This is a genomic window from Actinomadura sp. KC216 (genome assembly GCF_004348535.1).
In the GTDB taxonomy this organism is placed as follows: domain Bacteria; phylum Actinomycetota; class Actinomycetes; order Streptosporangiales; family Streptosporangiaceae; genus Spirillospora.
Genome location: NZ_SMJX01000028.1, coordinates 1 through 45,892, shown reverse-complemented (window position 1 = coordinate 45,892; position 45,892 = coordinate 1). Strand labels below are relative to the sequence as shown.

The window sequence follows — 45,892 nt, the reverse complement described above, 5'->3', positions numbered from 1 at the left end:
AGCCAGATGGGCCGGGCGGGTCGGACGCCGCGTCGGTGGCGAAGTCCGGCGTGCCGAGTTCCCGGGACATCGCCTGGGCGCGCGCGGCGACCAGCCTCCCGATCTTCTGCACCTGCGCGTCCGGGATCCGGAACGTCGGGCCGACGACGCTGATCGCGGCCGCGACGCTGCCGTCCGCCCAGCGCACGGTTCCGGCGATGGCCGTGACGCCGTCCTCCAGCGCGTGGCTCGCGGTGACGTAGCCGAGGTCGCCGCAGTGGCCGCGCAGCGCTGCGCCGATCGCGGTGCCCTCGACGGGCACGGTCCTGCCGAGCCAGCCGCTGTGCCGGATCGACTTGCCGCTCTCGGCCATGCGCGCGTACAGCACCGTGTTCTGCGGGCCGGCGACGCCCAGGTAGGCGCTCTCGCCCGCCTCGTCGCGCAGGGCGGCGAGGTGCGGTTCGGCGAGCCGGTACAGCGGGACGCTGCCCATGAACGTCACCGCCACCTGGATCAGCCGGCTCGCGCCGTGGTACGCGCCGTCCTCGTCCCGCCGCACGAACTCGGTCGCCTCCAGCGTGCGCAGCAGCCGGGACGCGGTCGCGGGCGACAGGTTGACCCGTCGCGCGAGGTCCACCAGGCCGAGGCCGTCGTTGGTGGCGACCTCCACCAGCAGCGTGAGAGCCCGCTCCACCGTGCGCGTCGGCGCTGGACCGTTGCCTGTCGACACCCTGTCTGTCCTCCGTGGTCGTTCCGGGAGCGAGTCTTGCCAGGTCCCCGGACCTATGCTTTCATCTAGTGACCTTCGATTTTTACTAGATGACAGGGTTGCAGATGAGAGCCGAGCTGTCCAGCGCCGGAGCACCGCCGCACAGCGACCTCCGGGTCGCGTTCCCGGCCGGGGCGGGCAGGGCTCGGCGGCCTCGCCTGGAACGTTCCGTCAAGGCGGGGAGGCGCGGTGCGTGAGCAGGTGGCCGCACTCGGCGGCATCCGGGTCCTCGATCTCGGGCGCGTGCTGTCGGCCCCGCTGTGCGGGCGGATCCTCGCCGACCTCGGCGCCGAGGTCATCAAGATCGAGCCGCCGTCCGGCGACGACGGGCGCCGTTTCGGGCCCTTCTACGACGGCGTCAGCAGCTACCACCGGCTGCTCAACCGGAACAAGCTCGGCATCGTGCTGGACCTGAAGTCCGACGCGGGCCGCCGGACGTTCACCGAGCTGATCAAGCGGGCGGACGTGCTCGTCGAGAACTTCCGGCCCGGGGTCCTCGACCGGCTCGGCTTCCCGCCCGCACGGCTGCTGGAGCTCAACCCGCGGCTGGTGGCGGTCGCCATCAGCGGCTACGGCCGCACCGGGCCGCTGGCCGACCGGCCCGCCTACGACCTGATCGTGCAGGCGGCGTCGGGGCTGATGTCGGTGACCGGCCCGGACGGCGGCCCGGCGGCGCGGGTGGGCGTCAGCATCGGCGACATCGTGCCCGGCATGTACGCCGTGACCGCCGTCCTGGCGGCGCTGCACGAGCGGGCGCGGAGCGGACGGGGCCAGTACGTCGACGTGGCCATGCTCGACGGGCTGCTGTCCATCCTGGAGTCCGTCGCGATGCGCGCGCTGCTCACCGACGAGCCGGTCGAGCCGACCGGCAGCCACCACGCGATCAGCGCGCCGTTCGGCACCTTCGCCACGCGCGACGAGCCGATCGCCATCGCGGTGGCCAACGACACCCTCTTCGCGAGCCTCGCCACCGCGCTCGGCCATCCCGAGTGGACCGGCGACGCCCGCTTCGGCACCGACGCCGACCGCGGCCGGAACCGCCACGAGCTGCGCAAGGAGCTGGAGGCGGCGCTCGTCGGCATGACCCGCGACGACGCGATCGCCGCGCTGTCGGACGCCGGCGTCCCCTGCGGGCCGGTGCTCGACGTCCGCGAGTCCCTGCGCCACCCGCAGGCCGAGGCCCGCGGCATGGTGCGCACCGAGGCGGACGGCTTCCCGACGCTGGGCAGCGGCTTCCGGATCGCCGGCTCGCGCGCGGACACCCTCCCGGCGCCCGCGCTGGGCCAGCACGACGACCTGATCGCCGGCTGGCTGGACGAACCGGTGCGCACCGGCGCCGGACGGGAGGGAACCGATGTTTGACCTGCTCGACGATCAGCGGCGGGAGTTCCGCGACACCCTGCGGGCGTTCTGCCGCAAGGAGGTGATGCCCGGCGCGGCGCGGCGCGACGCCGAGGCCGAGTACCCGGCCGAGCTGGTGACCCGGCTCGCCGGGATGGGGCTCATGGGCATCACGATCCCCGAGGAGTTCGGCGGCCTGGGCCTGGACATGGTGACCCAGGTCCTCGCGATGGAGGAGGTCGCCTACGCCGACGCGTCCCTGGGGTCGGTGTTCGCCGGCCACTACCTCGGCATGGAGACCCTGCGCCAGTTCGGCTCGTCCGAGCAGCGCAAGCGGTACCTGCCGGGCCTCGCCGCCGGGTCTCTCCGCGTCGCCTTCGCTCTGACCGAGCCGGACGCGGGCTCCGACATCAGCCGCATCCGGACCCGCGCCACCGCCGGGCCGGACGGCTGGACCCTGTCCGGCAACAAGACCTTCACCAGCAACGCGCGGGAGTCGGACGAGATCGTCGTGTTCGCCATGACCGAACCCGGCGCGGGGTTCAAGGGCATCACCGCGTTCCTCGTCGCCTCCAGCGCGGACGGTCTCGGCTTCTCCGCACCCATCGAGAAGCTCGGCATCCGCGGCGAGCACGCGTACGAGGTCTCCTTCGACGGCGTCCGGGTCGAGCGGGGCGCCGTGCTCGGCGAGCCCGGCGGGGGCGGGCGCATCGCGCTGGAGGTGCTCAACAGCGCGCGCATCGACGTGGCCGCGCTGGCCGGCGGCGTCGCCATGCGCGCGCTGGACCTCGCGACCGGGTACGCGTCGACCCGGGTCCAGTTCGGCCGGCCGATCCGCGAGCTGCAGGCGATCCAGCTGCTGCTCGCCGAGATCGACGCGCTCGTCCAGTCAGGGCGCCTGCACGCCTACCACGCGGCGGCGCTGCGCGACCAGGGCCGGGACGTCCGGCGGGCCGGGTCGATCGCGAAGTACGTGGCCAGCGAGAACTGCTTCAAGGCCGTGGACAGGGCACTCCAGGTCCACGGCGGCTACGGCTACGTGAAGGAGAGCGAGATCGAGCGTCTCTACCGGGACTGCCGGATCTTCCGGATCTACGAGGGGACCTCGCAGATCCAGCTGCTCACCATCGCGAAGCTCCTCGCCCGGCTCCACGACGAGAACGGAACCGTTGTCTAGCCCGGTACGGCCACAAGCCCACACCGGTCCAGGCCGTGCGCGAGACGGCCGCCCCCACCGTGCGTCCTCTCGCGGGCGGCTCGGCGTGATCACCAATCGTCCCTGTTCGGAGTTCTGCGATGGTTGAGATTCTGAGAGAGCCGGTGACCGGACGGAGCGTCTGGACGGCGGCCGACATCGGTGCCGAGGACTCCTACGCCCGGAGGTTCACCGAGGACGACCTCCAGGAGTTCGACCGGGCGCTGGCCGGCGTCCGGGAGAAGTCCGCGCAGGAGCTGACCAAGCGCGACTTCCCGCTGCCGTCGTTCTCGGAGAAGGTCCGCGACGTCCTGGACGAGCTTGAGCGCGGCACCGGTTTCGTCCTGCTGCGCGGCCTGCCGATCCACGACCGCTACAGCGTCGAGGAGGCCGCCAAGATCTACTGGGCGATCGGCCTGCACCTGGGCGAACTGGTGCCGCAGAACCGCAGGGGCGAGCTGATCGGGCACATCCGGAACCTCGGCGCCAAGGGCCACAACGCGCGCGGGTACGCGACCGCCTCGGCCGCCGCGTTCCACACCGACCAGACCGACATCGTCGGGCTGATGTGCCTGCGCCCGGCGCGCAGCGGAGGGATCAGCCTGGTCGCCAGCGCGATGGCGCTCTACAACATCGTCCTGGACGAGCACCCCGAGTGGCTCGACGTCCTCTACAAGCGGTTCCCGACCGACTGGGTCAGCGAGGAGCCGCCCGGCAGCCCCGGCTGGTACTACTCCCGGCTCTACTCCTACGTGGACGGGCTGCTGTCGGCGGCGTACCGCACCGGCCGGATCCTCAGCGCGACCCGGTTCCCGGACGTCCCGCGCCTCGGCGCCCGCGAGGTGGCGTGCCTGCTGTTCCTCGACGAGATCCCGACCCGGCCGGGGGTCGCGCTGGACATGACGCTGGAGGCCGGCGACATCCAGTTCGTCAACAACTTCGTGACCGTGCACAGCCGGACCGGCTTCGTGGACGACCCCGACGACCCGGCGTTCCAGCGGCACCTGCTGCGGCTGTGGGTCAGCCGCCCCGACACCGGACGGGTCGTGTGCCCCGAGTACCACTACTGGCGCAGCGGCATCTCCCGCCTGGAATGGGCGAGGTCGGCATGAGCGCCGAGATACCGAACCGGCCGGTGACGGGCCCGGGCGTGTGGACGGCCGACGATCTCGAGTCCGGCGAGCCGTACGTCCGGCATCTCACCGACGCCGACCTGGACGCGCTCGACCAGGACGCGCTCGACCGGGCCGCCGCCCCTGCCGACCTGATCGCCGAGCTGGTGGAGCGGCTGGAGAACGGGATCGGCTACGCCGTCCTGCGCGGCCTGCCGGTGGGGACGCGGTGCACGCCCGAGCAGGCGTCAAGGATCCACTGGACGGTCGCCCAGGGCCTCGGCGAGATCGTCCCGCAGAACCGGGACGGCGATCTGGTGCGCGTCCTTGAGGACGCCCACCACCCCGCCCAGCGCGGCGGGACCTACGCCAGCAAGGCCGGCGCGCCGTTCCACACCGATCCCACCGACGTGGTGAGCTACCTCTGCCTGGCGCCCGCGAGGAGCGGCGGCGCGCGGGTGGTGGCCAGCGCCGCGACGGTCTACAACGCGCTGGTCCGCGAGCATCCGGAGTGGCTCGACCTGGTCTACCGGGAGTACGCCACCGACTGGGAGGGCGAGCAGCCGGACGGCGAGCCCGGCTGGAGCCCGCGGCCGATCTTCTCCTCCGCGGGCGGCGTGCTGACCTGCTCGCTCGCGACCAGGCGGATCGTCAGCGCGATGCGGTTCGAGGACGTCCCGCGGCTCGGCGCCGAGGAGATGACCTGCCTGATGTACCTGGACTCGCTGCTGCGGCGCCCGGGGACCGCGGTCCATGTGGACCTGCGGGCGGGCGACATGGAGTTCGTCAACAACCACGCGGTGATCCACTCCCGGACCGGGTTCGTGGACGACCCGTCCGACCCGGACCACCAGCGCCGCCTGCACCGCCTGTGGATCAGCCGGGGCGCGGAGGGGCGCCCGCTCGTCCCGGCGCTCCGGCGATGGCGGGCCGGGCTGTCATGAGGGCCGCGGAGTCCGCGCTGCGCGCGGCCGGGTTGTCGCTCTCCGAGGAGGAGATCGTCCGGCTCGCCGCCGGTTACGACGCGCTGCGCGCGAAGGCCGGCGCGCTGTCGGCCCTCGACCTGCGCGACGACCCGCCGGTCGACCCCGTCGCCATGACGCGGACCCCCGCGCTACCAGGCGAAGGCGCACGCCCATGACGACCCAGGCCCTGCCGCTCACCATCGAGGACGCCGCCGCGGCCCTGCGCACCGGCGCCCTGACCTCGACGGCCCTGACCCGGACGGTGCTCGACCGCATCGCCCGGCTCGACCCCGCGCTCGGCGCCTACGTCACCGTCACCGAGGACGAGGCGCTCGCCGCGGCGGCCGGCGCCGACGCCGACTTCGCGCGCGGACGCGACAGGTCGCCGCTCCAGGGCGTCCCGCTGGTGGTCAAGGACCTCATCGCCACCCGGGACGCGCCGACGCGTGCCAACAGCGAGGTCCTCGCCCCCGGCTGGGGCGGCGGCGTCGACGCACCGGCGGTGGCGCGCCTGCGGGAGGCGGGGAGCGTCCTGCTCGGGAAGTCCACGACGAACGAGTTCGCGTGCGGCCTGCCCGACAGCACCACCCGCTTCCCGTTCCCGCGCAACCCATGGAACGCCGAGCACACGCCGATGGGCTCCAGCTCGGGAACGGCGATCGCGGTCAGCGCGGGGCTCGCCCTCGGCGGGCTGGGCACCGACACCGGCGGCTCGGTGCGCGGCCCCGCCGGGGCTAACGGCTGCACCGGGCTGAAGGTCACCTTCGGGCGGGTGCCGAAGAACGGCGTCGTCCCGTGCGCGTTCACCCTCGACACCGTCGGCCCGATGGCCCGCAGCGCCTACGACTGCGCGCTGATCCTCGACGCGGTCGCCGGCCACGACCCCGGCGACCCGTACTCCTCGCCGCTCCCGCCCGACCGCTACGCCGAAGGCGCGCGCGACGGCGGGGTCGAGGGGCTGCGCGTCGGCGTGCCGACCCGGTACTTCCTGGACTCGCCGCTGCTGGACGGCGAGGTCCGCACCGCCGTGCTGCGCGCGGCGGACGAGCTGGCGGGGACCGGCGCGACGCTCACCTACGTCGTCGTGCCGCACGCGCAGGAGGCGAACGACGCCAACAACATCACGTTCCTTTCGGAGGCGTTCGCCTACCACCGGAAGAACCTGGCCGGCAGGTGGGACGACTACGGGAGGACGACCCGCGAGCTGCTCGCGCGGGCGGCGTTCTTCACCGGCGCCGACTACGTCCAGGCGCAGCGGGTCCGGGCGCTGTTCCGGCGGGGCCTGGCGGACGTCTTCGCGAAGGTCGACGTGCTCCTCACGCCGGTGTCGTTCACGGCCGCCGCGCCGATCGCGTCGGCGGACCTGGCCGCGGCGCTGTTCCGGCCGGGCTTCCACGGCCCGTGGAACGCCTCCGGCCTGCCGGCGGCCGCCGTTCCGTGCGGGTTCACCGAGGCGGGGCTGCCGCTGTCGTTCCAGGTGGTCGGGCGGCCGTTCGCCGAGAGCACGGTGCTGCGCGTCGCCGACGCCTACCAGCGCCGCACCGACTGGCATCTGAGGGTGCCGCCCGCCGCACGCGACGGCATCGCCCGCCCGGACGCCGCCAGCCCGGACACCGCTCACCAGGACGCCGCTCACCAGAAGGACGTGCACCGGAACGCCGCTCACCAAAGGGGTGCACACCGGGGGTTCACAGGGTCTTCGCCCACCCCACAAGAAGGAGCAGGATGACATGTCTTCCCAGAGAACGCACGGCCGCGGCGGCAGGCGGGACCGGCGGGGCCCGATAGCGGCGGCGCTCGCGGTCGCCGTGGCCGTCGCGACCGTCACGGCCGCCTGCGGTTCGGACTCCGACTCGGGCGGTGGCGCGGACACCCTGGTCATCGCCGGCTGGGGCGGGTCGTTCACGGCCGCGAACAAGGAGTTCTTTTACGACCAGTTCCAGAAGGACACCGGGATCAAGGTCACCATCGCCACGCCCGGCGGCGGCTTCGCGGCGAAGGTCGCCGCGCAGCGCGCCGGCAACAACATCGAGTGGGACCTGCTGGAGGCGCCCGGCGGCGACACCTCGAAGCTCGTCTTGGACGGCAACCTGGAGAAGCTGCCCGACTCGCTGGTCAAGGAGATCACGCCGCTCGTGGCCGACGGCGCGATCCGGCCGGGGCCGTCGGAACCGTACTACCTCGACCACGGCGGCACGGTGAACCTGATCGGCTGCAACACCAAGCTGGTCAAGAAGTGCCCCACCAACCCGCGCGAGTTCTGGGACGTGAAGAACTTCCCGGGCACGCGGGGCATCACGGCCAACAACCCCATCTTCACCAGCCTGTTCGCGCTGGCGGGGGACGGCGTCCAGCCGGCGCAGTACTTCCCGGTCGACGTGGACCGCGCCATGAACGCGCTCAAGCGGATCAAGCCGAACGTGCAGGTCTGGTCGACGAGCCCCGCGCAGATGCAGCAGGCCGTCGTGGACGGCGAGGTCGCGATCATGCAGGCGCCCAACACCGTCCTGGTCTCGGCGATGAAGCAGGTCCCCCAGCTGAAGCTCTACTGGGAAGGCGGCCTGCTCTTCGACGAGGGCTGGTGCGTGCCCAAGGGCGCGAAGAACAAGGAGGCGGCGTTCAAGTTCATCAAGTGGTACGCCGAGCACCGCGAGGCCCAGGCCAGGTTCACGGAGAAGATCTACAGCGGCACCGGCGGGCGCGACATGCAGAAGTACCTGTCGCCTGAGGTGATCAAGAACCTCCCCATCAACAAGACCGGCGTCACCCTCGTCGACGGCATGGCGGGGGCCAAGCAGCAGCAGGAACTCGGAAAAGCGCTGCGCGAGATCCTCGTCGGCTGAAAGCGGGCGTGCCGGCGGCCTCGCGGCCAGGCCGCCGGCACGCTCCCCGCGCGCACGGATGGGAGATGACCAGGAGATGAGCACATGCTTCGGATGACCCGCCGAACACGCAGAAGGGGCTGGCAGTCCACGTTCTCCGGCCTGACCGGGCTGGGGCTGATCGCGCCCTTCCTCGTCGCCGCCGGCGTGTTCATCGTCTACCCGTTCGTCGAACTGCTGCGGACGGCGTTCGGCGAGCCCAACGGGTTCGGGAACGTCGGCGACTTCTTCCAGAGCCCGGCCGCGCGCCGGACGCTGTGGACGACCTGCCTCACCTCGCTGATCGTCACGGTGATCGTCGTGGCGCTCGGCGCGGTGCTGGCCTGGTCGCTGCGCACGACCAGGAGCCGGCTGACCCGGATGGTGATAGCGCTCGCCGTGTTCATGCCGCTGTGGATGGGAGCGGTGATGAAGATCTACGTCTTCACCGTCCTCCTGGAGCGCTTCGGGGTCGTCAACCGGACCCTGACGTCGCTCGGCGTCATCGACGAGCCGATGCAGCTGCTGCGCACCCAGTTCGCGGTCGTGGCGGGGATGACCTACCAGATGCTGCCCTACGCGGTGCTGCCGCTGTACGCGGTCTACGTCACCATCGACCTGAACCTCGTCCAGGCCGCCGAGAGCATGGGCGCCTCGCGGGTGCGGGCGCTCCGCGACGTGGTGGCGCCGCTGGCGCTGCCCGGCCTGCTGGCCTCGACGGTGATCGTCTACGTGATCTGCGTCGGGTACTACCTGACGCCGGTCCTGCTCGGCGGCGCCACGGCGCCGTTCACGGCGAGCCTCATCGCCGACGACATCTTCAACCTGTTCGAACCGGCGCAGGCCGCGGTCGCCTCGGTGCTGCTGCTGATCGTCGCCGGCCTGGTCATCCTCGGCGGGCTCCGCCTGGTGGGCCGGGAGCGGCTGCGGAGGGCGCTGGGATGACGACCGAGACCCTGACCTCGCACGCCCCGCCCGAGACCGCGCCGCGGGCCGTCCGCGACACGGCCGGGCGCCGGGCCCTCACCCGCGGCGCGAAGGCCGCCGACCTGGTGGTGCGCGCGATCGCGGTGCTGTTCCTCGGCGTGCCGATCCTGTGCGTCGTCGTGCTGTCGTTCTCGAACGCCGAGGTGCTGCAGTTCCCGCCCGAGGAGTGGGGGCTGCGGCAGTACCGGTCGTTCCTCGGCTCGGACACCTGGATCGACGCGATGGTGCTGTCGTTCAAGCTGGCCACCGTTTCGGCGGCGATCTCGCTGCTGATCGGCGTCCCGGCGGTGTTCGCGCTGTACCGGTCGCGGCTTCCGCTGAAGGGGCTGCTCCAGGCCGTCGGCCTGAGCCCGCTCGTGATCCCGGGCGTCGCCTACGCCGTCGCGCTCTACACCCTGTTCGTCCAGTTCAGGCTGACCAGCAACATGGTGGCGCTGGTGCTGACCTACGCGGTGCACGGGCTGCCGTTCGTCCTGCTGATCCTCGGCTCGGCGATGGCCCGGCTCCCCGCGGAGACCGAGCTGGTCGCGATGACGCTCGGCGCGTCACGGCCGCGCGCCATGGTCGGGATCACCCTGCGGCAGCTGCTGCCCGCGATCGGCGCGTCCTACATCTTCGCGTTCATCACCAGCTTCGACGAGGCGGTGCTCATCAACTTCCTCGGCGGCCCGGGGACGGTGACGCTCCCGAAGGCCATCTTCGACAACGTCAAGACGGGACTCGATCCGAACATCACCGCGATCGCGACCCTGCTCATGGCGGGCACCGGCGTCGTCGGCTCGCTCGCGTTTCTGCTGCGGAGGAAGGTATGAACGTCAGGGCACGGAAGGAACCGCGGCCGGAGGAGGAGGCCGAGACGGGTCCCGGCCCCACCGCGCCACCCGCCTCCGCCGGGACGGAGGCCGGGCTCGAACTGCGCGGGCTCGTCAAGCGCTTCGGCGGCACGGAGGCGCTGCGCGGGATCGACCTCGTCGCCGACCGCGGCAACTTCGTCACCGTCCTCGGGCCGAGCGGCTCGGGGAAGACCACGATCCTGCGCGTCGTCGCGGGCTTCCTCGCGCCCGACCAGGGCGAGGTGCTCATCGCCGGGCGCGACGTCACCCGGATCCCGCCGGCGGCGCGCGAGATCGGCATGGTGTTCCAGAACTACGCGCTGTTCCCGCACATGACGGCCGCGGACAACATCGCCTACGGCCTGAAGATGCGCCGCTGGCCGAAGACCGACCGCGACCGGCGGGTCGCCGAGATGCTGGAGCTGGTCGGCCTGGGCGAGCTGGGCGGGCGGCTCCCGCGCGAGCTGTCGGGCGGGCAGCAGCAGCGCGTCGCCGTCGCCCGCGCGCTGGCGTTCCGACCGCAGCTCCTGCTGATGGACGAGCCGCTCGGCGCCCTCGACCGCGAGCTCCGCATGCGCATGGCGGTGGAGCTGCGGCGCCTCCACAAGGAGGCGGGCGCGACGACCGTCTACGTCACGCACGACCGCGAGGAGGCGCTGACGCTCTCGGACTGGATCGTCATCATGCACGACGGCCGCATCGACGCGGTCGGCACCGCCGAGGAGCTCTACACCCGTCCGCGCAACGCCTTCGTCGCGAGCTTCTTCGGCGGCCACAACGTCGCCGAGGCCTCCCTGGCCGGGGTCGACGGCGACAAGGCGCGCGTCGGGTTCGCCGGGTGCGACATGGAGGTCCTGTGCGGGCAGCCGCTGGAGCCGTCCGCCGAACGGGTCGGCCTCAGCATCCCCGAGGAGGCGCTGAGCCTGACGCCGTCAGGCCCGGCCCCGGCCCGCCTTGAGCTGCACGTCCTCGACGACCTGTACCTGGGCAACGGCGTGCGCGTCACGCTGCGCACCGGCGAGGGTGTCACGCTGCGCGCCACCCTGTCCCGCGACGCCCGCGCGTCGATCCGGCACGGCGGCACGCTGACGGCCTACCTGGACACGACGCAGGTCGCGGCGGTGCCCCATGAGCGGTAGCGGGCGGGCGTACCGCCAGCCCGCGCTGGACGACCTGCTGAACCCGAAGAGCGTCGTGATCGTCGGGCTGTCGCCGCGTCCGGGCTCGACCGGCCGCCGGATCCTCGGCAACCTCCGCCGGGCGGGCTTCGGCGGCGCGGTCCACGGCGTCCATCCGGGCGGCCGGGACGTCGACGGGGTCGCGGTGTACCGGACGCTCGCCGACGTGCCGGACACCCCGTCCGTGGCGCTGGTCTGCACGCCGAGCGACACCGTGCCCGCGCTGGTCGAGGAGGCCGGCGAGAAGGGCTGCCGGGGCGTGGTCGTCTACGCCTCGGGGTTCGAGGAGACCGCCGGCGGTTCGGCGCGGGCCGCCCGCCTGCGGGAACTGGCCGGACGGTACGGCATGAGCCTGGTCGGCCCGAACTGCCTGGGCCTGTTCAACCCCGGCCGGGCCCTGTGGCTGACCGGCACCGACTTCGGCGCGGACCTGCCCGCCGGGCCGGTCGCCGTCGTGTCCCAGTCGGGGTCGGGATGCATCCTGCTGGCGGGCTCCGGGCGGCTGGGGTTCTCCTACGTCGTCTCCAGCGGCAACGAGACCGTGACCGGGCTGGCCGACTACCTGGACTATCTCGTCCAGGATCCGTCCACCCGGGCGGTCGGCCTCGTGGTGGAGGGCATCGGCGACCCCGGCGGCGTCATGGCGGCCGTCCGGAAGGGGCACGACAACGGCGTCGCCGTGGTGGCCCTGAAGGTCGGGCGGACCGAGCTGGGAGCACGGAACGTCGCGTCCCATACCGGCGCGATCGCCGGGGACGCGCGCACCTATGAGGCGTTCTGCCGCCGCGCCGGGATCCTCGCGGTGGACGACTTCGACGAGCTGACCGAAGCGCTGGTCGGCCTGTCGACGTTGCGCACCGCCCCGGCGGGCGACCGCGTCGCGTTCGTCGGGCTGTCCGGGGGCGAGATCGGGCTGGTCGCGGATATCGCCGTCGACGGTGGCGTGCGGCTCGCGGAGCTGTCGCCGGGGACCCGCGAAGAACTCGCGCGGATCCTGCCGGGCTTCGCCACGATCGCCAACCCCCTCGACGGCACCGGCCAGCTCGTCGGCGAACCCGACAGGTTCGGACGGCTCGCGGCGGCGGTCGCGGACGATCCGGGCGTCGATCTCCTCACCGTCGTCCTGGACGCGCCGCCGTCGCTGGGCGATCGGCTGGCCACGTCCTACACCCGCCTGCTGGCCGCGCTGCCGGGCGTCCGGCAGCGCTCCGGCACGCCGGTCATGGTGCTGTCGAACTACGGCGGCGGGCTGCACCCGTTCACCGCCGACGCGCTCGCCGGCTCGGACATCCCCGTCGTCCACGGCACCCGCGCCGGCATGGCCGCGATCAACGCCGTGACCGCCGCGGCCACGTACCGGGCCCGCGTCGCCGACGAGGTCGAACCGGTCGAGCCCCGGACGGCCTCCTTGCAGGCCGTGCGGCGGGCCTTGGACGCGTCGCCGTCCAGGCAGGTGTCCGGCGAGGTGCTGGAGGAGCTGGCCGGGGAGTACGGGCTGCCGTTGCCGCGGCGGGCCGCCGCCGGCTCCGCCGCCGAGGCGGTCGCGGCGGCCGAGTCGATCGGCTTCCCGGTCGTGCTCAAGACGGCGTCGCCGAAGGTCGTCCACAAGAGCGACGTCGGCGGCGTCGCGGTCGGGCTGTCCACGCCGTCGCAGGTGCGCGACGCGTACGAGACCGTCGCGTCGTCCGTGGCGAGGCATCTCGGCGAACCAGCGCCGCTGGTCGTGGTGGAGGAGATGGTCACCGGCGGCGTCGAGGCGTTCGTCGGGTGCGGGCTCGACCCGGTGTTCGGGCAGGTCCTCGGGCTGGGAGCGGGCGGGACGCTCGTCGAGCTCCAGCCCGACCCGGCGCTGGCGCTGCCGCCGGTATCGCCGGACGAGGTGGACCGGATGATCGCCGGGACGCCGCTGGCGCGCCTGTTCGCCGGGTACCGCGGCGCGCCGCCGTCCGACGCCGGCGCGTTCGCCGACCTCGTCCTGCGCGTCGCGCGACTGGCCGCCGACCTGCGCGAGGCCGCGGTGGAGATCGACCTCAACCCGGTCGCCGTGCTCCCGCGCGGGCAGGGCGTGCGGGTGCTCGACCTCCGGATCGTCCAACCGCCCGAGACACGTTAGGACCGCTCCGCCATGGACTACGAAACCATCCTGTACGAGGTGGACGACGCCGTCGCCACCATCACCCTCAACCGGCCCGAGGTCATGAACGCGCTGTCGTCCGACCTGGAGCGGGAACTGCACGACGCTCTCCGCGGCGCGGGAGCCGACCCGGACGTCCGCGCGATCGTCCTCACCGGGGCCGGACGGGCGTTCTGCTCCGGCTACGACATGGCGGCGGTCGACGGCGGGAACGCGCCGGACCCGGCGTCGCGCTACCCGGCGGACGTCATCGGCGGCTGGTACGAGCGCAACCAGGCGGAGCTCGACCACCTCAGGGAGATCTGGAGCCTGCCCAAGCCGGTGATCGCGGCGGTCAACGGCTGGTGCATGGGCGGCGGGTTCTGGTACGCCCTCGCCTGCGACATCACCATCGCGTCCGGCGCCGCCGTCTTCGCCCAGCCCGAGGTGCGGATGACGTCCAGCTCCATCTTCCTGTTCGCGGCGCTGTGCGGGTGGAAGAACGCCAACCGCTACGCGCTGACCGGCGACCACTTCGACGCCGCCGAGGCGCTGCGCATCGGCGTGGTCAACGAGGTCGTCGAACCCGGCGAGCTGCTGCCCGCCGCCCGGCGGCTGGGCCGGCGCATCGCGCAGGTGCCCGCCGCGTCGGTGCGGCTGAACAAGGCCATCACGATGCAGGGCCTGCGCGCGGCCGGCATCGACAGCGGGCTGCTGCTCAACGGCGCGCTCAACGCGATGGCCCACTCGTCCTACGGGCCGGAGCGCGAGCGGCTCAACGCGGCGAAGGCCGAGGGCGGCCTGCGGGCCTTCCTCGGGGCCCGCGACGACCCGTTCCGGCCCGAGCCGTTCGGGCCGCGGTCCGCCGGGGCGGGCGAGTAGGTGGCAGCCCACATGATCGAAGGAGAAGCGATGGCGGGACCGCGGACGGTCAGGGCGCCCCATGGGCGCGAGCCGACCTGCAAGGGATGGGCGCAGGAGGCGGCTCTGCGCATGCTCATGAACAACCTTGACCCGGACGTCGCCGAACGGCCCGACGACCTCGTCGTCTACGGCGGCAACGGCCGCGCCGCGCGGTCCTGGCGGGACTTCGACGCGATCGTCGCCACGCTGCGCCGCCTGGCCGGCGACGAGACGATGCTGGTGCAGTCGGGCCGTCCGGTGGCCGTGTTCCGCACGCACGAGTGGGCGCCGCGGGTGCTGATCTCCAACGCGATGATCGTCCCGGAGTGGGCGACGCTGGAGGAGTTCCGCCGCCTCGAAGACGCCGGGCTGACGATGTTCGGGCAGATGACCGCCGGGTCGTGGGCGTACATCGGGTCGCAGGGCATCCTGCAGAGCACGTTCGAGACGTTCGCGGCGGTGGCGTCCAAGCGCTTCGGCGGAACGCTGGCCGGCACGCTGACCGTCACCGCGGGCCTCGGCGGCATGGGCGGCGCGCAGCCGCTCGCGATCACCATGAACGGCGGCGCGGCCCTCTGCGTCGAGGTCGACCAGGCGAAGATCGGCCGGCGGATGCGGCTCGGCTATCTCGACGCCCAGGCCGACGACCTCGACCACGCCCTGGACCTCGTGCTGGCGGCCCGGGACGAGCGGCGCGCCCTCTCGGTCGGGCTCCGTGCCAACGCCGCCGAGGTCCTGCCAGAGATCGTCGCGCGGGAGGTCCCCGTCGACATCGCCACCGACCAGACCTCGGCCCACGACCCGCTCCTCTACGCCGTCCCCGGCATGTCGCGGGAGGAGGCCGACGACCTGCGCGCTCACGACACGCGGACCTACGTGCTGCGCGCCCGCGCGAGCATGGCCGACCACGTCAAGGCGCTGTGCGCGCTGCTCGACCGCGGCGCCGAGGTGTTCGAGTACGGCAACGGGCTCCGCGTGGAGGCCGACCTCGGCGGCTTCAAACGGGCGCTCGACTACCCCGGCTTCATCGTCGCCTACATCCGCCCGCTGTTCTGCGAGGCGAAGGGGCACTGCCGCTGGATCGCGCTGTCCGGCGACCCGGCCGACATCGCCGTGATCGACGCGGCGATGCTCGACGAGTTCGCCGACAACCCGTCCGTCACCCGGTGGCTGCGGCTGGCGGCGAAGCACGTCCGCGTGCAGGGGCTCCCGGCCCGCACCTGCATGCTCGGCTACGGGGAGCGCGCCCGCGCGGGACGGGTCATCAACGACCTCGTCCGCGACGGGAAGGTCAGCGCGCCCGTCGCGATCGGGCGCGAGCACCTCGACTCCGGATCGGTCGCGTCCCCCTACCGGGAGACCGAGGCGATGATCGACGGCAGCGACGCCATCGCCGACTGGCCGGTGCTGAACGCGCTGCTCAACGCGTCCAGCGGCGCGACGTGGGTCGGCGTGCAGCACGGCGGCGGCACGGGCATCGGACGGTCGGTCCACACCGGGATGGTGGTGGTCGCCGACGGCACGCCGCTCGCCGCGCTGCGCGTCGAGCGGGTGATGACCAACGACCCCGGCAGCGGCGTGGTGCGCCATGCCGACGCCGGCTACGAGCGCGCGGTCGAGTTCGCCGCCGAGCAGGGCATCTGGATGCCGAGCCTGGACGCCGCGGCGCCCCGGAACGGCGAGGCCGCAAGGGAGGGAACCCCATGGACGCCGCGCCCCTGAGCGACATCCGCGTACTGGAGTTCGGCCACTACATCGCCGGGCCGTTCTGCAGCCAGATCCTGGCCGACCAGGGCGCCGACGTGATCAAGGTGGAGCCGCCGGACGGCGACGCCAGCCGCGGCACCGAGACCCTGTCGTACAACGACGTCTACTTCCACGCGCTGAACCGTAACAAGCGCAGCGTCATGCTCGACCTGAAGTCCGGCGCGGGCCAGGAGGCGCTGGTCACGCTGCTGCGCTCGGCCGACGTGGTGGTCACCAACTACGCCGTCGGCATCCCGGAGCGCCTCGGGTTCGGCCACGTGCGGGCCCGGGACGTCAACCCGCGGCTGGTCTACGTCCACGCCAGCGGGTTCGGCAACGACAGCCCGTACGCGAAGCGGCCCGCCTTCGACGGCATCATCCAGGCGATGTCGGGCCTGGTGCACCTGACCGGCGAGCCCGACGGGATGCCGATGCAGGCGGGCCTGTTCGTGCCCGACCACGTCACCGGCCTCTACGCCGCGCTCGCGGTGATGTTCGGCCTCAGCCGGCGGGAGGCCACCGGCGAGGGCTCGTTCACCGACCTGAGCATGCTCGACAGCATGATGTCGCTGCTGGGCCCGTGCCTGGCGGAGGCGGTCCAGCTCGGCGCGAGCCCCATGCGGGTCGGCAGCAAGGTGCGGCGCTCCTACGCCGGCACCTACACCGCGGCGGACGGCTACGTGTACCTCGCGCCGATGACCCTGCGGATGTGGACGGCGCTCGCCGGCGTGCTGGACGCGCCGGAGCTGCTGCCGTACTTCGCCGCGCCGGCCGCCGACACCCGGCTGGACCACCGCGACGAGCTGGACCGCACCATCGAGGCGTGGACCCGCGCGCGTCCGGTGGCCGAGGTCGTCGCGCGGATGGGCGACGTCGGCGTGCCCTGCAGCCCGATCTTCAGCGTGGACGCGCTGGCGGCCGACCCGCACGTCCGGCACCGCGGGATGGTGCGGTCGATCCCGCTGGAAAGCGGGGTCGGCGAGGTGATCGTCCCTGGCTCGCCGCTGCCGGTGGTCGACACGGCGTTCGCCGCGGGGCCGCCCTCGATCGGCCAGCACAACAAGGAGATCCTCGGCATCGCCCCGGGGCCGGGCCCGTCCGCCCCCTGACGTTTGATACCGTCCAGAATGTATGGTTTGTAGTGAACTGTCGGTGGGTGGGAGGGGTGGACGTCCATGGGGAGGCAACCGCTGAGCTGTCCGTTCTTCCTGGCGGTCGGGCTCAGGCCGCGGCCGGACGAGCCCGAGACGGAGCTGCGTGCACTCGCCGACCACTACGACACGGTCCATCTCGCGGAGGTCGTCCGTCTCAACGAAGGGTTCGTCAGCGGCGCCCGGTACGAGCTGACCAGCCCTCTGGACGACGAGACGGTCCCCTCCTGGCTGGCCGTCTACGGGATCGGGAACGAGGAAGCCGCGCGCCGCTTCCTCGACCGGCAGGGTGAGCGGCGGCCGGTGTACACGCCAGGCCCGCCCGCGTTCTCCCGTGCCGCGGTCGTATGGCGGATGATCTGGGAGGGGGCCGGGTGCGTCGGAACGCCGGATCTGTCCCCTGGCAAGATCGCGATGGTCGGGATGGACCCGGCCGGGGACGCGACGGACGCCGAGATCGCGGAGTTCGACGACTTCTACACGCGCACGCACCTTCCGGAGATCGTCTCGAAGCTCGGGTACGACCGGGGTACCCGCTTCCTGCTCTGGCACGAGTTCAGGCATCCCGCACCAGGGTGTCCCCGGTACAACGCGGTCTACGAGGCGGAGGACCCGCGTCCGAGACCGCCCGGCGTCCCACCGCTCCAGCCCGGGCCGCGCGCCTGGGAGGAGCGCCAGGTCAGGTGGCGGGTCATCTACAGGCGAGCGGCCTGAGCGGGTCAGGCGGAGGGAGACGGATGTCCTTGGCGACGATCAGGGTCGGCCGGACGCGCGTGTCGCACGTGAGCGACGGCGTGGCCCGCGGGCCGCGAAGGTACTGGTTCACCGGCGCCGAACCGGCGGAACTGATGCCCGCCATGGGCGTCACCGACCCCGCCGCGCCGGTGACCGTGACGTACGGCGGGTTCGTCGTCACGGGCGACGGGCAGGTCACCGTGGTCGACGTGGGCTACGGCCACCGCGCGCACGAGATTCCCGGGCTGGAGGGCGCGGGCACGATGCCCTCGGCGCTGGCCGGGCTCGGCATCGAGCCCGGCGACGTCGACCATGTCGTCCTGACGCACCTCCACGACGACCACTGCGGCTGGCTGATCAAGGACGACGAGGGCTCACTCACCTTCCCGAACGCGACCGTGCACATCAACGAGCGCGAGTTCGCCTACTGGACGGGCGACGAGGTCGACGTCATCGAGGCCAACCGGAACATGGCCGGCAACGTCCGCCCGCGGCTCCGCGCCGTCCAGAGCGCCGGGCGGCTCCACACCTACGACGGCGAACTCGGGCTGTCGGAGCAGGTGACCGTCCTCCCCACGCACGGCCACACACCGGGGCACGTGTCGGTCCTCGTCGCGGACGGCGATGACGCCGCGATCCTGGCGGGCGACCTCCTGCACCATCCCGTGCACGTCCAGCATCCGTGCTGGCTGCCATCGGTCGACTACGAACCCGCGGAGTCGGTGCGCAGCCGCCGGCGGATCACCGCCCTCGCGGCCGACCGCAACGCGGTGATCCTCGCCCCCCACTTCCCCATCCCCACCGTCATCGACATGGACCGCGACCCGGCCGGCCGGGTGCGGAGCACGGTTCGCCACGAGATGGAGGACGCGACATGAACCCGTCCGATCCCCGGATCGCCCTGGCCGAGTAGTACGAGACCTTCCCCGCTTCCCCCGGGACCGTCCACCTATCGCGTGACTGCCGTCGCGTTGACGGGCGGGCCGTAGATCTGGGCGCCGAGGGACTGGCCGCCGTCCGCGGTGAGGACCGTGCCGGTGACGTAGGCGGCGCGGTCGCTCAGCAGCAGGCCGGCCAGGTCGCCGCGTCCGATCACGGTCACCGACGCACCGAGGCGGGCGAGGTGGAGCGCGGTGGCCGCGCCGATGCCGGTGCCGCCTCCGGTGACCAGGTAGGCGCGGCCTGCCAGTGACTCCATCTGCTCTCCTCGGGTGCGTCGGGAGTTGTCAGGACTTCGCGAATTCCTGGAAGCGCTTCAGGACGGCGTCGCGGTTCTTCCCCCACCATTCGGCGTCCTGAAGGAACTGCACCTCCACGTTCTGGGGGTGGGACGGCAGCGTCTTCGCGAACTCCTTGTCCATGAGGTCGAGGGCCTTGGCGTTCGACGGGCCGTTCGGGTACTTGCTCCACACGCTCGCCTGGATGTCGGGGCGGACGGAGAACTCCATCAGCTTGAAGGCGTTCCCCTTGTTCGGCGCGTCCTTGACGACCGACCAGGCGGCGAGCTGGAACATGCCGCCGTTCCAGGTGAAGTCGAGCGGCGCGCCCTTCTTCTTCAGCTCGCCGATGCGGCCGGAGAAGATGCTGGACGCGCCGACCTGCTTGCTGACGAGCATCTGGCCCGGCTGGGCGCCGGTCGTCCACCACTGCGGCACGTTCGGCTTGAGCTTGCCGAAGCTGCGGAACGCGCGGTCGACGTCGATCGGGTACACCGATTTCATGTCGACGCCGTCGCCGATGACCGCGAACTCCATGTCCGGCGGGACGCCGTTGTCGGCGCCGCGAAGCGAGCGGCGGCCGGGGAACTTGCCGGTGTCCCAGAAGTCGGCCCAGCCCTCCATCTTCTTCCCGGCGCCGACGACCGAGGTGTTCCAGGCCATGACGATCGAGAACAGGTAGTAGGTCAGCCAGTTCTTGTCGACGTAGGACGGGTCGATGCCGGGAATGCTGAGCAGCCTGTCCGGCAGCGGCTCGAAGTACTTGCGGCCGATCGGCAGGACCGTGCTGGGGCCGCCGGCGATCAGGTCCCATTCGATGTTGCCGGTCTCGACCATCGCCTTGATCTTGGCGGGGGTCGGCGGGCCGGCCACCACGACCTCGATCCCGGTCTCCTTGCTGAACGGCTCGAAGATGTACTTCTTCTCCGCCTCGACGAGCGCGCCGCCCCAGTCGGCGACGACGACCTTCTTGCCGCCGCCGCCCCCGCCGGAGCCGCCGCAGGCGCTGAGCAGCGGGGCGGCGGCGATGCCGCCCGCCAGCAGGACACCGCCGCGCAGGATGTCGCGGCGGGCGAGCGGGGAACTCTGTGATCTTCCGGGGATCTTCATGGGAATCGTCCTTCTTCGGATGGGCGGCGGGGATCAGGGTGGCGTCCTCAGCGGAGCATTCCTCGTTTGAGCAGGTTGCGGGCGATGATGATGCGCTGGATCTCGGACGTGCCTTCCCAGATCCGCTCGATGCGGGCGTTGCGGTAGGCGCGTTCGACGTACGTCTCGTTCATGTAGCCGGTGCCGCCGAAGATCTGCAGGACGCGGTCGGCGACCCGGCCGAGGGCCTCGGTGGCGAACAGCTTCGCCGCGGCCGCCTTGGCGTGGACGATCTTGGGCGCCTCGCCGCGGTCGGCCGACCACGCCGCCTCGTACGTCATCAGGCGGGACGCGTGCAGGTCGGTGGCGCAGTCGGCGAGCATGAACTGGATGGCCTGGTAGTCGGCGATCGGACGGCCGAACTGCACGCGCTGCTTCGCCCAGTCGATCCCGTCGTCGATGAGCCGGGCCATCGGGCCGAGGCAGCGCGCGGCCGTCATGATGCGGCCGCCGCTGAGCGCGCCGTGGCCGAGGCTGAAACCGCGGCCGGGCTCGCCGAGCACATTCGCCTCGGGGACGGCGCAGTCGTCGAACACCAGCTCCGCCTGCCGGTAGCCGCGATGTCCCATCGTCTTGTGGAGCTGGCCGACGCTGAAACCGGGCGTGCCCTTCTCGACCAGGAAGGCGGTGATGCGGTCCTCGTCGCGGTCGGGGTGGGTGAGGGCGAAGACGATGGCGAAGTCGGCCGTGTCGCCGTGGCTGATGAAGCGTTTGCGGCCGTTGATGACCCAGGAGCCGTCGCGGAGTTCGGCGCGGGTGCGGATTCCCGCCGCGTCCGATCCGGTGTCGGGTTCGGTCAGCGCGAAGCACCATTGGACGTCGCCGCGGACGCACGGGATCAGGAACCGCTCGCGCTGGTCGTCGTCGCAGGCCAGCAGGACGCTCGGCGTGGTCGGCACGGTCTCGGCGACGCCGCCGGCCGCGCGGAACAGCACCTCGGTGACGAGGACCTGGCTGAGGACGTCCATGCCACCGCCGCCGACCTCTTCGGGCATGCCCATCGAGTTCAGCCCGATGGCGACGGCCCGCTCGCGGATGCGGCGCTCGACGTCCTCGGGAAGGCCGTCGTGCTCCTCGACGTGGTCCTCGTGCGGGATCAGCTCGGTCTCGGTGAACCGGCGGACCGTCTCGCGGAACTCCACGAGATGGTCGGGGATCGCGAAGTCCATCAGTTTCCTTTCGCGGGCTCGCCGGTGACGATCAGCGCGTCGAGCGCCAGGCAGCCGTCGGGGCGGCAGAGCAACGGGTTGACGTCGATCTCGGCGATCTCCGGGAAGTCGGCCAGCAGCCTTCCGACCCGGACGGCCGTGTCGGCGAGCGCGTCGAGGTCGGCGGGCGCGGCGCCGCGGACGCCGCCGAGCAGGGCACCGATCCTCAGGTGGCGGAGGACGGCGCGAACGTCGTCCGGGCCGAACGGCCAGAGCAGGGGGGCCGCGTCGTCCAGCAACTCGGTGAGGACGCCGCCCGCGCCGATGACCACCAGCGAACCGGCGGCGTCGTTGCGCCCGCCGACGATCAGCTCGACGCCCGGCCCCGCCATGCGCTCGACCAGCACCTCGTTCGCCGTGCCGGTGCGCTCCCCGATGCGGTGGACGGCGTCGCGCAGCGCCTTCTCGTCGGCCAGGCCGACCTCGACGCCGCCGATGTCGGACTTGTGCGCGAGCCCGGCGGCGTGGACCTTGCACACCACCGGATAGCCGATCCGCCCGGCGATCTCGGCGGCGGCGTCGGCGCCGGCCGCCACCTCGCCGGGCGGCGACGCCACGCCGTAGACCGCCAGCAGCCGTTTCGCTTCGGCCTCGGGCAATGTTCCGCTCCGGCCCTTGAGCAGCGCCGTGGCGCGGCGCCGCGCCTCCGGGGCGGTGGGCCGGGTGGTGACCATCGCGCTCGCCGGCGGACGCGGCTCGCTGGCGAGCGCGATGGCGCGCAGGGCGGGGCGCGTCCCGGCGAGGAGGACGATCCCGTTCCGCCCGGCCAGGTCGGTCAGGCCGGGGGTGAGGTCGGTGGTGGTCGTCATCAGGACGACCGGGACGTCCAGCTCGGCGGCGGCCTCGCCCGCGCCGACGATCATCTCCGTCCAGCCGATCTCGTCCAGCGGGTCGGCGTGGGCGGGCGCGTCGCCGACGAACGCGACGACGTCGACGTCCGGGCACTTCCCCATCGCGCGGGCGGCGGCACGGTACACGTCCTGGTCGCCCCAGGCGTTCGCGCCGAGATCGAGCGGGTTGCGCACCCCCATGTACGGCGGCAGCGCCGCGGCGATCGCGGTCTCGGCGGCCGCGTCCAGCTCGGCCAGCCGGACCCCGGCGTCGTCCGCGAGGTCGGCGATCAGGCCGCACTCGCCGCCGGAGCTGGCGAAGACGCCGACCTTGCCGCCGCGCGGCCTGCGGGGAGCGGCCAGCAGCGTGGCGAGCGCGATCATCTCGTCCAGGTCGTGGACGCGGTGCACGCCGGTCTGCCGGAACAGCGCGTCGTAGGAGGCGTCCCGTCCGGCCAGCGTGCCGGTGTGCGCGACCGTCGCGGCCCCGCCGACCGCCGACCGGCCCACCTTCAGGACGATGACCGACACGTCGAGCGCCGCCGCCCGTTCCGCCAGCGCGCGGAACCTCGGGACGTCGGCCAGGCCCTCCATGACCAGGCAGACGACCTCCACATCCGGGTCGGTGAGGAAGTACTCCAGGCAGTCGGCCAGGTCGAGGACCGCCTGGTTGCCGGCCGAGACGCCGTAGGCGACCGGGGGCAGCCGGCCCGACAGCATCGTCGTCAGCGCCATGTTCCCGCTCTGCGCGGCCAGCGCGACGACGCCGTCCGCCTCCGCGTGGACGTACGGCATCTCGATGCCCCAGAGCGCGGCACGGCCCCGGTAGCTGGCGACGCCCAGGCAGTTCGGCCCGATCAGCGGCAGCCGGTCGCCCGCGGCGGCGACGAGGTCGGCCTGGCGGCGGCGTCCGCCGGCGTCCCGCTCGGCGAACCCGGCGCCGAACACGACCATGCTCCCCGCGCCGAGCCCGGCCGCCTCCGCCGCCAGCGCCGGGACGCCGGGCGCCGGGATCGCGGCGGCGACCGCGTCCGGCACCTCGGGCAGGTCGCTCAGCGACGGGTAGGCCCGCACCCCGCCGACCTCCGTGTGGGTCGGATGGACGGCGTACAGGCGTCCCGCGAACCCGACGCCGCGCATGTTGCGCAGCGTCCGCAGCCCGTAGCCGCCCTTCGGGGACGCGCCGACGACCGCGACGCTGGACGGACGGAACAGCCGGTCGAGGCGGTGGCCCTCCGTCGCGAGCTGCCGGGTGGTCATCATCGCCCCACGAAGACCGGACGGCGCTTCTCGATCGCGGCGGCCAGGCCCTCGGCCTTGTCCTCGGTGGGGACGCAGATGCGGGCGCCGCGCTGCTCGTTGCGCAGCGCCTCCTCGATGCTCAGCGTGTGGCCGGACCGGATGTTCCGCTTCGCCTCGCCGATCGCGATGGTCGGCCCGGCGGCGAAGATCCGCGCCTGCTCCAGCGCGCGTTCCATCAGCCGCTCCGGCTCGGTGACCTCGGACAGCACACCGATGCGCAGCGCCTCGTCCGCGTCGATGATCCGGCCGGTGTAGATCAGCTCGGCCGCGCGGGCCTCGCCGACGATGCGCGGCAGCAGGTAGGAGCCGCCCGCGTCCGGGCAGATGCCGCGCTGCGCGTACACCTGGCCGAACCGGGCGGCCGTCGAGCCGAACCGCATGTCGGCGGTGAGCGCGATGTCGAACCCGGACCCGGCCGCGACGCCGTTCACCGCCGCGATCACCGGGATCGGCAGCCAGTAGAGCCGCGCGATCGTGCGGTGCATCTTCGCGGGCCACGACTCCTCGTCCGCGTCGGCGTGCGCGGCCCACTCCTTGACGTCCGCGCCGGAGCAGAAGCCGCGCCCCGCACCGGTGATCACGATGGCCCGGACGGACGGCTCCTTGCCGGCCCGCATGATGACGCGGTCCAGCTCGTCGATGTCGGTGTTGGCGATCGCGTTGAGCCGGTCCGGCCGGTTCAGCGTGAGCACACCGACGTCGCCGTCCATGTGCCAGGTGCAGCACTTCAGTGCCGGGAGTTCCATCGCGTCCCTTCCGTGCGAATCGAGGGCATGCCGAACAGAGGTCGTGGCGGGAGGCGCGCGTTTCCGGTGGGTGCGGTCAGGTCACGTGGGCTAGGAAGCGGCAGTCGGCCGCGGCCCAGCTCAGCCAGTGCGACGAGCCCTCGGTGTAGTCGGCCCGCGCCTCGGACGGCACCACCACCTGGAGCTCGGCGCCGCCCGCGGTGCGCAGGTGCACCTCCAGCTGGGGGCCGAGGTACACGTGCGTGACGACGGTGCAGGCCACGGCGTTGCGTTCGGCGGCGTCCGGCTTGTCCGCGCCGATCCGGACCCGCTCCGGACGGATCATGAACTCCCCGGCCGGGTCCGCCGAGACGTCGTTGGCCTTGTCGACCAGGATCCGCCCCGACATCCCGGCCACGTCGACGACGGTGTGCCGGGCGTCCTCGTCCACGCGCCTGGCGGGCAGGCAGATCGACTGGCCGAGGAACTTCGCGACGAACGAGTTGACCGGCTCCTCGTACAGCTCGTCCGGCGGCGCGGTCTGCTGCAGGACGCCGAGATGCATGACGCCGATCCGGTCGGACAGCGCGAGCGCCTCGTCCTGGTCGTGGGTCACGTACAGGACGGTCGCGCCGATCCGCTTCTGCAGGTTCTTCAGCTCCAGCCGCATGTGGTCGCGCAGGTTGCGGTCGAGGGCGCCGAGCGGCTCGTCCATCAGCAGGACGCTCGGGTCGAACACGAACGCGCGGGCGAGCGCGACGCGCTGCTGCTGGCCGCCGGACAGCTGCCGCGGGTAGCGGTCCCTGAACTTGGTGAGCTGCGTCATCGTCAGCACGCGGTCGATCTCGCCCTGCGCGTCCGCCTTCTTCATGCGGCGCATCCGCAGCGGGAACGCGATGTTCTGCGTGACGGTCATGTGCGGGAACAGCGCGTAGTTCTGGAACACCAGGCCGATGTTCCGCTTCTCCGGGACGTCGTCGGTGACGGCGCGTCCGGCCAGGTAGACCTCTCCGGCGGTGGCCGATTCGAGGCCCGCGAGGATGCGGAGGCAGGTCGTCTTGCCCGAGCCGCTCGGTCCGAGCAGCGTGACGAACTCGCCCTTCGCGATCGCGAGGTTGAAGTCGTGGACGGCGGGCGCGTCGCCGTACCACTTGTGGACGCCGTCGAAGACCACCTGCCGGTCGGTCGCGGGGGAGGCCTGCCCGGCGGGCCCTCCGGCGGGCCGCTCGTCGGTCATCGGCGTTTGCTCGGTCATCGGCGCTCCCGCCGTTCACGGAGGATCTTGATCAGCTCGGAGAGGACGAACAGCCCGACGCAGACGGCGATGAGGATCGTGCCGGCGACCGCGAGCGTGGGCGTGAGGTCGTAGCGGACGCTGTCCCACAGCTTGCGCGGGAGCGTGACGGAGCCGCTGCCGGACACGAACAGGATGATCACCGCCTCGTCGAAGGCGATCACGAACGCGAACAGCGCGCCCGCGGAGATCGCCGAGGTCAGCGACGGCAGCGTGATCCGCAGCAGGGTCCGCGTCATGCCGGCGCCGAGCGTCCGGGCGGCGTTCTCCAGCTCGGGGTCGAACTGCTGCAGCGCGTTCGACACCGCGACGAGGACGTACGGGATGCCCATCACCGAGTACGCGACGGAGATCAGCTGCCAGTGCCCGATCACCTTCAGGTCGGCGAACGTGAAGTAGTAGCTCATCGCCAGCACGATGATCGGGATCAGCAGCGGCGAGTACAGCAGCGCGAAGACGAAGCCCTTCGCGCGGGCCTCGCTGCGGGCGAGGCCCCAGGCCGCGATCGTGCCGACGACCGTCGCGATCAGCGCGGCGAGCAGCGCGATCCTGGCGCTGAGCAGGGACGCGTCCACCCACGCCGAGTCGGCGAAGAACCGCCGGTAATGGGTCAGCGACCAGCCCTCCAGCGGGAACGACAGGTAGTCGACGCTGTTGAACGACTCCAGGACGACGATGACGATCGGCGTCACGAGGAATCCCAGGACCAGCGCGACCACGCCCCGCAGGACCCAGCGCAGCACCCGTTCCACCGGTGTGGCGGGCGACCGGCGGCCCCGGCGGCGCGCACCGGGCGGCGGCGCGGGCCTGGCCCCCGCGTCCCGCGTCGCGGCCGCGTCGGCGGTGCTCACAGCGCCACCAGGCCCTTCACCTTGGTGAGCCGCCGCACGATCATCGTCAGCGCGGTGGCGACCACCAGCAGCATCGTCGCGAGCGTCGCCGCCATCCCCCAGTCGAAGTTGACCTGGACGGCCTGCGCGATGACCACGGCGATCGTGCTCTGCTTCGGGCCCCCGACCAGCGCGGGCGTGACGTAGAAGCCGAGCGCGATGACGAACACGAGCATCCCGCTGCTGACGATGGCCGGCAGCGCCAGCGGCAGGTACACGTGCGCGAACGCGCGCAGCGGCCCGGCGCCGAGCGAGCGCGCGGCGGGCGGCAGCGAGGTGTCGATCTGGTCGAGCGTGCCCTTGATGATGAGAATCGGGAACGGCAGCAGAATGTGCGTCATCGCGATGATCACTGCGCTTTCGCTGTACAGCATTCCCTGCGAGTCGCCGGTCAGCGGTTTCAGAACCGTGGTCACCAGCCCGTTGTCGCCGAGCAGGACGATCCAGGAGAACGACCGGACGAGGATGCTCGTCCAGAACGGAATGATGACGAGAAGCACGAGGAAACGCGCCTTGCGTTTCGATGTCCGGGCCAGGAAATACGCCACCGGAAAGCCGAGCAGAACGGTCAGGACGGCCACCTCGGCGGACAGCCGGACGGTTATCACGAGGACGTCCCAGATGGCGTCGTCGGTGAACGCCCTTTTGAAGTTCCCGAAGCCGGGCTCCGGCTCGGTGAAGCTCTTCAGCAGCATCGCGCCGACCGGATAGGCGTACACGATCGCCATGAAGGCGACCGGCAGGCCGAGCGCCATCGCGACGAAGTCCGGACGCCTCGGGCGCCGCCGCCCGGGCGGGGGCGCGCCGGGGACGTCACCGGCCGGCGGCAGCCTTGTCGCGGAGGTACTCGCCGTCACGATTCACCATCCCTCCGTTGCCGCATGCCGACCAGTCAACGGTTACGGCTCGCCATATGTCATGAGGGCCGGGTCACAAAAGTCGCTGAGGGCGCCTGTGTGAGCGGCACAGTTCGCCGCCGCCCGGGCCCGCCCGCCTCGGGCGCCATGCCGTTGACGTGGGACGAAATCGCGTGGTACACCTCCACGACCTGGGCCAGGCGCGTCACGCAGGTCGCTCCTGGCCGCCGGGCTGGGGGTGACATGGCACCGTCCGACACATCCACCGGCGTCACCGAGCCGCTGGCGACCGTGGCCCGCAGACTCGAATCCGCGTCCACGGCGCTCGCGAACGAGTTCGTCCGGCGGTACGTCTCGGCGGCCGAGTCCGGAACCGTCGACCGCCAGGCGCCCGTCGAGGCGTTCGAGATGGCGGTGAGCGTCATCGGCGCGTGCTCGTCGGGCCTCGCCGGCGACGGGCCGGTCGGCGGGCTGCCCTCCGGGCGCGGCGCGCGCGTCGCGCTGCAGGGCAGGTCCGTGGTGGAGGCGGTCGAGTGGCTGCGGCTCCTGGAACGGGTCGTGACCGACCACGTCCTCGCCCACGCGGAGATCGCGATGGACGACGTCCGCGCCGTGCTCGGGCGCCTCGCGGAGCTGTTCGACGTGCTCTGCACCCGCGAGCTGGAGTCGTTCACCAGCACCTACAACGAGCTGGCGGGCTGGCAGACCCGGGTCAGCACGGACCTGCTGAGCTGCCTGATCGCCGGACCCGCCGTCGACGCGAGCACGGTGAACGACCAGGCCAGGATGCTGAACATCAACCCGCACCAGCCGTTCCGCGCGGTCGCGGCCTACCATGACCCGGCCCCTACGGCGCAGCAGTGGGCGCGCGTCCGCCGCCGGATCCTGGAGGCGCTGTGGCGGCACGACCCGCGCCGCGAGATCCTCCTGCGGGAGCGTCGCGGCGTGCTGCTCGCGCTGGTGCCGCCCGACCGGGCGGGTCCCGGGCTGGTCCCGCTGCTGACCGAGATGCTGGACGGTGAGCCGGGCCGGTCGCTGTTCGTGGCGGCCGGCGAGCCGGGCACGTCGCTGTCGGCCGCCGGGCACAGCTGCCGGCAGGCGCTGTCCGCGCTGGAGATCAGCATCTACCGCGACCAGCGCGGCCAGGTCACCCAGTGCACGGACGTGATCCTCGAAGTGCTGCTCGCGCACAACCGGTGGGTGTCGAACCGGCTGATCGAGACCCGTATCGGGCCGCTCGTCGAGAAGCCGCACCTGCTGGACACGCTCCGCGTCTACATCGCCTGCGATATGGCGCTGCAACGGACGGCGGAGGAACTCCTCGTCCATCCGAACACGGTCGCCTACAGATTGCGGCAGATCGCGACACTGACCGGACGGGATATGCGCCGCATCACCGACATCGGCGATCTCAATGTCGCGCTGATGGCCTACGACGCGATCCAGATGCGCCGCGACCGCGAAGAGGCCAGGACGGATCTGCGCGCCCGCTTGTTCGCCTGACCCCCGGCCTGCCATCCGGCCCGCCATGTGCGGCACACATAATGACCATCGGATTTCTTTGGTGGTCCAGCCCCAACCCATTCCGAGCGGATGATTCTAGGCTTCGGTCCGATCGCCTGAAGACCGGTGTGAGCGGAGCGACATGGATCATCGTGCGGACACATACATCGACGGGACGTGGGTCGAGAACAACGGCGAGGACGTCATCGCCGTCATCGATCCCTCGACCGGGCAGTGCGTGGCCACGGTCCGCGAGTCGGCGACCGAGGACATGGACCGGGCCGTCGATGCCGCCCGCCGGGCCCGTCCCGTCCTGCGCGAGATGGAGCCCGCGGGCCGCGCGGCGCTGCTGGAACGCGTCGCGGACCACCTGGAGACCCGGCTGGACGAGATCGCGGAGCTGATCTCCAGCGAGATGGGCATGCCGCGCAAGCACTGCGCGAACTACCAGGTGCGCACCGCCGTCGGAACGTTCCGGAACACCGCGCGGGCCGTCGCCGACGTCGACTTCGCCGCGCCGCTGGACGGCCCGGCGCCCTCCGGCGGCTCGACCGTGCTGCGCGAGCCGGTCGGGGTCGTCGCCGCGATGACCCCGTGGAACTTCCCGCTGCTGCAGACCGCCGCGAAGATCGGCCCGGCGCTCGCGGCCGGCTGCCCCGTCGTGCTGAAGCCGAGCGAGGTGGCGCCGCTGGACGCGTTCATCCTGGCGGAGGCGTTCGACGCGGCGGGCGCCCCGCCCGGGGCGTTCAACCTGCTGTTCGGCAACGGGCTGCACGTCGGCGAGTACCTGGCCCGCCACCCCGGCACCGCGATGGTGTCGTTGACCGGCTCGACCCGCGCGGGACGCCGCGTCGCCGAGATCGCCGCCGGGTCGATCAAGCGGGTCACGCTGGAGCTCGGCGGCAAGTCCGCGGCGGTCGTGCTGCCGGACGGCGACCTGGCGGCGGCCGTCGACCGGGTGGTCCGGACCGTCCTGATCAACACCGGCCAGACGTGCACGGCGCTGAGCCGGCTGCTCGTGCCGTTCCAGTCGCTGCCGGAGGCGGAGCGGTTCGTGGCCGCGGCGATGGCGGGCTATCGGATCGGGCCGTCCGGCGACCCGGACGCCGACGTCGGTCCGCTGGCGAGCTGGAACCAGAAGCACCGGGTGACCGAGGCCACCGAGCGCGCCCTCGTCGACGGCGCCCGGACGATCTGGTCCTTCCCGGACGCCGAACTGCCGCGGGACGGCTATTTCACCAGCCCCACCGCGTTCACGGTCAACGACCCGCGCATCGCGCTCGCCCAGCAGGAGGTGTTCGGCCCGGTCCTCGCGGTGATCCCGTACGTGGACGAGGACGAGGCGGTGTCGATCGCCAACGGCACCCCGTACGGGCTGGCGGGCGCGGTCTGGTCGGCGGACGAGGAGCGCGCGCTGCGGTTCGCGGAGCGGATGGAGGCCGGCAGCATCGAGATCAACGGCGCGCCGTTCAACGGGCTCGCGCCGTTCGGCGGCTACAAGCAGTCCGGGTACGGGCGGGAGCTGGGCGCGTTCGGCATCGCCCAGTTCACCGAGCTGAAGGCGATCCAGCGGCACACCGCGAGCGGAGCGGGCGCGACGCACGGGGCGAGGGCGCGATGAGCGAGCGCACCGGCGGTGACCTGGTCGTCGAGGCGCTGCGGGCGCTCGGCGTGGAGACGCTGTTCGGCGTGGCGAGCGTCCACAACCTGCCGATCCTGGACGCCGTCCGGCGGGATGGCGGGATCACGGTCGTGAACGTCCGGCATGAGCAGGCGGCGGTGCACGCGGCGGACGGCTTCGCGCGCGTCACCGGCCGGCTCGGCGTGGCGCTCGCCTCGACCGGCCCGGGCACGGCGAACACGATGGGCGGTCTGTTCGAGGCGCAGTTCGCGGCGTCCCGCGTCCTGCTCATCACGGGACAGGTGGAGAGCCGTTTCCTGGGCCGTTCCAAGGGCTATCTGCACGAGGCGGAGCAGCAGCTCGCCATGCTGCGCACGCTGACCCGCGAGGCATGGACGGTGCGCCGGGCCGAGGACATCGCCGAGACCGTCGTGGCGGCGGGCCGCGAGACGGGTCGCGGATGGCCGCGTCCGACGGCCGTGGAGATCCCGGTCGACCTGCAGTACGCGCGGGTCCCGGCGTCGCCGCGGGTTCCGGAGGCGGCTCCGCTGCCGCGGGCCGCACCGCCCGCCGAGAGGGTGCGCGCGGCGGCGGACCTGCTCGCGGACGCCCGCCGTCCGCTGATCTGGGCCGGTGGCGGCGTGCTCAGCGCGGGCGGCTGGCCCGAGCTGCGCCGCCTGGTCGAGCGCTTGGAGATCCCCGTCGTCACCTCGGTGCAGGGACGCGGCGCGCTGCCCGAAGACCACCCGCTGTGCCTCGGCGCCCTGGTCACGACGCCGCCACTGCGCGAGGTGGTCGAGGACGCCGACGTCGTCCTCGCCGTGGGCGCCCGCTTCCAGATGTACACGACGGACGCGTGGCGGCTGCGGCTCACCGGCGCGCTGATCCACGCCGACGCCGACGCGAGCGTGTTCGGCCGCACCTACCCGCCCGCCGTCGCGCTGCACGGCGACGCCCGCGAGACGCTGCGCGCGCTCGGCGAGCACGTCACCGCCACCGCCGCGACCGGGGAATGGGCCGTGACCGCCCGCAAGGCCGCCACCGAGGCGCGCGAGGGCTCGCTGGAATCCCTCGGTCCGGATCATCGGGCGATCGTGGCGGCGATCCGCCGGTCGCTGCCGAGGGCGGGCGTGATCGTCCGCGACTCGACCGTCCCGGCGTACGCGTGGGGCGACCGGCTGCTGCCGGTCCTGGAGCCGCGCACGTCGCTGCACCCGGCGTCCGCCGCGATCGGCCCCGGCCTGCCGCTGGCGATCGGCGCCGCGATCGGCAGCGGGGAGCGCACCGTGGTCGTCCACGGCGACGGTGGCATCATGCTGTCGATCGGCGAGCTGTCGACGCTCGCGCAGGCGGGCGCGCCGGTCACGGTCTGCGTGTTCAACGACCGCGGGTACGGCGTGCTGCGCGACGTCCAGCACGCCACGTTCGACGGCGCCCGCAACGACGTCGACCTGCACACCCCCGACTTCGTGGCGCTCGCCGCCGCGATGGGCGTGCCCGGCGAGAAGGTGGCGGACGCCGCCGCCTTCGACCGCGCGTTCGCCCGCTCGGTCGAGCGCGGCACCGGGCCGTACCTGATCGAGATCGACATGGCGGCGCTGGCCCCGATGAAGCGCCGCGCCGGACGCCAGCAGCTGCTGGGCTGACAGGAACCCGTACGTCCGACGGTGAGAGGAGCCGTGCCTGATGACCGTCCAGAATAGATGGTACAGTTCACAACATGGCGATCAACCTCTCGTCCAGCTCCTACCTCGTGCTGGGGCTGATCGGCCTGCGCGGGCCCAGCTCGTCCTACCAGCTCAAGCGGGCCGTCGAGCGCTCGGTCGGGTACTTCTGGCCGTTCCCGCACAGCCAGCTGTACGTGGAGCCGCGGCGGCTGGCCGAGGCCGGGCTGCTGGCGGAGTCCGCCGAGACCGAGGGACGCCGCCGCCGGACGTACTCGCTGACGCCGGCGGGCCGCGAGGCACTGCGGGAATGGCTCCGCGACCCCGGCACCGAGGTCTTCCAGGTCCGCAACGAGGCCGAGCTGAAGCTCTTCTTCAGCGAGCTCGGCGACGAGGGGACGGCGGAACGGCTCGCCGAGGCGCAGGTCCGCTACCACCAGGGCCGGCTGGAGGAGTTCCAGAAGATGCTGGAACGCCTGATCGACGTCCCCGACCTGGAGAAGCGGGTGGCGCCGCTCGTCCTCGGCGTCCGCATCGAAGAGGCGTGCCTGTCGTTCTGGCACGACGTCCGCGACTCGGGCGTGCGCGGCGCGCTGGCCCGCACACGCCTGCCGGGTGGGCACGACGGGCCTCACCCAGGCTGAGAACCGCACGGCGCCCGAAGCGGGCGAGAAGGGGACGCACATGGTGATCGCCGACATCGCCCACCGAGGACTGCGCTGCCGGGGCCCGCGCCAGGAGACGCTCCTGCGGATGCTGGAGAACACCCTCACGCACGCGGAACGTCCGGACGACCTCATCGTGTACGCGGGCCTGGCGAAGGCCGCCCGCGACCACGCCGCCCTGAAGCTCGTGACCGAGGCGCTGCTGACGCTGGAGGAGCACGAGACGCTCGTCGTCCAGTCCGGCAAGCCGATCGGGGTGTTCCCGACCGGGACGCGGGCGCCGCTGGTCGTGATGGCCAACAGCAACCTGGTCGGCCGCTGGGCGACCAGCGAGCACTTCTACGAGCTGGAGCGGCGCGGCCTGATCGCCTGGGGCGGGTACACGGCGGGCGACTGGCAGTACATCGGGTCGCAGGGCATCGTCCAGGGGACGTACCAGACGCTCACCGCCGTGGCCGACGAGCATTTCGGCGGCGACCTCGCCGGACGGCTCGTCGTGACCGCCGGGCTCGGCGGCATGGGCGGCGCGCAGCCGCTCGCGACCGTCATGGCGGGCGGCGTCGCGCTCTGCGTCGAGGTCGATCCCGAACGGATCGGGAAGCGGATCGCCGGCGGCTACCTGCAACGCGCCACCGAGTCGATCGACGAGGCGGTGGCATGGGCGCTGGAGGCGGTCGCGTCCCGGACGGCCGCGTCCGTCGGGCTGCTCGGCAACGCCGCCGACGTGCTCCCCGAGCTGCGCGAACGCGGCCTGGTGCCGGATGTCGTCACCGACCAGACGGCGGCGCACGACCTGATGTACGGGTACGTGCCGTCCGGCATGACGCCCGCCGAGACCGCGGCCCTCCGCGAGCGCGACCCGGACGGGCTGGCCCGCCGCGCCCGCGACTCCATCACGACGCACGTGGAGTGCATGCTCGCCTGGCAGGACGCGGGCGCCGTCGTGTTCGAGTACGGCAACAACCTGCGGGCGCAGGCGGCGGAGAACGGCGTCGACGCGTTCCGCATCCCGATCTTCATCGAGCGGTACATCAGGCCGCTGTTCTGCCGGGGCCTCGGGCCGTTCCGGTGGGTGGCGACGTCCGGCGAGCAGGCCGACATCGACCTCATCGACACGATGGTGGTGCGGGAGTTCCCCGGGAACGCGCTCGTCCAGCGGTGGATCCCGACCGCGCGGAAGTACGTGCGGCAGGCCGGGCTGCCGTCCCGCATCTCGTGGCTGGCGCACGGCGAGCGGGCGAGGCTCGCGCTGCTGGTCAACGAGGCCGTGCGGGGCGGCGAGCTGCGCGGCCCGGTCGCGTTCACCCGCGACCACCTGGACGCCGGCGGCGTCGCGCAGCCGCTGCGCGAGACGGAGAACATGCCGGACGGCTCGGACGCCGTGTCCGACTGGCCGCTGCTGAACGCGCTGCTCACGGCCGGTTCGGGCGCCGACCTCGTGGCGATCCACGCCGGCGGCGGCGGTTACGCGGGCTACATGCAGAGCGCCGGGGTCACGCTCGTGGCGGACGGCACCGCCGCCGCGGACGAGCGGATCACGGCGGCGCTCACCGCCGACACCGGCATCGGCATCATGCGATACGCGGACGCCGGGTACGAGGCGGCGGCCGACGCCGTCCGCGCGAGCGGCCTGCGATGGTTCGGGTGACCGGGGCGGGCCGCGGGTCCCGCTCCACCCGGAGGGAGTAGCGCGTGCCGGTGATCGACCTTGAGAACGGCCCCGTCACCATCGCGGGCGCGCTCGACGTGGAGCGCACGCCCACCGGCCTGATCCCGCGGCGGCTGCCCGCCTGGACCCGCCCGCAGCTCACCGACCCTTACCTGCGGCTGATGGTGCCGAGGCCCGCCGGGGTGCGGCTCGTGTTCCGCACCGAGGCGGACAGCGTCGAGCTGGACGTCTTCGTCACCCGGTTCCGCAACGCCTACTTCCCGCTCTTCCCCGTCGCGTTCGACGCGGTCGCGAACCGGCGCCGGGTGATCACCGAGGAGGTGCGCGGCGGCGACGTCTGCGTCGTCCGCGCGGGTCAGGTGGTCGAGACCGAGCGGGGCAAGCCGGAGACGATCCGGTTCGAGGGGCTCGGCACGTCCTGGAAGGACGTCGAGATCTGGCTGCCCCAGGCCGCGATCGTGGAGCTCCGGGAACTGCGCGCGGACGGCATCGTCGCTCCCGGCGAGCTCCCCGGACGCCGCTGGGTGCACTACGGCAGCTCGATCAGCCACTGCGCGGAGGCGGGGAGCCCGACCGGCGCCTGGCCGGCGTGGGTGGCGCGGCGGGCGGGGCTCGACCTGACGTCGCTGGCGTTCGCCGGGAACTGCCATCTCGACCCGTTCGCCGCCCGGACGATCCGGGACCTGCCCGCCGACGCCATCACGCTCAAGATCGGCATCAACGTGCAGAACCTCGACTCGCTCAAGGAGCGGACCTTCGTCCCGGCGCTGCACGGGTTCCTCGACACGGTCCGCGACGGGCATCCGCGGACGCCGCTGCTCGTGGTGTCGCCGATCAGCTGCCCCACCGCCGAGGACCGCGCCGGGCCGACCGTCCAGGACGAGACCGGCCGCTACCACGCGACGGGCGACCCGTCGTCCGGCCTGACCCTCACCCGCATCCGGACGCTGATCGAGGAGATCGCCGAGACGCGCGCGGAACACGACCCGCACCTGCGCCACCTCGACGGGCGGGCGCTGTTCGGCCCGGACGACACCGGCGACCTCTACGACGGCCTCCACCCGAACGCGGCCGGATACCGCCGCATCGGCGAACGTTTCCACGCGCACGTGTTCGGCCCGTCCGGCCTGTGGCCGGGTCTGAGCGGCGCCCCGGGCCTGGGGGGCGCGTCTCAGGAGACAGGCCCACGATGACGACCGAAGGGCGAACGGCATGGCAACGGTAGCGACGGACGATCACGCGGCCCGCGTGCTCGGCCTCATCGATCGGCACGCACCGGAACTCGTCGCGTTCCTCCGCGATCTTCTCCGTATCCCGAGCGTCTGGGGCGACGGACCGGCGCTGACGGCCGCGGCGGAGCATCTCGCCGCCCCGCTCGCCGACGCGGGCCTCGCGGTCGAGCTTCCGGGCTCGGGCACGGACGGCATGCCGAACGTCCTCGCCCGCGCCTCCGGCGCGGGCGATCCGGGAGACGCGCTCATCTTCAACGGCCACATGGAGGTGTATCCGCCGTCGCGGTCGTGGCGGCGGGACCCGTTCGGCGGCGAGATCGACGGCGGCCGCATCTACGGCGTCGGCGTCGCCGACATGAAGGCCGGAACCGCGGCGATGACGATGGCGACGGCGATGCTGGCCAGGGCCGGGATACCGTTGCCGCGCGACATCGTGGTCCTCGCCGTCCCCAACCATTTCGAGGGCGGGGAGGGCACCCGGCAGGCGCTCCGCGACGGGCTGCGCGGCGCGTACGCGATCAATTGCGAGCCGAGCGGCCTGCGGGTCCTGACCGGCCAGCGCGGCATCGCGTACGTCACCGTGACCGTGCGCGGCCGGGCGGCCCACACCACCGCGCTCGACATCGGCGTGAACGCCGTGGCGCGGGCCGCGGACATCGTCCGCGAGGTGCTCGCGATGCCGATCACCGGCCCGGACGGCGAGGTGCTCGACGACGTCAAGATCTGCAACGCCGCGCAGATCTCCGGAGGGGTGGCGCACAACCTCGTCCCGGAACGCTGCGAGATCACGTTCGACTTCCGGTTCCCCGCCGCGCAGACACAGGACGACGTCCTGCGGGACGTGCGCGCCGCCGTGGAACGCGCCGTCGACCGCCTCGCCGAATTCCCGGTGGACGTCGAACTGGAGGCGACCTGCCTGAAGAACCCGCGCAGCTCCCTTCGGGTGCCGCCCGGCGAACCCCTCCTCGCCGACATCGCCGCCGCGCACCGCCGCAGCACCGGCGAGGCCGCCGCCCACGACGTGCATCCCGCCTGGCCGGACACGCCGATCTTCTGGGAGTCGGGCATCAGGGCGGTCACCTACGGCCCCGGCTCGATGGACTGCTACTGGGACGACGAATGGGTGGCGGTCCAGGACTACCTCACCGCCGTCCGGACCTACGCCGTCGCGGCGCTGACGCTCGGCGGCACCGATGCCTGACCAGCCCGCGCCGGTCGAAGAGATCTGCTCCGACCTCATCCGGTTCGACACGACGAATCCCGGCGGAACCGAGCGGAAGGCCGCCGAGTACGTCGCGGCACTGCTGTCCGACATGGGCCTGGAACCCCAGGTCATCGAGGCGGAGCCGGGACGCACCAACGTCGTCGCCCGGGTCGCCGGAACCGACCCCGGCGCGCCCGCGCTCCTCATTCAGGGCCATCTCGACACCGTCCCCGCCGACGCCTCCGACTGGTCGCGGCACCCCCACAGCGGCGACATCGCGGACGGCCACGTCTGGGGCCGCGGCGCCGTGGACATGAAGAACGCGGTCGCGATGACCCTCGCCGCGGCCCGCGGCACGCTCACCGCTGGCCGGAGGCCGCGCCGCGACCTCGTGCTGGCGTTCCTCGCCGACGAGGAGACCGGCGGACGGCTCGGCGCCGGTCATCTGGTGACCGAGCATCCGGACCTGTTCGAGGGGTGCGCGGCGGCGATCGGCGAGGTCGGCGGGTTCAACGTGCCCGTCCCGTCCGGCGGCCCGCCGCTGTTCGCGGTGTCGGTCGCCGACAAGGGGCTGCGCTGGTACGAGGTGCGGGAGGAAGGCGTCGCCGGGCACGGCAGCATGATCCCGCGCGACAACCCGATCCCGCGGCTCGCGGAGACGACGCTGCGGCTGGTGTCGTCCGCGCGCCCGTACACGGTGATCGATCCGATGCGGGTGCTGGCGTCGGAGATCGCCGGACGTCCCGTCACCGACCCCGCCGACGTCGCGGACGTCCTGGCGACGCGGACCGGGCCGTTCGCCCCGATGTTCGGCGCCGGGATCCGCACCACCGTCAACGTGACGAGGATCGGGGCCGGTTACAAGGAGAACGTCATCCCCGGCGAGGCGTGGGCGCGGTTCGACTGCCGTTTCGTTCCAGGACACGAGGAGGAGGTCGACGAGCACCTCGCGTCCCGGCTCGGCGACCGGACGAAGGTGTCACTGCTGCGGCGCAGCCCGGCCGTCCTTTCCGACCACGAGGGCGAATGGTTCGGTCTTCTCACCGAGGCGCTGCGCGGGGAAAGCCCTGGCTGCGCCGTCGCGCCGTTCGTGTTCAGCGGCGGCACGGACAACAAATGGTTCCGCACGCTCGGTATGGAAACGTACGGATTCACGCCGATGCTCCTACCTCCCGGTTACGACTATCCGGCGATGTTCCATGGCGTGGACGAACGCTGCCCTGTGGACTCGCTCCGGTTCGGTGTACGAGTAATGGAAAGACTGATGTCACTGTGAGTGGAACGCGAGGGCCCAGGGTAGCCATCATCGGCTGCGGACTCGGCGGCATCGCCGCAGCGGTGAAGCTCAAGAAGAAGGGGCTCGACTTCACCGTCTTCGAGCAGTCGGAAGGACCGGGCGGCACCTGGTGGGACAACCGGTATCCCGGCTGCGAGGTCGACATCGCGTCCCACGCCTATTCCTTCTCCTTCCTGACCTATGACTGGACGCGCACCCACGCCGGACAGGAAGAATTGCAGCGGTACGCCGAGCATGTCCTCGATCGGTTCGATGTGCGGCGGCACTGCCGTTTCGGCGTCCGTGTCGAATCGGCGACCTGGGACGAGGAAACGGCACGCTACGAGGTGCGCCTGGCGGACGGCACGGCCGAGCCGTTCGAGGTGGTGATCAGCTGCCTCGGCCTGCTCAGCCGCCCCCGCTACCCCGACTGGCGGGGCCTGGACCGTTTCGAGGGCCCGAAGTTCCACACCGCGCGCTGGGAGCACGAGCACGACCTGACCGGAAAGCGGGTCGCGGTCGTCGGGACGGGCTCCACCGCCAGCCAGGTCGTCCCCGCCATCGCCGGAAAGGTGGGTCAGCTCTACGTCTTCCAGCGGCAGCCGGGATGGGTCCTGCCGAAGGGCGAACGCGACTTCACCGCCCGCGAACGGGCCATCTTCCGACGGCTGCCGTTCGTCCAGAAGATCCGGCGGCTGTTCATGTTCTGGAAATTCCGGATGGTGTTCAAGGGATACAATCCGCGCGGAAGAATGCAGCGGAAGATCCTGCGGCTGTGCCACGAGTACCTTGAGAAAACGGTGGAGGACCCGAAGCTGCGCGCCCAGCTGACGCCCGACTATCCGTGGGCGTGCAAGCGCCCGGTGTTGTCGACCGGTTTCTATCCGGCGCTGAACCGGCCGAACGTCGAACTCGTCCCGCACGCGGTCACGCGGGTGACGCCGAACGGAATCGTGGACGCCACGGGCGTAGAGCATGACATCGACGTCCTCATCATGGCCACCGGTTTCGAGACGACGAAGTTCCTGGCGTCGCTGGATGTGCGCGGCACCGGCGGCGTGTCCATTCACGACACGTGGAAGGACGACCCGAGGGCGTTCCTGGGCATCACCGTCCCCGGATACCCGAACTTCTTCATGCTGTACGGCCCGAACACCAACGGCGGGTTCTCCGTCATCGCACAACTCGAACGGCAGGCCGAGGTCGCGGCGCGGACGGTCGCCGAGATGCGGCGCAAGCGGTTCCGCGCCGTCGACACCCGCCCGTCGGCCACCGACCGGTGGGTGCGGTGGGTCGACGGCCAGATCGGCAAGAACACCTCGTCCAGCGACGGGGGCTGCACGAACTACTACCATGCCGAATCGGGCCGCAACGTCACGCAATGGCCGAAGCCGCACGGCGAGTACTACCTGCTCACCAAGGCGCTGCCCTTTTTCGGCTTCATCAAAGTGCGATGACGCCGCACGGTCTTGAGGCGCTCCGGGCCGCCGACCCGGAATTCTTCGCCGCCTGCGTCGAACTGGCGAGCGTCCCCCACCGGCATTCCGCACTCGACGCCAAAACCCGCGAGCTGATCGCGCTCGCGGTCAACGCCGCCGTCACCCACCTCCACGAGCCGGGCATCCGCCGCCATGTCCGCGGAGCGCTCGACCACGGCGCGACCCGCGCGGAGATCATGGAGACGTTCCAGCTCGTGGCCGTTCTCGGAATCCACGCGGCGAGCACCGGCTTCCCGCTCCTGCGCGACCTGGCGCCCTCGTCCCGTCCGGACCCCGACCGCGAGGCCTTCAAGGCCGAATTCGTCCGGCGCCGCGGCTACTGGGACGAGTCCTGGGAAGACGTGCTGCAGCGCGCACCCGCCTTCTTCAGCGCCTATCTGAACTTCTCCGCGATCCCCTGGGAGAGGAGCGTCCTCGAACCGAAGGTCAAGGAGCTGATCTACATAGCGATCGACGCGTCGGCCACCCACCTGTTCACGGACGGCCTCAAGGTCCACATCGCCAACGCCATCAACCAGGGCGCGACACCCGACGACATCGTCACCGTCTTGGAAATCGCGAGCACGATCGGCATCCAGACACTGGAAGTCGGCCTCCCCATCCTCCAGCAAGAACTGGACCGCTCCGACACCACAACTTGAACAACCCAAGGGCCGCGGTCTCGGGCGGTCGCGGGACCCTGCCCGAACGACGGCCTGTGGGAGAAGAGGCCCCTTGCAAAGCTTCTACACCTGTGTGTGTCAGCCTGTGCCAATGCCGCCGAGCCAACAACGAGCCAACATGGCTGTCGGTAGTTGTACCCAACGGACCTGCTCCGAACTGTACGCCTAAAAGAAGCATATACGTTGAGGGCTGCACCCACCACGGGATGTAGTAATGCGAACACATGGGTGTAACGGTATCGGTCTTGTGAGCCGGTCCTGATTGGCTTCGGCGCATTGGAGAAGGCGTTGCCGTCTTCGCGTCCTCTTCCATGTCCTCTTAGTAGAGGAGCCAGCAGCCGCGGAACCCGTCGCGTGTGGTACCGCGTGTGCGGTGCAGTGGGACCCAGGGTGACCCCAGGCGTGATCAACTGCGGCTGCCGAAGCCGCGTTTGCTCACGCTTGTGGCGAGGATGTGTCCTAGAGTGTTCGTCGATACTCTTAGGGCTTTGGGAGGACGGGCATGTGCGGTTGACCTGGGAGAATCCGCTGATGTTTCAACTGCTTTGGATGGCGGCGTTCGAGAAGCCAGGTCCCGATAACCCGATTCTCGTAGTCGTTGGCATGGTGGCGCTTGTCATCTTTCTTATCGGCTGCGTCGTGGCCGGGTTCCTTGCCTTCAGTGGGCGGTGGCGTTCCTGGTACCCCATCAAGGTGAACACGACGACCTCCCCACTGGTGTTCCCATGGATGGCCGGTGCCATGCTGCTTATGCTGCTCGCGGTGGGGCTGCACTACCTTCTCGATCCTATTCCGCTGTGGCTGGGAGGTTTCCTGGCCTGCTGTTCTGTATTTCAATGCGTCATCGGTGGGATCTATATCGTTCCGCCCCGCCGGATGCTGCCCAGCTGGATCCGGGAACTCCAGTGACCGAGAGAACTCAGGTGTTCGAACTTCGGAGCGCCCGACTTCAGGATTTCGCATCGTAGATGTGTGCCTACGTGAGAAGAAGGTCCGTAAGTGTCGACCCGCGTTCAGGCCACGGTGCCAGCGCAAGGGCCGCACGCTCACCGAGGACTACAGGGCCGGATTCTGGCCGCCTACGGCGTGCTGCCCGAAGGCAGTCCGAACGCGGCGCCCTGCTGCGCGCCGAACGGCTCTACCACTCCCGTCTCGAGCACCGGCAGAGAGGTCGGCTGGGCCGGGCGGCCCTTCCGGGGGCACGCCCGGCCGGGGTGTGGTTCGGGGACTACTTGGTGGCGTACTTCGCGATGGCGTTGCTCGCCACGTGGTTGTGCCGCCAGGACGGCAGGTGCTCGTAGATAAGGTCCCCGAACGCCGGTGCGAGCGGCTGGCCGACCCAACCGCGGAGGATCTCCGAGCCGACGGCAAGCCAGTTGACGGGGATCGCGCCGGCCTGAACGAGGCGCATGACCGCCGTGTCGTGTGTCTCTTCGGTGGTCGCCGCAGAGGCGTCTACGACGATGTAGACCTCGTAGCCACGGGCGAGAGCGGTCAAGGCGGTCAGGGCGAGACAGACGTCGGTCTGGATGCCCGCCATGATCAGCTTCTTGCGTCCGGCGGCCTCGATGGCCGCAGCGAACCGGTCGTTCTCGAAAGCGTCGAAGACCGGCGGACGGTGGATGACGGGAGTGTCGCCGAGGACCTGGGCGAGCTCGGGGTAGAGAGGACCTGCGGGAAAGTCCTCGGGACCGGCGGTGACGATCAGCGGTAGGTTGAACAGCTTCGCGGTTTTGGCCAGCGCGAGCGTGCCGTTGAGGTTCTCTTCGATCGTGTGCGATCCGATGAGGTTCGAGAAACCGACCTCGTGATCGATGAGGACGACCGCGCTGTTGTCGGCGGCAAGTGGCGTGTGCGGCATGGCTTTCTCCTTGGTTGTTTCCCTTGTGGTCACCGTGACGCGGCTGGTGTCAGTCAGCCGGCCTCCCGCGAGTCGCCACGAGCGTGAGGATGTCGCTCACGTCCTCGACGGCCATTTCGATGCGGCCGTAGACGCGTGGGGTGAGGAGCGTGGTGCCGTCGAAGTCGCCGGAGGATGCGAAGACGGCGACCGGGAGGGTCATCGATTGGAAGAACCCGAACAACGGGCGAAGGGCGTGTTCCAGGACCAGCGCGTGGTGATCCCCGCCGCCGGTGGCGGCGAGGAAGACCGGCTTGTTCGCGAGTGCGTACTGGTCGACCAGGTCGAAGAAGTGCTTGAACAGGCCGGTATATGAGCCGCGGAACACCGGGGTGGCGGCTATGAGCAGGTCGGCTTCCTCGGCGCGGCGGAGCGCGTCCTCGATCTCGGGGGCGATGCCCTCCCTCTCGAAGGCTCCGGTGAAGGCGGGGCCGAGCCGGTAGACGTCGATCCGGGTGTGCTCGACCGCGACGTCGTGGACGGCGAGCACGCCGGTGAGTGTTTGCAGCACGACGCCGACCAGTCCGACGGTCTTGGACTTCTCGCTCGGGCTGCCGTTGACGACCACCACCCGCAGTGTCCGAGCCTCCTCCTGGGAGGGGGCACGGCCGGTGCGGCCGCCGATGAGAGCCCGCTGGTCGCTCACGGTGGCGGTCACGCCGCCTGCTCCTTCCGGGAGCCGACCTCACGGCGTACGACGGGGGCGACCTCGGTGCCGAGCAGTTCGATCGCCTCAAGGACGTCCGACTGAGGCATCCCGCCGAAGCCGATCTGGATCAGGGCGCGGTCCAGGCCGTAGAGCTCGTGGTAGGCCAGCAGCTTCTCGATGACCTCATGCGGGCTGCCGACGACGAGACCGGCGTTGGGGGAGGTCTGGGCTTCGAAGGCGGCCCGCGGCATCGCGAACCCGCGGCCACGCTGGTGGTTGTTGGCCATCATGCCCTCCGCGAAGTAGGGGTACATCGTGTCGCGGGCGCCCTGGCTCGTACGCCCGACGTAGCCGTGAAGGTTGATGCTGGTGCGCAGCGTGGCGGGGTCGTGCCCGGCCTGCTGTGCGGCTTCTCGGTACAGGTCGATGGTCTGCTGGTGATGTGTGATCGGCCCGAGCAGCAGCGCCATGGCCATGGGGAGGCCGAGTCGGCCGGTGCTGATGGCGGAGGCGGGGGTTCCTCCGACGCCGACCCAGATCGGCAGTTCCTTTTGCATCGCGCGGGGACCGACGTCGGCGGCGTCCAGTGCGGGGCGGAACCGTCCGTTCCAGGTGATCGGGTTTTGCGCGCGGATCCGCAGCAGCAGGTCGAGCTTCTCGCGGTACAGGTCGGCGTAGTCGGCCAGGTCGTAGCCGAAGAGGGGGAAGGACTCCGTGTAGGAGCCGCGGCCGGCGATGATCTCGGCCCGGCCTCCGGAGAGCTGGTCGAGTGTGGCGAACTGTTCCCAGACCCGCACCGGGTCGTCGGAGCTGAGCACGGTGACCGCGCTGGTCAGCCTGATGTTCGTGGTGGCCTGGGCGGCCGCGGCCAGTACGACGGAGGGGGCCGAGCCGACGAAGTCGGTGCGGTGGTGCTCCCCGACGGCGAACAGGTCGAGACCGACCTCGTCGGCGAGCCGCGCCTGCTCGATGGTTTCCTGGGCGCGCTGGTGCGCGGAGGGAAGCGTGCCGGTATCCGGGTCGGCGGTGATCTCGGCGAACGTCATGAAGCCGATCTCGAAGGGGGATCGCTCGCCGGTGACGGTGGTAGGCAACGTGCTCTCCTTACGGTCTTGTGCGGACGCCGTTCGGTGTCCCGAGCACAATAAGCTGCCTGCGCAGACAAATATTCCGCACTGCGTACTGCCTGCGCAGACATGTACGCCCCGCGATGACGACGGCTGTCGCGGTACGATTCTGAAGTGGCGACTCCACGTCTGAGCGACCTTGAGAACGAGGCCTGGCAGGGCTTCCTGTATGCCCACGACCGCATCTGGCGTGAGATCGAGGCAGGGATCGCGCCGCTGGGCGTGAGCATGGCCGAGTACAGCGTCCTGTCCCTGCTCGGTCGAGCCGGTCGCTCCGGCATGCGGATGTCCGAGCTGGCCAGGGATCGGCTGATGTCGACCGGTGGTTTCACCCGGCTCGCCGACCGGCTGGAGCGCCGCGGGCTCATCGAGCGTCAGCGTGCGGCCGGAGACGGACGCGGCTACGTCGCCGTCCTGACACCCGATGGGCGCAACCTCCTGCGCAAGGCATGGAAGCAGCAGCATGCCGACGTGCGCCGACTCTTCCTCGACCGTCTCGACGACGACGACCTACACGCCCTCACGCGGATCTGGTCACGCCTCGGGCCGGAGAGCGACGAGGGGGCGAGCCGGCGGTGACCGCACCGGCCTCAAGTGAGTCGCTTGCCGATCACCCCAAGCGGACACCGGCACGGCCTCCGGGTACAACGCCCCCAGTCGACTCACCGAGGCGCGCGCCACTCAAGCGCCATCTCCTCGCCGTACACCTCGAGGGCGCCGGCCACCACTCCGGCAGGAGATCCGCCAGTTGGCGCTGCGGTTGGCCGATGAGAACCGGGCTGGGTCACCGGCGAGCTGATCGGGCTAGGCCACCGGATCTCCGCGGCTACCGTCTGGCGGATCCTGCGCCGCGCCGGTGTGGACGGCCTGGCGGGAATGACCCCGAAGGCCTTCTGCGCCTGCATCCCGTTCCCAGGAGGGCCTCATCCTGTCCCCAGGCATGATCAACCGGATGCGGCGCCGAGTGCGTTTGGCCTGGTCGCAGGTGGTGGGTTGCGTGGGACTCGAACCCACAACCTACGGATTAAAAGTCGGCTGCTCTCGTATCAGAGCAGTGCTCTCGCTGTCAGGCTGTACCGCTCTGTCCGCCTCCAGCACTATTTTCATGCCGCCACATCCCGCTGCGTGTCAGTCTGTTTCGAAGCCGCCGAGCAGCCAACGAGCAAAACTGCGCGGGCCGCGATAGCGCGCCAGGGGCCGAGTCTGCTGTCGCGGTGTTGCGGGTTCCTCCCGGCCTCCAACTCTGTGACCTGGTCGGCAGCACGAACCACGGGCCGCGCCCACACTCCTGGACATGAGCCTCTTCATCACTACCGTCGGCGCTGTGCTGACCACGTTGCTCGGTGTGTTCGTGGGTGGGGCGTTGAGTCATCGTCTGCAGCAACGGCAGTGGTCAGGTGACCGTCGGGCAGAGGACTGCGCTCTGGTTCTGCGCGAGTCTTCCAACGGATCTGGGGGCTCAGGCGTCGCGGTATGCGTTAGACGTAGCGCCGGTTCGAACCCAGCACGGGGTCCGCCGCAGACCGGCGCTCACGGTCGTCCCATCGGGCGCCCGCCTAACGATCCCGTCCCCCGGTTCACAGTCTTGTGATCGTCTGGATCCGTGGCCGAGGTTCTTTGAGGCGCTGGACCGGGAGAGCGGCAACGTCTCGGGTGTTGCTTGGCTGGTGGGGGTGGACCGTGCCACGGCGTTTGACTGGGGGCGGGTGAGGAGGTGGTCTGCGGCTTCTCGGCCTCGTCGTTGTCGCCGCCCTCGGGCCCATATCCAGGCCCGTGCGCATCAGTCGAAGGTGGTGGAGATTTCGTGCCAGCCGCCGGGAACGAAGGTGGTGGCTTCGTCCGGCCCCCAGGTTCCTTTGGCGTAGGGGAGGGGCTGGGAGG

Annotated in this window: 40 protein-coding genes; 28 read left to right on the top strand and 12 right to left on the bottom strand. The window is 71.5% G+C overall.

Going from position 1 to position 45,892, the window contains the following annotated elements:
- On the bottom strand, positions 1-709 hold a 709-nt coding region (locus E1264_RS07715), incomplete at its 3' end, for a helix-turn-helix domain-containing protein (protein ID WP_165964058.1).
- 228 nt (positions 710-937) lie between these two features.
- Here E1264_RS07715 and E1264_RS07710 point away from each other — a divergent pair.
- From E1264_RS07710 to E1264_RS07640, 16 genes are all read left to right on the top strand, one after another.
- A complete protein-coding gene (locus E1264_RS07710; protein ID WP_132171043.1) occupies positions 938-2,110 on the top strand; it encodes a CoA transferase in 1,173 nt (390 codons plus the stop codon).
- On the top strand, positions 2,103-3,266 hold the full coding sequence (locus tag E1264_RS07705) for an acyl-CoA dehydrogenase family protein (protein ID WP_132171041.1): 1,164 nt from the start codon (positions 2,103-2,105) through the stop codon (positions 3,264-3,266). The genes E1264_RS07710 and E1264_RS07705 overlap by 8 nt, the downstream gene beginning before the upstream one ends.
- A gap of 119 nt (positions 3,267-3,385) precedes the next feature.
- A complete protein-coding gene (locus tag E1264_RS07700; RefSeq protein WP_132171039.1) occupies positions 3,386-4,396 on the top strand; it encodes a TauD/TfdA family dioxygenase in 1,011 nt (336 codons plus the stop codon).
- A complete protein-coding gene (locus tag E1264_RS07695) occupies positions 4,393-5,340 on the top strand; it encodes a TauD/TfdA family dioxygenase (RefSeq protein WP_165964057.1) in 948 nt (315 codons plus the stop codon). Before E1264_RS07700 ends, E1264_RS07695 begins: the two co-directional genes overlap by 4 nt.
- Positions 5,337-5,537: a hypothetical protein gene (locus E1264_RS07690; protein ID WP_132171035.1), complete on the top strand. Its 201-nt coding sequence runs from the start codon at positions 5,337-5,339 to the stop codon at positions 5,535-5,537. The genes E1264_RS07695 and E1264_RS07690 overlap by 4 nt, the downstream gene beginning before the upstream one ends.
- On the top strand, positions 5,534-7,090 hold the full coding sequence (locus E1264_RS07685; protein WP_207935777.1) for an amidase: 1,557 nt from the start codon (positions 5,534-5,536) through the stop codon (positions 7,088-7,090). Before E1264_RS07690 ends, E1264_RS07685 begins: the two co-directional genes overlap by 4 nt.
- 1 nt (position 7,091) lies before the next feature.
- Positions 7,092-8,204 carry an extracellular solute-binding protein gene (locus tag E1264_RS07680; protein WP_132171033.1) on the top strand — a complete coding sequence of 371 codons (1,113 nt, stop codon included), beginning with the start codon at positions 7,092-7,094 and terminating at the stop codon, positions 8,202-8,204.
- A gap of 84 nt (positions 8,205-8,288) precedes the next feature.
- Complete coding sequence (locus E1264_RS07675; protein ID WP_132171031.1) at positions 8,289-9,167, top strand: ABC transporter permease; 879 nt, start codon at positions 8,289-8,291, stop codon at positions 9,165-9,167.
- Positions 9,164-10,021, top strand: a complete 858-nt coding sequence (locus E1264_RS07670; protein WP_132171029.1) for an ABC transporter permease — start codon at positions 9,164-9,166, stop codon at positions 10,019-10,021. The genes E1264_RS07675 and E1264_RS07670 overlap by 4 nt, the downstream gene beginning before the upstream one ends.
- Positions 10,018-11,181 carry an ABC transporter ATP-binding protein gene (locus E1264_RS07665; protein WP_132171027.1) on the top strand — a complete coding sequence of 388 codons (1,164 nt, stop codon included), beginning with the start codon at positions 10,018-10,020 and terminating at the stop codon, positions 11,179-11,181. Before E1264_RS07670 ends, E1264_RS07665 begins: the two co-directional genes overlap by 4 nt.
- Positions 11,171-13,333 carry an acetate--CoA ligase family protein gene (locus E1264_RS07660; protein WP_132171025.1) on the top strand — a complete coding sequence of 721 codons (2,163 nt, stop codon included), beginning with the start codon at positions 11,171-11,173 and terminating at the stop codon, positions 13,331-13,333. Before E1264_RS07665 ends, E1264_RS07660 begins: the two co-directional genes overlap by 11 nt.
- A 12-nt stretch (positions 13,334-13,345) precedes the next feature.
- Positions 13,346-14,215: an enoyl-CoA hydratase/isomerase family protein gene (locus E1264_RS07655; RefSeq protein ID WP_132171023.1), complete on the top strand. Its 870-nt coding sequence runs from the start codon at positions 13,346-13,348 to the stop codon at positions 14,213-14,215.
- 30 nt (positions 14,216-14,245) lie between these two features.
- A complete protein-coding gene (gene hutU, locus E1264_RS07650) occupies positions 14,246-15,958 on the top strand; it encodes a urocanate hydratase (protein WP_132171021.1) in 1,713 nt (570 codons plus the stop codon).
- Positions 15,940-17,091, top strand: a complete 1,152-nt coding sequence (locus E1264_RS07645) for a CoA transferase (protein ID WP_132171019.1) — start codon at positions 15,940-15,942, stop codon at positions 17,089-17,091. The genes hutU and E1264_RS07645 overlap by 19 nt, the downstream gene beginning before the upstream one ends.
- A 66-nt stretch (positions 17,092-17,157) precedes the next feature.
- On the top strand, positions 17,158-17,847 hold the full coding sequence (locus E1264_RS43195; RefSeq protein WP_165964056.1) for a hypothetical protein: 690 nt from the start codon (positions 17,158-17,160) through the stop codon (positions 17,845-17,847).
- Between the two features lie 23 nt (positions 17,848-17,870).
- Positions 17,871-18,746 (top strand): MBL fold metallo-hydrolase, encoded by an 876-nt coding sequence (locus E1264_RS07640; RefSeq protein ID WP_165964055.1) that lies wholly within the window; start codon positions 17,871-17,873, stop codon positions 18,744-18,746.
- A 71-nt stretch (positions 18,747-18,817) separates the two neighbouring features.
- Here E1264_RS07640 and E1264_RS07635 read toward each other — a convergent pair whose 3' ends face one another.
- The 8 genes from E1264_RS07635 to E1264_RS07600 all read right to left on the bottom strand — a co-directional run bounded on the left by E1264_RS07635 (position 18,818) and on the right by E1264_RS07600 (position 27,340).
- Entirely contained in the window at positions 18,818-19,066 is a 249-nt protein-coding gene (locus E1264_RS07635) for a hypothetical protein (RefSeq protein ID WP_132171015.1), read from the bottom strand.
- A gap of 28 nt (positions 19,067-19,094) precedes the next feature.
- Entirely contained in the window at positions 19,095-20,195 is a 1,101-nt protein-coding gene (locus tag E1264_RS07630; protein ID WP_132171013.1) for an ABC transporter substrate-binding protein, read from the bottom strand.
- Positions 20,196-20,242: 47 nt separating this feature from the next.
- Positions 20,243-21,403 carry an acyl-CoA dehydrogenase family protein gene (locus E1264_RS07625; RefSeq protein WP_132171011.1) on the bottom strand — a complete coding sequence of 387 codons (1,161 nt, stop codon included), beginning with the start codon at positions 21,401-21,403 and terminating at the stop codon, positions 20,243-20,245.
- Positions 21,403-23,535, bottom strand: coding sequence for an acetate--CoA ligase family protein (locus tag E1264_RS07620; RefSeq protein ID WP_132171009.1), 2,133 nt, complete (start codon positions 23,533-23,535; stop codon positions 21,403-21,405). Before E1264_RS07620 ends, E1264_RS07625 begins: the two co-directional genes overlap by 1 nt.
- Positions 23,532-24,320 carry an enoyl-CoA hydratase-related protein gene (locus tag E1264_RS07615; protein ID WP_132171007.1) on the bottom strand — a complete coding sequence of 263 codons (789 nt, stop codon included), beginning with the start codon at positions 24,318-24,320 and terminating at the stop codon, positions 23,532-23,534. The genes E1264_RS07620 and E1264_RS07615 overlap by 4 nt, the downstream gene beginning before the upstream one ends.
- Positions 24,321-24,396: 76 nt before the next feature.
- Complete coding sequence (locus E1264_RS07610; protein ID WP_207935776.1) at positions 24,397-25,554, bottom strand: ABC transporter ATP-binding protein; 1,158 nt, start codon at positions 25,552-25,554, stop codon at positions 24,397-24,399.
- Positions 25,551-26,444: an ABC transporter permease gene (locus E1264_RS07605; RefSeq protein WP_165964054.1), complete on the bottom strand. Its 894-nt coding sequence runs from the start codon at positions 26,442-26,444 to the stop codon at positions 25,551-25,553. The genes E1264_RS07610 and E1264_RS07605 overlap by 4 nt, the downstream gene beginning before the upstream one ends.
- Positions 26,441-27,340, bottom strand: coding sequence for an ABC transporter permease (locus E1264_RS07600; RefSeq protein WP_132171003.1), 900 nt, complete (start codon positions 27,338-27,340; stop codon positions 26,441-26,443). Before E1264_RS07600 ends, E1264_RS07605 begins: the two co-directional genes overlap by 4 nt.
- A gap of 243 nt (positions 27,341-27,583) precedes the next feature.
- Between E1264_RS07600 and E1264_RS07595 the strand changes: the two genes are divergently transcribed.
- The 11 genes from E1264_RS07595 to E1264_RS07545 all read left to right on the top strand — a co-directional run bounded on the left by E1264_RS07595 (position 27,584) and on the right by E1264_RS07545 (position 41,244).
- Positions 27,584-28,843, top strand: coding sequence for a helix-turn-helix domain-containing protein (locus tag E1264_RS07595; protein WP_132171001.1), 1,260 nt, complete (start codon positions 27,584-27,586; stop codon positions 28,841-28,843).
- Between the two features lie 142 nt (positions 28,844-28,985).
- Positions 28,986-30,464, top strand: coding sequence for an aldehyde dehydrogenase family protein (locus E1264_RS07590; RefSeq protein ID WP_132170999.1), 1,479 nt, complete (start codon positions 28,986-28,988; stop codon positions 30,462-30,464).
- Positions 30,461-32,110 carry a thiamine pyrophosphate-binding protein gene (locus tag E1264_RS07585; RefSeq protein WP_132170997.1) on the top strand — a complete coding sequence of 550 codons (1,650 nt, stop codon included), beginning with the start codon at positions 30,461-30,463 and terminating at the stop codon, positions 32,108-32,110. The genes E1264_RS07590 and E1264_RS07585 overlap by 4 nt, the downstream gene beginning before the upstream one ends.
- Positions 32,111-32,184: 74 nt before the next feature.
- On the top strand, positions 32,185-32,772 hold the full coding sequence (locus E1264_RS07580) for a PadR family transcriptional regulator (protein WP_132170995.1): 588 nt from the start codon (positions 32,185-32,187) through the stop codon (positions 32,770-32,772).
- Positions 32,744-34,441 (top strand): urocanate hydratase, encoded by a 1,698-nt coding sequence (locus E1264_RS07575; protein WP_347813367.1) that lies wholly within the window; start codon positions 32,744-32,746, stop codon positions 34,439-34,441. The genes E1264_RS07580 and E1264_RS07575 overlap by 29 nt, the downstream gene beginning before the upstream one ends.
- A 44-nt stretch (positions 34,442-34,485) precedes the next feature.
- The gene (locus tag E1264_RS07570) at positions 34,486-35,655 is read left to right on the top strand and encodes a GDSL-type esterase/lipase family protein (protein WP_132170993.1); all 1,170 of its coding nucleotides are present in this window, start codon (positions 34,486-34,488) and stop codon (positions 35,653-35,655) included.
- A 19-nt stretch (positions 35,656-35,674) separates the two neighbouring features.
- A complete protein-coding gene (locus E1264_RS07565) occupies positions 35,675-36,895 on the top strand; it encodes a M20/M25/M40 family metallo-hydrolase (RefSeq protein ID WP_132170991.1) in 1,221 nt (406 codons plus the stop codon).
- Positions 36,888-38,174 carry a M20/M25/M40 family metallo-hydrolase gene (locus tag E1264_RS07560; RefSeq protein WP_132170989.1) on the top strand — a complete coding sequence of 429 codons (1,287 nt, stop codon included), beginning with the start codon at positions 36,888-36,890 and terminating at the stop codon, positions 38,172-38,174. Before E1264_RS07565 ends, E1264_RS07560 begins: the two co-directional genes overlap by 8 nt.
- Positions 38,171-39,631, top strand: coding sequence for an NAD(P)/FAD-dependent oxidoreductase (locus E1264_RS07555; protein ID WP_165964053.1), 1,461 nt, complete (start codon positions 38,171-38,173; stop codon positions 39,629-39,631). Before E1264_RS07560 ends, E1264_RS07555 begins: the two co-directional genes overlap by 4 nt.
- Entirely contained in the window at positions 39,628-40,314 is a 687-nt protein-coding gene (locus E1264_RS07550; RefSeq protein WP_165964052.1) for a carboxymuconolactone decarboxylase family protein, read from the top strand. The genes E1264_RS07555 and E1264_RS07550 overlap by 4 nt, the downstream gene beginning before the upstream one ends.
- A 552-nt stretch (positions 40,315-40,866) precedes the next feature.
- Entirely contained in the window at positions 40,867-41,244 is a 378-nt protein-coding gene (locus E1264_RS07545; protein WP_132170983.1) for a hypothetical protein, read from the top strand.
- A gap of 319 nt (positions 41,245-41,563) precedes the next feature.
- Here the strand turns inward: E1264_RS07545 and E1264_RS07540 are convergent, their stop codons facing one another.
- The 3 genes from E1264_RS07540 to E1264_RS07530 are packed head-to-tail and all read right to left on the bottom strand — an operon-like array spanning position 41,564 to position 43,978.
- Complete coding sequence (locus tag E1264_RS07540; protein WP_132170981.1) at positions 41,564-42,196, bottom strand: isochorismatase family protein; 633 nt, start codon at positions 42,194-42,196, stop codon at positions 41,564-41,566.
- Positions 42,197-42,245: 49 nt separating this feature from the next.
- Positions 42,246-42,893 carry an NAD(P)H-dependent oxidoreductase gene (locus E1264_RS07535; RefSeq protein ID WP_207935775.1) on the bottom strand — a complete coding sequence of 216 codons (648 nt, stop codon included), beginning with the start codon at positions 42,891-42,893 and terminating at the stop codon, positions 42,246-42,248.
- A complete protein-coding gene (locus E1264_RS07530) occupies positions 42,890-43,978 on the bottom strand; it encodes an LLM class flavin-dependent oxidoreductase (RefSeq protein ID WP_207935774.1) in 1,089 nt (362 codons plus the stop codon). The genes E1264_RS07535 and E1264_RS07530 overlap by 4 nt, the downstream gene beginning before the upstream one ends.
- 147 nt (positions 43,979-44,125) lie before the next feature.
- Between E1264_RS07530 and E1264_RS07525 the strand changes: the two genes are divergently transcribed.
- Positions 44,126-44,590, top strand: coding sequence for a MarR family transcriptional regulator (locus tag E1264_RS07525; RefSeq protein WP_207935773.1), 465 nt, complete (start codon positions 44,126-44,128; stop codon positions 44,588-44,590).
- Positions 44,591-45,892: the final 1,302 nt, after the last annotated feature.

What these genes read in the sequence shown, in the direction of transcription:
- E1264_RS07675 (WP_132171031.1), top strand. Translation starts at nt 8,289, where the DNA reads ATGCTTCGGATGACCCGCCGAACACGCAGAAGGGGCTGGCAGTCCACG.
- E1264_RS07635 (WP_132171015.1), bottom strand. Translation starts at nt 19,066, where the DNA reads ATGGAGTCACTGGCAGGCCGCGCCTACCTGGTCACCGGAGGCGGCACC.
- E1264_RS07645 (WP_132171019.1), top strand. Translation starts at nt 15,940, where the DNA reads ATGGACGCCGCGCCCCTGAGCGACATCCGCGTACTGGAGTTCGGCCAC.
- E1264_RS07620 (WP_132171009.1), bottom strand. Translation starts at nt 23,535, where the DNA reads ATGATGACCACCCGGCAGCTCGCGACGGAGGGCCACCGCCTCGACCGG.
- E1264_RS07610 (WP_207935776.1), bottom strand. Translation starts at nt 25,554, where the DNA reads ATGACCGAGCAAACGCCGATGACCGACGAGCGGCCCGCCGGAGGGCCC.
- E1264_RS07660 (WP_132171025.1), top strand. Translation starts at nt 11,171, where the DNA reads ATGAGCGGTAGCGGGCGGGCGTACCGCCAGCCCGCGCTGGACGACCTG.
- E1264_RS07585 (WP_132170997.1), top strand. Translation starts at nt 30,461, where the DNA reads ATGAGCGAGCGCACCGGCGGTGACCTGGTCGTCGAGGCGCTGCGGGCG.
- E1264_RS07595 (WP_132171001.1), top strand. Translation starts at nt 27,584, where the DNA reads ATGGCACCGTCCGACACATCCACCGGCGTCACCGAGCCGCTGGCGACC.
- E1264_RS07685 (WP_207935777.1), top strand. Translation starts at nt 5,534, where the DNA reads ATGACGACCCAGGCCCTGCCGCTCACCATCGAGGACGCCGCCGCGGCC.
- E1264_RS07680 (WP_132171033.1), top strand. Translation starts at nt 7,092, where the DNA reads ATGTCTTCCCAGAGAACGCACGGCCGCGGCGGCAGGCGGGACCGGCGG.
- E1264_RS07670 (WP_132171029.1), top strand. Translation starts at nt 9,164, where the DNA reads ATGACGACCGAGACCCTGACCTCGCACGCCCCGCCCGAGACCGCGCCG.
- E1264_RS07695 (WP_165964057.1), top strand. Translation starts at nt 4,393, where the DNA reads ATGAGCGCCGAGATACCGAACCGGCCGGTGACGGGCCCGGGCGTGTGG.
- E1264_RS07625 (WP_132171011.1), bottom strand. Translation starts at nt 21,403, where the DNA reads ATGGACTTCGCGATCCCCGACCATCTCGTGGAGTTCCGCGAGACGGTC.
- E1264_RS07665 (WP_132171027.1), top strand. Translation starts at nt 10,018, where the DNA reads ATGAACGTCAGGGCACGGAAGGAACCGCGGCCGGAGGAGGAGGCCGAG.
- E1264_RS07545 (WP_132170983.1), top strand. Translation starts at nt 40,867, where the DNA reads ATGTTTCAACTGCTTTGGATGGCGGCGTTCGAGAAGCCAGGTCCCGAT.
- E1264_RS07565 (WP_132170991.1), top strand. Translation starts at nt 35,675, where the DNA reads ATGGCAACGGTAGCGACGGACGATCACGCGGCCCGCGTGCTCGGCCTC.
- E1264_RS07615 (WP_132171007.1), bottom strand. Translation starts at nt 24,320, where the DNA reads ATGGAACTCCCGGCACTGAAGTGCTGCACCTGGCACATGGACGGCGAC.
- E1264_RS07590 (WP_132170999.1), top strand. Translation starts at nt 28,986, where the DNA reads ATGGATCATCGTGCGGACACATACATCGACGGGACGTGGGTCGAGAAC.
- E1264_RS07560 (WP_132170989.1), top strand. Translation starts at nt 36,888, where the DNA reads ATGCCTGACCAGCCCGCGCCGGTCGAAGAGATCTGCTCCGACCTCATC.
- E1264_RS07655 (WP_132171023.1), top strand. Translation starts at nt 13,346, where the DNA reads ATGGACTACGAAACCATCCTGTACGAGGTGGACGACGCCGTCGCCACC.
- E1264_RS07690 (WP_132171035.1), top strand. Translation starts at nt 5,337, where the DNA reads ATGAGGGCCGCGGAGTCCGCGCTGCGCGCGGCCGGGTTGTCGCTCTCC.
- E1264_RS07630 (WP_132171013.1), bottom strand. Translation starts at nt 20,195, where the DNA reads ATGAAGATCCCCGGAAGATCACAGAGTTCCCCGCTCGCCCGCCGCGAC.
- E1264_RS07640 (WP_165964055.1), top strand. Translation starts at nt 17,871, where the DNA reads ATGTCCTTGGCGACGATCAGGGTCGGCCGGACGCGCGTGTCGCACGTG.
- E1264_RS07550 (WP_165964052.1), top strand. Translation starts at nt 39,628, where the DNA reads ATGACGCCGCACGGTCTTGAGGCGCTCCGGGCCGCCGACCCGGAATTC.
- hutU (WP_132171021.1), top strand. Translation starts at nt 14,246, where the DNA reads ATGGCGGGACCGCGGACGGTCAGGGCGCCCCATGGGCGCGAGCCGACC.
- E1264_RS07705 (WP_132171041.1), top strand. Translation starts at nt 2,103, where the DNA reads ATGTTTGACCTGCTCGACGATCAGCGGCGGGAGTTCCGCGACACCCTG.
- E1264_RS43195 (WP_165964056.1), top strand. Translation starts at nt 17,158, where the DNA reads ATGGGGAGGCAACCGCTGAGCTGTCCGTTCTTCCTGGCGGTCGGGCTC.
- E1264_RS07700 (WP_132171039.1), top strand. Translation starts at nt 3,386, where the DNA reads ATGGTTGAGATTCTGAGAGAGCCGGTGACCGGACGGAGCGTCTGGACG.
- E1264_RS07540 (WP_132170981.1), bottom strand. Translation starts at nt 42,196, where the DNA reads ATGCCGCACACGCCACTTGCCGCCGACAACAGCGCGGTCGTCCTCATC.
- E1264_RS07580 (WP_132170995.1), top strand. Translation starts at nt 32,185, where the DNA reads ATGGCGATCAACCTCTCGTCCAGCTCCTACCTCGTGCTGGGGCTGATC.